This is a genomic window from Kitasatospora sp. NPDC051164 (assembly GCF_044455625.1).
Classification (GTDB): Bacteria; Actinomycetota; Actinomycetes; order Streptomycetales; family Streptomycetaceae; genus Kitasatospora.
The window spans coordinates 278,613-335,567 of sequence record NZ_JBITFB010000003.1 but is presented as its reverse complement, the minus strand read 5'-3'; the positions used below and the strand labels follow the sequence as shown (position 1 = coordinate 335,567).

At 74.4% G+C, this 56,955-nt stretch carries 47 protein-coding genes (1 of these 47 cut by a window edge); 26 read left to right on the top strand and 21 right to left on the bottom strand.

The features are described 5' to 3' along the window. The 3 genes from ACIBEC_RS06445 to ACIBEC_RS06435 all read right to left on the bottom strand — a co-directional run. Positions 1-498, bottom strand: the 5' portion of a protein-coding gene (locus ACIBEC_RS06445; protein ID WP_396287773.1) for a DUF1003 domain-containing protein. It extends 90 nt beyond the left edge of the window; 498 of the gene's 588 nt are visible here — the first part of the coding sequence; its start codon is at positions 496-498; its stop codon lies off the left edge, out of view. Between the two features lie 37 nt (positions 499-535). Beyond that, positions 536-1,831, bottom strand: a complete 1,296-nt coding sequence (locus ACIBEC_RS06440) for a magnesium transporter MgtE N-terminal domain-containing protein (RefSeq protein ID WP_360499980.1) — start codon at positions 1,829-1,831, stop codon at positions 536-538. A gap of 127 nt (positions 1,832-1,958) precedes the next feature. Then, positions 1,959-2,498: a hypothetical protein gene (locus ACIBEC_RS06435; RefSeq protein ID WP_360499982.1), complete on the bottom strand. Its 540-nt coding sequence runs from the start codon at positions 2,496-2,498 to the stop codon at positions 1,959-1,961. A gap of 131 nt (positions 2,499-2,629) precedes the next feature. On the opposite strand from ACIBEC_RS06435, the gene ACIBEC_RS06430 reads away from it, so the two are divergent. After that, positions 2,630-3,613: a DMT family transporter gene (locus ACIBEC_RS06430; protein WP_360499984.1), complete on the top strand. Its 984-nt coding sequence runs from the start codon at positions 2,630-2,632 to the stop codon at positions 3,611-3,613. Between the two features lie 3 nt (positions 3,614-3,616). Here the strand turns inward: ACIBEC_RS06430 and corA are convergent, their stop codons facing one another. Continuing rightward, a complete protein-coding gene (gene corA / locus ACIBEC_RS06425) occupies positions 3,617-4,738 on the bottom strand; it encodes a magnesium/cobalt transporter CorA (protein ID WP_360499986.1) in 1,122 nt (373 codons plus the stop codon). A 428-nt stretch (positions 4,739-5,166) separates the two neighbouring features. Here corA and ACIBEC_RS06420 point away from each other — a divergent pair, with 428 nt between their 5' ends. Then, positions 5,167-5,808 carry a suppressor of fused domain protein gene (locus tag ACIBEC_RS06420; RefSeq protein ID WP_360499988.1) on the top strand — a complete coding sequence of 214 codons (642 nt, stop codon included), beginning with the start codon at positions 5,167-5,169 and terminating at the stop codon, positions 5,806-5,808. A gap of 114 nt (positions 5,809-5,922) precedes the next feature. Here the strand turns inward: ACIBEC_RS06420 and ACIBEC_RS06415 are convergent, their stop codons facing one another. The 5 genes from ACIBEC_RS06415 to ACIBEC_RS06395 form a co-directional block, all read right to left on the bottom strand. Further along, positions 5,923-6,783 (bottom strand): PHP domain-containing protein, encoded by an 861-nt coding sequence (locus ACIBEC_RS06415; RefSeq protein WP_360499990.1) that lies wholly within the window; start codon positions 6,781-6,783, stop codon positions 5,923-5,925. A 114-nt stretch (positions 6,784-6,897) separates the two neighbouring features. Beyond that, a complete protein-coding gene (locus ACIBEC_RS06410) occupies positions 6,898-7,536 on the bottom strand; it encodes a DUF6758 family protein (RefSeq protein WP_360499991.1) in 639 nt (212 codons plus the stop codon). A gap of 306 nt (positions 7,537-7,842) precedes the next feature. Further along, positions 7,843-8,001, bottom strand: coding sequence for a hypothetical protein (locus ACIBEC_RS06405; RefSeq protein WP_360500108.1), 159 nt, complete (start codon positions 7,999-8,001; stop codon positions 7,843-7,845). A gap of 425 nt (positions 8,002-8,426) precedes the next feature. Further along, on the bottom strand, positions 8,427-9,302 hold the full coding sequence (locus ACIBEC_RS06400; protein WP_360499993.1) for an alpha/beta fold hydrolase: 876 nt from the start codon (positions 9,300-9,302) through the stop codon (positions 8,427-8,429). A 244-nt stretch (positions 9,303-9,546) separates the two neighbouring features. Continuing rightward, positions 9,547-11,571, bottom strand: coding sequence for a DEAD/DEAH box helicase (locus tag ACIBEC_RS06395; RefSeq protein WP_360499995.1), 2,025 nt, complete (start codon positions 11,569-11,571; stop codon positions 9,547-9,549). A 706-nt stretch (positions 11,572-12,277) separates the two neighbouring features. On the opposite strand from ACIBEC_RS06395, the gene ACIBEC_RS06390 reads away from it, so the two are divergent. Continuing rightward, entirely contained in the window at positions 12,278-13,006 is a 729-nt protein-coding gene (locus ACIBEC_RS06390) for a ferritin-like fold-containing protein (protein ID WP_360499997.1), read from the top strand. Between the two features lie 17 nt (positions 13,007-13,023). Here ACIBEC_RS06390 and ACIBEC_RS06385 read toward each other — a convergent pair whose 3' ends face one another. The 3 genes from ACIBEC_RS06385 to ACIBEC_RS06375 form a co-directional block, all read right to left on the bottom strand. Continuing rightward, complete coding sequence (locus ACIBEC_RS06385; protein WP_360500000.1) at positions 13,024-13,350, bottom strand: hypothetical protein; 327 nt, start codon at positions 13,348-13,350, stop codon at positions 13,024-13,026. Positions 13,351-13,487: 137 nt separating this feature from the next. Beyond that, a complete protein-coding gene (locus ACIBEC_RS06380; protein ID WP_360500003.1) occupies positions 13,488-13,715 on the bottom strand; it encodes a DUF3107 domain-containing protein in 228 nt (75 codons plus the stop codon). Positions 13,716-13,846: 131 nt separating this feature from the next. Continuing rightward, entirely contained in the window at positions 13,847-14,506 is a 660-nt protein-coding gene (locus tag ACIBEC_RS06375; protein WP_360500006.1) for a TetR/AcrR family transcriptional regulator, read from the bottom strand. A gap of 219 nt (positions 14,507-14,725) precedes the next feature. Between ACIBEC_RS06375 and ACIBEC_RS06370 the strand changes: the two genes are divergently transcribed. From ACIBEC_RS06370 to moeZ, 5 genes are all read left to right on the top strand, one after another. Beyond that, entirely contained in the window at positions 14,726-15,628 is a 903-nt protein-coding gene (locus ACIBEC_RS06370; RefSeq protein WP_360500009.1) for an alpha/beta fold hydrolase, read from the top strand. A 467-nt stretch (positions 15,629-16,095) separates the two neighbouring features. Beyond that, complete coding sequence (locus ACIBEC_RS06365; protein ID WP_360500012.1) at positions 16,096-17,712, top strand: DUF3492 domain-containing protein; 1,617 nt, start codon at positions 16,096-16,098, stop codon at positions 17,710-17,712. Beyond that, positions 17,712-18,803, top strand: a complete 1,092-nt coding sequence (locus tag ACIBEC_RS06360; RefSeq protein WP_360500014.1) for a hypothetical protein — start codon at positions 17,712-17,714, stop codon at positions 18,801-18,803. Before ACIBEC_RS06365 ends, ACIBEC_RS06360 begins: the two co-directional genes overlap by 1 nt. Positions 18,804-18,910: 107 nt before the next feature. Continuing rightward, positions 18,911-19,918, top strand: a complete 1,008-nt coding sequence (locus ACIBEC_RS06355) for an NAD-dependent epimerase/dehydratase family protein (RefSeq protein ID WP_360500017.1) — start codon at positions 18,911-18,913, stop codon at positions 19,916-19,918. A gap of 230 nt (positions 19,919-20,148) precedes the next feature. Next, positions 20,149-21,327: an adenylyltransferase/sulfurtransferase MoeZ gene (gene moeZ, locus ACIBEC_RS06350; RefSeq protein ID WP_360500020.1), complete on the top strand. Its 1,179-nt coding sequence runs from the start codon at positions 20,149-20,151 to the stop codon at positions 21,325-21,327. 91 nt (positions 21,328-21,418) lie between these two features. On the opposite strand, the gene ACIBEC_RS06345 is transcribed toward moeZ, so the two are convergent. Further along, positions 21,419-24,142, bottom strand: coding sequence for a flippase-like domain-containing protein (locus ACIBEC_RS06345; protein WP_360500022.1), 2,724 nt, complete (start codon positions 24,140-24,142; stop codon positions 21,419-21,421). Between the two features lie 134 nt (positions 24,143-24,276). On the opposite strand from ACIBEC_RS06345, the gene ACIBEC_RS06340 reads away from it, so the two are divergent. The 3 genes from ACIBEC_RS06340 (at position 24,277) to ACIBEC_RS06330 (ending at position 31,449) form a co-directional block, all read left to right on the top strand. Further along, entirely contained in the window at positions 24,277-24,654 is a 378-nt protein-coding gene (locus ACIBEC_RS06340; protein WP_396287766.1) for an MGMT family protein, read from the top strand. A gap of 21 nt (positions 24,655-24,675) precedes the next feature. Beyond that, positions 24,676-28,149, top strand: a complete 3,474-nt coding sequence (locus ACIBEC_RS06335; RefSeq protein WP_396287765.1) for an ATP-dependent helicase — start codon at positions 24,676-24,678, stop codon at positions 28,147-28,149. A 75-nt stretch (positions 28,150-28,224) separates the two neighbouring features. Then, entirely contained in the window at positions 28,225-31,449 is a 3,225-nt protein-coding gene (locus tag ACIBEC_RS06330; protein ID WP_360500031.1) for an ATP-dependent DNA helicase, read from the top strand. Between the two features lie 137 nt (positions 31,450-31,586). Here the strand turns inward: ACIBEC_RS06330 and ACIBEC_RS06325 are convergent, their stop codons facing one another. After that, positions 31,587-31,754: a hypothetical protein gene (locus ACIBEC_RS06325; RefSeq protein WP_360500033.1), complete on the bottom strand. Its 168-nt coding sequence runs from the start codon at positions 31,752-31,754 to the stop codon at positions 31,587-31,589. On the opposite strand from ACIBEC_RS06325, the gene ACIBEC_RS06320 reads away from it, so the two are divergent. Beyond that, entirely contained in the window at positions 31,753-32,877 is a 1,125-nt protein-coding gene (locus ACIBEC_RS06320; protein WP_360500036.1) for a PP2C family protein-serine/threonine phosphatase, read from the top strand. The genes ACIBEC_RS06325 and ACIBEC_RS06320 overlap by 2 nt on opposite strands. Here the strand turns inward: ACIBEC_RS06320 and ACIBEC_RS06315 are convergent. Continuing rightward, positions 32,874-33,845: an endonuclease/exonuclease/phosphatase family protein gene (locus ACIBEC_RS06315; RefSeq protein WP_360500039.1), complete on the bottom strand. Its 972-nt coding sequence runs from the start codon at positions 33,843-33,845 to the stop codon at positions 32,874-32,876. The genes ACIBEC_RS06320 and ACIBEC_RS06315 overlap by 4 nt on opposite strands. A 79-nt stretch (positions 33,846-33,924) precedes the next feature. Between ACIBEC_RS06315 and ACIBEC_RS06310 the strand changes: the two genes are divergently transcribed. The 6 genes from ACIBEC_RS06310 (at position 33,925) to ACIBEC_RS06285 (ending at position 41,869) form a co-directional block, all read left to right on the top strand. Continuing rightward, complete coding sequence (locus tag ACIBEC_RS06310) at positions 33,925-34,572, top strand: PadR family transcriptional regulator (protein ID WP_360500041.1); 648 nt, start codon at positions 33,925-33,927, stop codon at positions 34,570-34,572. Between the two features lie 68 nt (positions 34,573-34,640). Next, positions 34,641-35,405: an ABC transporter ATP-binding protein gene (locus ACIBEC_RS06305; protein WP_360500044.1), complete on the top strand. Its 765-nt coding sequence runs from the start codon at positions 34,641-34,643 to the stop codon at positions 35,403-35,405. Beyond that, a complete protein-coding gene (locus ACIBEC_RS06300) occupies positions 35,402-38,275 on the top strand; it encodes an FtsX-like permease family protein (RefSeq protein ID WP_360500046.1) in 2,874 nt (957 codons plus the stop codon). Before ACIBEC_RS06305 ends, ACIBEC_RS06300 begins: the two co-directional genes overlap by 4 nt. A gap of 131 nt (positions 38,276-38,406) precedes the next feature. Beyond that, positions 38,407-39,810 carry a dipeptidase gene (locus ACIBEC_RS06295; RefSeq protein ID WP_360500049.1) on the top strand — a complete coding sequence of 468 codons (1,404 nt, stop codon included), beginning with the start codon at positions 38,407-38,409 and terminating at the stop codon, positions 39,808-39,810. Between the two features lie 69 nt (positions 39,811-39,879). After that, on the top strand, positions 39,880-40,821 hold the full coding sequence (gene nudC / locus ACIBEC_RS06290) for an NAD(+) diphosphatase (RefSeq protein ID WP_360500052.1): 942 nt from the start codon (positions 39,880-39,882) through the stop codon (positions 40,819-40,821). A 208-nt stretch (positions 40,822-41,029) separates the two neighbouring features. Next, complete coding sequence (locus tag ACIBEC_RS06285) at positions 41,030-41,869, top strand: GntR family transcriptional regulator (RefSeq protein WP_360500055.1); 840 nt, start codon at positions 41,030-41,032, stop codon at positions 41,867-41,869. A 29-nt stretch (positions 41,870-41,898) separates the two neighbouring features. Here ACIBEC_RS06285 and ACIBEC_RS06280 read toward each other — a convergent pair whose 3' ends face one another. Further along, positions 41,899-42,156 carry a mycoredoxin gene (locus ACIBEC_RS06280; protein WP_030236313.1) on the bottom strand — a complete coding sequence of 86 codons (258 nt, stop codon included), beginning with the start codon at positions 42,154-42,156 and terminating at the stop codon, positions 41,899-41,901. Between the two features lie 164 nt (positions 42,157-42,320). Between ACIBEC_RS06280 and ACIBEC_RS06275 the strand changes: the two genes are divergently transcribed. From ACIBEC_RS06275 to ACIBEC_RS06260, 4 genes are all read left to right on the top strand, one after another. Further along, positions 42,321-44,588: an ATP-dependent DNA helicase UvrD2 gene (locus ACIBEC_RS06275; RefSeq protein ID WP_396287763.1), complete on the top strand. Its 2,268-nt coding sequence runs from the start codon at positions 42,321-42,323 to the stop codon at positions 44,586-44,588. 280 nt (positions 44,589-44,868) lie between these two features. Continuing rightward, the gene (locus ACIBEC_RS06270) at positions 44,869-45,315 is read left to right on the top strand and encodes a hypothetical protein (RefSeq protein WP_360500058.1); all 447 of its coding nucleotides are present in this window, start codon (positions 44,869-44,871) and stop codon (positions 45,313-45,315) included. 168 nt (positions 45,316-45,483) lie between these two features. After that, positions 45,484-45,852: a WhiB family transcriptional regulator gene (locus ACIBEC_RS06265; protein ID WP_396287762.1), complete on the top strand. Its 369-nt coding sequence runs from the start codon at positions 45,484-45,486 to the stop codon at positions 45,850-45,852. Continuing rightward, the gene (locus tag ACIBEC_RS06260) at positions 45,849-46,247 is read left to right on the top strand and encodes a hypothetical protein (RefSeq protein WP_360500061.1); all 399 of its coding nucleotides are present in this window, start codon (positions 45,849-45,851) and stop codon (positions 46,245-46,247) included. The genes ACIBEC_RS06265 and ACIBEC_RS06260 overlap by 4 nt, the downstream gene beginning before the upstream one ends. A 114-nt stretch (positions 46,248-46,361) precedes the next feature. On the opposite strand, the gene ACIBEC_RS06255 is transcribed toward ACIBEC_RS06260, so the two are convergent. Beyond that, on the bottom strand, positions 46,362-47,810 hold the full coding sequence (locus ACIBEC_RS06255; protein ID WP_360500064.1) for an AarF/UbiB family protein: 1,449 nt from the start codon (positions 47,808-47,810) through the stop codon (positions 46,362-46,364). A 199-nt stretch (positions 47,811-48,009) separates the two neighbouring features. Then, the gene (locus ACIBEC_RS06250; RefSeq protein ID WP_360500067.1) at positions 48,010-48,732 is read right to left on the bottom strand and encodes a TetR/AcrR family transcriptional regulator C-terminal domain-containing protein; all 723 of its coding nucleotides are present in this window, start codon (positions 48,730-48,732) and stop codon (positions 48,010-48,012) included. A gap of 157 nt (positions 48,733-48,889) precedes the next feature. On the opposite strand from ACIBEC_RS06250, the gene ACIBEC_RS06245 reads away from it, so the two are divergent. Further along, positions 48,890-50,416 carry an MFS transporter gene (locus ACIBEC_RS06245; protein ID WP_360500069.1) on the top strand — a complete coding sequence of 509 codons (1,527 nt, stop codon included), beginning with the start codon at positions 48,890-48,892 and terminating at the stop codon, positions 50,414-50,416. Between the two features lie 133 nt (positions 50,417-50,549). On the opposite strand, the gene ACIBEC_RS06240 is transcribed toward ACIBEC_RS06245, so the two are convergent. Further along, positions 50,550-51,638 carry a TOMM precursor leader peptide-binding protein gene (locus ACIBEC_RS06240; protein ID WP_360500072.1) on the bottom strand — a complete coding sequence of 363 codons (1,089 nt, stop codon included), beginning with the start codon at positions 51,636-51,638 and terminating at the stop codon, positions 50,550-50,552. A gap of 255 nt (positions 51,639-51,893) precedes the next feature. Between ACIBEC_RS06240 and ACIBEC_RS06235 the strand changes: the two genes are divergently transcribed. Next, positions 51,894-52,628 (top strand): YgjP-like metallopeptidase domain-containing protein, encoded by a 735-nt coding sequence (locus ACIBEC_RS06235; protein ID WP_360500075.1) that lies wholly within the window; start codon positions 51,894-51,896, stop codon positions 52,626-52,628. A gap of 90 nt (positions 52,629-52,718) precedes the next feature. Here the strand turns inward: ACIBEC_RS06235 and ACIBEC_RS06230 are convergent, their stop codons facing one another. Next, complete coding sequence (locus tag ACIBEC_RS06230) at positions 52,719-53,306, bottom strand: NUDIX hydrolase (RefSeq protein WP_360505610.1); 588 nt, start codon at positions 53,304-53,306, stop codon at positions 52,719-52,721. Then, positions 53,303-54,853: a zinc-dependent metalloprotease gene (locus ACIBEC_RS06225; RefSeq protein WP_360505613.1), complete on the bottom strand. Its 1,551-nt coding sequence runs from the start codon at positions 54,851-54,853 to the stop codon at positions 53,303-53,305. Before ACIBEC_RS06225 ends, ACIBEC_RS06230 begins: the two co-directional genes overlap by 4 nt. Before the next feature lie 198 nt (positions 54,854-55,051). On the opposite strand from ACIBEC_RS06225, the gene ACIBEC_RS06220 reads away from it, so the two are divergent. Together ACIBEC_RS06220 and ACIBEC_RS06215 are read left to right on the top strand one after the other, a co-directional pair. Continuing rightward, the gene (locus ACIBEC_RS06220; RefSeq protein WP_396287760.1) at positions 55,052-56,200 is read left to right on the top strand and encodes an NAD-dependent epimerase/dehydratase family protein; all 1,149 of its coding nucleotides are present in this window, start codon (positions 55,052-55,054) and stop codon (positions 56,198-56,200) included. A gap of 211 nt (positions 56,201-56,411) precedes the next feature. Next, the gene (locus ACIBEC_RS06215) at positions 56,412-56,852 is read left to right on the top strand and encodes a molybdenum cofactor biosynthesis protein MoaE (protein ID WP_360505616.1); all 441 of its coding nucleotides are present in this window, start codon (positions 56,412-56,414) and stop codon (positions 56,850-56,852) included. Positions 56,853-56,955: the final 103 nt, after the last annotated feature.

Genomic DNA, 56,955 nt, shown 5'->3' with positions numbered 1-56,955 from the left:
GCCGAGGCCGTGCCGCAGGGACGCGACCTCGCGGGTCAGGAACTCGGTGTCCGCGATGTTGCGGTCGCTACGGGCGCGGTCCTGCTCCATGTTGACCCGGTCCCGGTTGTCCTGGCGGTTCTGCGCCAGCAGGATCAGCGGGGCCGCGTACGAGGCCTGGAGCGACAGTGCCAGGGTCAGGAAGATGAACGGGTACTCGTCGAAGCGCACGGTGGCCGGCAGCAGGGTGTTCCACGCTATCCAGACGACGACCACCACCGTCATCCAGACGATGAACCGCCCGGTGCCGAGGAAGCGGGCGATCCGCTCGGACAGGACGCCGAAGGCCTCCGGGTCGTAGGTGGGCAGCGAGAGCAGGCCGGGCCGCGCGGTGCGCGGCTGGTCGAGCCGGGCGCGGCCGGTGCCGGTGATCGGGGTGGTCTCCACCCGCCGTTCCCGGCTGCCCTCGCGGGTGCGCAGTTCGCGCAGCTGGCGCAGCTGCCGAAGTTCGCCCTGCAGGCGCCGACGCGCGGAGTCGTCCGGCCGGCCGTTGCGGTCACCGTCCACCGGTCACCCCTTCCCTCTCGTCGTGCCGGGCGTCGTCGGCGTGCAGCGCGGCGTCGCGCCAGTCGTCCGGAAGCAGGTGGTCGAGCACGTCGTCGACGGTCACCGCGCCGAGCAGGTGGTCCATCTCGTCCACGACCGGCGCGGCGACCAGGTTGTAGGTCGCCAGGTAGCTGGTGATCAGCGACAGCGGGGTGTCCGGCGGCAGCGGGTCCAGGTCGTCGTCCACCAGCGAGCCGACCAGGACGTACGGGGGCTCGCGCAGCAGCCGCTGGAAGTGCACGGTGCCGAGGTAGCGGCCGGTCGGGGTCTCGTTCGGCGGGCGGCAGACGAAGACCTGCGCGGCGAGAGCGGGCTTGTGGTCGCTGACCCGGACCCGGGCCAGCGCCTCGGCGACCGTCGCGTCCGGCTCCAGGACGATCGGCTCGGTGGTCATCAGACCGCCGGCGGTGTCCTCCTCGTACGTGAGCAGGCGGCGCACCGGCGCGGCTTCGTCCGGCTCCATCAGCTGGAGCAGCCGTTCGGCCTCGTCGCCGGGCAGCTCGGAGAGCAGGTCGGCGGCGTCGTCCGGGTCCATCGCCTCCAGGACGTCGGCGGCGCGCTCCTCCTGGAGCTTGCCGATGATCTCGACCTGGTCGTCCTCGGGCAGCTCCTCCAGGACGTCGGCCAGCCGCTCGTCGTCCAGCGCGGCGGCCACCTCGGCGCGGCGCTTGGCGGACAGGTGGTGCATCACGCTGGCGAGGTCGGCGGGGCGCAGCTGCTCGAAGGTGGCGAGCAGGTTGGCGGCGCCCTGGTCCTGCTCGGGCAGCGCGAAGCCGGTGACGTCCTGCCAGTCCAGGGTGAGCCGCTCGCCCTTGGCCTTGCGCAGCCGGCCGGCCCGGCCGACCTGGACGAAGACCTTGCTGATCTCCCACTCGCGCAGCCGGGTCTGCACCATGCCGACGTCCAGCACGATGACGTCCTCACCGGTCTTGGACCAGGTGACGGTGCGGTCCAGCAGCTCGGCGAGCACCAGGGTCTCGGACGGGCGCTGCTCGAAGCGGCGCAGGTTGATCACGCCGGTGGTGAGCACCTGGCCGGACTCCAGGCTGGTCACCCGGGTCATCGGCAGGAAGATCCGGCGCCGGCCGACCACTTCGACCACCAGGCCGAGCACGCGTGGCGGGCGCCCGCCGAGCCGCAGTGTGACGACGACGTCCCGGACCCGGCCGACCTGGTCGCCGTTCGGGTCGAAGACCGCGATGGCGGACAGATGGGAGATGAAGACCCGGGTGCCTGGCCCTGCCATGGACTCCCTCGACTCGCTCGACGCCGTGCGCGGTACGTGGACGCACCCGCGGCCAATCTACCCGCGAGTGCGGGGCCCGGCCCGATGAGGGCACGGTAGTGGTCCGAGGAGACCTCGGCGTGAACCTTTAACGGCGCTTGAACAGCAGTTTGGGCAAGCCGGCCGGGATCGGGCGGCGGGTGGTGGCCGGGGTGGGCATCGGCTGGGCGGCCTGCGAGCCGTCCGGCATCGCGCCCGGGCGCTCGGTGAGCGGGCCGGCGGGCTCCAGCCGCAGCACCCGGCACTCGCGGGCCCAGCGCTCGGCGATGGTGTCGGTGTCGGGCGCGTTCAGCCGCTTGCCCTTGAGCTCCTCGACGGCGCCCAGCCAGGCCTCGCTGCCCGGTGCGAGTTCGACCACCCGGGCGCTCCAGCCGGTCAGCCGGCCGCCCTTGTCCTTGCTGCGGACGGTGATCGCGGCCCCGGCGCCGGCGGCCAGGCCGTGCAGCGGCTGCTCGCCGCCCTCGCCGATCACCACGACCGCGCCGTCGTGCCAGGCGTGCCACAGCGGCCGGGCCTGCTCCTGCCCGTCCGCGCACACCCAGAGCAGACCGGACTTCTTCGCGGCCTCCTCCAGCAGGGCCTGGTCGAGGAAGTCGTCGGCGGTCGCGGCGGCGGGCGTACGGTCCATGGCCGACAGCGTACGGGTTTCTCGTCCGTTCCCGTCCGCGGATGTCTCAGCCTCCGGGCGACAGTTCCATTGCCGCGCCACGGGCCTTACCGTATGAGCGCCCCACCCATCGCCACCAGCAGAGGAGCGCCGTGCCCGCCGCCCGGCCCGCGGCCGCCCCCGCGTCCGCCACCGCCCCCGCCCCCGCGTCCGCCACCGCCCCCGCGGCCGCGTCCGCCACCGCCCCCGCGGCCGACCCGCGGCCGACGCATCCGCTCCCCACCCTCGACCTGCTGCTGCTCGCCGTCTCGATCGGCGGCATCTCGCTGTCCGGCCCGCTGATCAGCGCCACCGCCGCGCCCGCGCTGGCGATCGCCCTCTGGCGCAACGTCATGTCGGTCGGCGTCCTCGGCCCGTACGCGCTGCTGCGCCACCGCGCCGAGCTGCGCGGGATCGGCCGCCGGGCGCTGCTGCTGGCGATCGCGGCCGGGGCGCTGCTCGCCGTCCACTTCGCGCTGTGGATGCCCAGCCTGCGGATGACCTCGGTGGCCTCCGCCACCGCCCTGGTCACCACCACCCCGCTGTGGACCATCCTGCTGATGCGCCTGATGGGCGTCCGGGCGTCCCGGATGGTCTGGCTCGGCACGATCGTGGCCTTCGCCGGGGTGCTGGTGCTGACCGGGGTCGACCTCTCGCTCTCCCCGCGCGCGCTGCTCGGTGACGCGCTCGCCCTCGCCGCCGGCCTTGCCGCGGCCGGGTACGTGCTGCTGGGCGCCGAGGTCCGCAAGACCGTCAGCACCACCGCGTACACCCTGGTCTGCTACACCACCACGGCGGTGGTGCTGCTCGGGATCTGCCTGGTCGCGGGGACGCCGATGACCGGGTGGCCGGCCGGGGTCTGGTGGCAGATCGTGCTGCTGATGGTCGCCGCCCAGCTGCTCGGCCACTCGCTGAGCAACCGCGTGGTGCGCAACCTCGGCCCGTCGATCACCTCCACCGCGATCCTGCTGGAGACCCCGGGGGCGGCGCTGATCGCCGCCCTCTGGCTGGGGCAGTGGCCTCCGGCGGCCGCCTACCCGGCGGTGGTGCTGATCCTGCTCGGGCTGGTCCTGGTCGCCCGCGGCGGGCGCAGGTAGCGGTCAGAGCCAGCCGTTGCGGCGGAAGCCCCGGTACATCCCGACGCAGATCAGCACGATCGCGCCGAGCACCGTCGGGTAGCCGTACTTGTGGTGCAGCTCGGGCATGTACTCGAAGTTCATGCCGTAGACGCCGGTGATCATGGTGGGCACCGCGAAGATCGCCGCCCAGGCGGTGATCTTGCGCATGTCCTCGTTCTGCGCCACCGAGACCTGCGCCAGGTTGGCCTGCAGCAGCGAGTTCAGCAGCTCGTCGAAGCCGTGCACCTGCTCGGCGACTCGGGCCAGGTGATCGGCGACGTCCCGGAAGTACTTCTGGATGTCCGGGTCCACCAGCCGCTGCAGCGGCTCGGACAGCTGCTGCATCGGGCGCAGCAGCGGCACCACGGCGCGCTTGAACTCCAGGACCTCACGCTTGAGTTGGTAGACCCGTCCGACGTCGGAGCTGCGGCCGCCCTTGGCCGAGAAGACGCCGTACTCGATCTCGTCCACGTCGTTCTGCAGCCGCTCGGCGACCAGCAGGTAGTTGTCCACGACGTGGTCGGCGATCGCGTGCAGCACCGCCGACGGGCCCTTGGCGAGCAGCCCGGCCTCGTCCGCGTCGGCCTCCAGGCGGTGGCGCAGCTCCTGCAGCGAGCCGTGGCCGCCGTGCCGGACGGTGATCACGAAGTCCCGTCCGGCGAAGACCATCAGCTCGCCGGTCTCCACCACCTCGCTGGTGGGCGTGAGCTGGTCGTGCTCGACGTAGCGGATGGTCTTGAAGACGGCGAACAGCACGTCGTCGTAGCGCTCGACCTTGGGCCGCTGGTGCGCGTGCACCGCGTCCTCGACCGCGAGCGGGTGCAGGCCGAAGCGCTGGGCGATCCCCTCGAACTCCGCCTCGGTCGGCTCGTGCAGCCCGATCCAGCTGAACGAGCCCGTGCCGTCCGGGAGTTGCTGCTCGGCCTTGACCCGGCGGGCGGCCTCGCGCGGGCTGCAGGTCTCGCCTTTGCGCCGGCCCTGCTGGTAGACCGCGCAGTCCACGACCGCCGAGGCGGCGTCCTCGGACAGGACGTCGTACACCCCGGCCGCGCCACGGCGGCGGTTGGTGCGGACGGCAGCACGCAGGCTGTTGATCATCGACATGGCAGGCTCCCAGGGGCAGGGAGCCGTCGCAAGGCGGCGCGGAAGGAAAAACGTTCGGCCGCGGTACGACGGCGAAGAACACCGGTGAAAGGGGGATGAGGGTGCTCTCCCGGCCGGTCCGTCCGCCGTGGGGCCTGCGCCCGGGGCTACCGCGGCTGAATCAGCCGGTTGGGCCTGCGGGGCGCGGGGTACGGGGAAGTCGGGGCCGGGCAGAGCTGCCGGTACTGCATGGTCGGCCGGTATCCACCGCAACCACCTCCTCGCGCCGCCGCCCCGGGACGGAAGAATCCCGGTGGCCAGTCGCTCACCCTAACATCTGACCGGCCATCGGCGACGAGGGGTTCCCAAGGCTTTACGGGTCCTTGACGAGCCGCCCTCCGAACCGCCCGCACGCGGACCGCGCGCCCCAGCGGGTTACGCTCACCGGCATGGCCCACGACTTCCCGCTCTTCGGCGATCCCCACGGCGGCAGCTCCCCGGAGCTCTCCCGGGAGGCGGTGCTGGCCGCCGTCGAGGCCCGGCTGATCGCCACCTTCGGCGAGCCGAGCGGCCGCGCCGCGGTCACCTTCCTCGGCACCGACCGGATCGAGGTGCTGCGCTTCGGCCCCGACGCCGAGGGCCTGGTGCGGTACGCGACGCTCGGGATGGCCGCCGCGCCGATGGCCGACCCCACCTCGCCGGTCGCCGACCAGGTGCGCGGCCCGCGCGTCGAACTGGTGCTGACCGTCCGTGGCGGGCACGACAGCGTGCTGCGCAGCCTCGCCACCTTCGCCGCGACGCCGCAGGTCGAGGGCCTGGTGGTGGCCCCGGGTGGCTCGCTGGACCTCGGCAACCCGCTCTGGGACGGCGCGCCCTTCACCTCGGTGCTGGCCGCCGAGCCGGGCGGCCTGGTAGAGGACCTGGAATTGGCCGAACCGGCCGAGCCGGTCCGCTTCCTGCCGCTGCTGCCGATGACGCCCAACGAGGCGGGCTGGAAGCGGGTGCACGGCGCGGCCGCGCTCCAGGAGCGCTGGCTGAACCAGGGCACCGACCTGCGCGACCCGGACCGCCGAGGCGTCCGGCTGGACTGACGGCCCGGCCGACGGCCGCTGACGGCCGTTCAGGAGGCCCTTGAGCAGGGCGCGCGGGTCGCGCCCGTACGCCCTCGCCGCGCCCGGCGTGCCGGAGCGCGGCGCCGCGTACCCTCAGCGCTCGATCGGCTTCGCGCCGGTGGCCTGCGCCAGCAGCGCCTCGTACACCGCCGGGTCGGTGGTGTGCTCGCCGAGTCGGACGGTCTTGCGGGTGCCGTGGTAGTCGCTGGAGCCGGTGACCAGCAGGCCGAGCTCGCCGGCCAGGCCGCGCAGTCGGGCCCTGGTCTCCTCGTCGTGGTCCGTGTGGTCGACCTCCAGGGCGGCCAGCCCGGCCGCCGCGAGGCCGGCGATCACCCCGTCCGAGACGGTCCGGCCGCGCTTGACCGCGCCCGGGTGGGCGAAGACCGGCACCCCGCCGGCCGCCCGGACCAGCCGGACCGCCTCGACCGGGTCGGTCTCGTGCTTGCGGACGTCCGCCCGGCCGCCGTTGGCCAGCCACTCGGGGGTGAAGGCGTCCGAGACGGTGGCCACCACGCCCGCCTCGACCAGCGCGCTGGCGATGTGCGGCCGCCCGACCGAGCCGGCTCCCGCGATCCGCTGCACCTGCTCCCAGCTGATGTCCGCGCCGAGCTCCCGGCACCGCTCGACGATCGCCCGCCCGCGCCGGAACCGGTCGGTGCGCACCAGCTCCCGCTCGCGCGCGAACTCCGGCTCCTCGGGGTCGAACAGGTACGCCAGCAGGTGCATGCTGATGCCGTCCACGACGCAGGACAGCTCCGCGCCCGGGACGACGGTCAGCCGGGCGCCGTCGGGCAGCGCGTGCACCGCCTCGGCGGCCTCGGCGTGGCCCGCCACGGTGTCGTGGTCGGTGAGCGCCACGACGTCGAGGCCCGCGGCGACGGCCGCCGCGACCAGCTCGGCCGGGCTGTCGGTGCCGTCGGAGGCGTTGCTGTGGGCGTGCAGGTCGATGCGCACGGGTCGGGCTCCTGGAGGCTCGTGGGTGCCGCCCAGGATAGGCCCGTCGGTCGGGCGAGGGGCAGGCCGTCCGGACGAGGGGCAGGCCGTCGTTCGGGCGAGCCCGGGCGTGGGTCAGCCGAGCAGGTGGGGGGAGAGGGCGCCGCAGGGCAGCAGGTCGAGCTCGGCGCCGGCCTCGCGCAGGTCGGTGAGCACCAGCTCGTCGTACATCACCAGCGCGGACTGCTCGGGCCAGGCGATCGCCCAGAGCCAGAGCCCGCGGGCCTCGCCGACGAACACCGCGCGGTCGGCCGGGGCGTCCGGGACGTGGAACATCGGAGTGGGGCGCCCGGCGGCCATCAGCTTGGCGTCGGCGGGCTTGTAGAGGCCGACGGAATCGCCCGGGTCCGGCCCCGGGAGCCCGGCGTACCGGGCGCCGACCCCGACGCCCGGCTCCTCGGCGACCAGCACCAGCTCGCCGAAGCCGCCGAGCGGCGCCGGGCCGGAGCAGGCGACGGCGGTGGCACGGGCACCCGAGACGTCGTCGCCGACGTGGGCGATGCCGGTGTAGAGCCAGCCGACCGGGAGCGGCCAGGGCAGCCAGACGGGGACCTGCGAACGGGCGACGGCGACGCCGAGGGCCTCGACACTCGGGGGCAGCACGGGCTGCATCGGGTGCACCGCTCCGTGCCGGTCGCACTGCCAGGTGTCTGAGAACAGGCCGGGGGCGCGGACCCGACCGGCGCACCTCGGGCAGCTAGGCTCGCCCCTCATAGCCGTCAACGCTCCTCCCTCCGGACCGCCGCGTCAAGGACGATCACCCGTACGGAGGGCTCGGCGGCACCTGTCGGTAGCAGACGCCCGGCCGCCGTTGGGTGGGCGCGGCGCGGACGGTTCCCGTTGGGGCATGTCCCGTCACGGGCGGCGGCAAACGTCCGGCGTCCGGACCCGGACGCACTGACGCCCCGTCATCGGCGATCGCGGTGACGGGGCGTCAGTCGGGTATCGGAACGTCCGGATCGGACGCTCCCGGCTCGTCTGCGGCGGGTGAGGGCTCCCGGTGGGAGTCGCCGCGCGGGGTCAGACGGTCGGGCACGGCCGGATGAGCAGGCGTTCGCCGGTAAGGGCGGCGGCCTCCACATGCTCGCGCACGGTGGCGGCGTCGGCGATCAGACGGTCGGTGGCGGAGCCGTTGGCGTCGTCCAGTCGGACGATCTCGAAGCGCATGGTCTTCGTCATGGGCGTCTCCTTTCCTTGCCCCGTCGGGCGGGGCGCTCGCGGCTGAGTGGGTATCAGCCCTTTCGGGATTCGGTGGGTCCGGCGAAGCGGCCGGACCGGGCGCGTCGTACGTGCGGCGGTCTGCTGCGGCAAGGGCTCCCCCTGCTTGCCTGGTGCGTCCAGTGCCTCGTGAACCACGGTGTCGTGGCCGTGCTACCGGGCCGTTGCCCGTCCGTAAAGTCCAGGTTTCGGGTGATGTGCTTCGGCGTCGAGGCCGACGATGATTCCCGGACAGAATCAAAGATTACCGTAACTAACGAATTTTGTCCTGCGTCGAAGCCGGTCGAAGTGCCGGAAGTGGTAGAGACCACTTCCGGAAGGTGCGGCTTGACGAGGGCCGGTCAGGCCCGGAACGGGCGCCGGTCAGGCCGGGAACCGGGTGCCGGTCAGGCCCAGAACGCGGTCAGTGCCTCGGCGGTCGCGGCCGGCTGCTCGGCGTTGGGGGAGTGGCCCGCGTCCGCGACCACCACCCGTCGGGCACCCAGGCGCTCGGCCATCCCGCTCTGCTCCGGAACCGGCCAGGCGTAGTCCCGCACCCCGGACAGCACCAGCACCGGCAGCCCGGCGGTCGCGGCGGCCAGCTCGTCCACCCGGTCCGGCGCGGCGACCAGATGGCCGCCGGTGACGGACAGTGCCCGCGGCACATTGGCCACCCAGCGGCGGTGCAGGAACTCCGCGACAGCCGGATCCCGGTGCGGCAGCGGCTGACCGCTGTCCGCCTCCATCTGCCGCATGACCTGCCAGATCTCCTCCAGACCCATTACCTGCAGCGCGTCCAGCAGCAGCTTGGTGCGGGCCGCCTCGGCCGGGTCGATCGCGCCCGGCCCGGTGGACATCAGGGTCAGCGACCGCCACGGCAGCGCGCCGTGGGCGGAAGCGGCGAGCACCGCCTCGCGCACCACCTGGCCGCCGAAGGAATGCCCCAGCAGGTGCAGTGGCCCGCCGTCCGCCGCCAGTACCTCGGTGAGCGCCCGTACGTCCGCGCCCAACTCGCCGACGGCGTACACCTCCGGGTCGTCCGGGCCGCCGGTCTCGTACTGCCCGCGCTGGTCCACGGCGGTCACCCGGTACCCGGCCGCCGCCAGCGGCTCGAGCAGCCCGATGAAGTCCTCCTTGCTGCCCGTGAACCCCGGCACCAGCAGTGCCGAACCCCGCACCGCCCCGTCCGGCTCCGCCCGCAACGCCGCGAACTCCCCACGCCCGGTCACCACCCGCTCGGCCCGCGCGCATCCGGGCAACCTCAGAAACGGCGGCGTGCTCATGGCGTGGTCTCCCTGCTCTCCTGGCGGCGACTCCCCGGACGACCCCGAGCTTAGGCCGTACCCGCAGCCGCCCGGCGCCCACCGCTGCGCCGACACGGCGCGGGGGACCGGGGGCGGAGGTCGGGCGGTGGGGGTGCCCCTGGGGGGATCCGGGTGCGGCCGGGCGGGGCAGGCGCCGGGAACGCCCGAGGGGGCGGGCCGGGCCGGGTGGCCTGGCCCGCCCCCTCGGGGGATGCGCTGCGGGTCAGCTCTCCGGGGTCGCGTCGACGGTCGCGGCGGCCTTGCGGGCGCGGGTGCGCTTGCGCGGGGCCGGGACCTCGGCGGCGGCCTCGGCGGCCGGGGCCTCCGGGGCGGTCTCGGCGGTGGCCGCGGCCTTGCGGGCGCGGGTCCGCGTACGGGGGGCCGGCTTCTCCTCGGCCGGGGCCTCGGTGGCGACCGCCTCGGCGACGGCCTCGACGGCCTCCGCCTTCGGCTTGCGTGTCCGGGTCCGGGTGGCGGGCTTCTCCGCCACCGGCGCCTCGGCGGCGGCCGCCTCGACGGCCTCCGCCTTCGGCTTGCGGGTGCGCGTGCGGGTGGCGGGCTTCTCCGCCACCGGCGCCTCGGCCGGGGCCTCGGTGACGGCCGCCTCGACGACGGCCTCGACGGCCTCCGCCTTCGGCTTGCGCGTCCGGGTGCGGGTCCGGGCGGCGGGCTTCTCCTCCGCCGGAGCCTCGACGGCCGGAGCGGCCGCGACCACCGGAGCCGCGGCCACCGGGGCCTCGACGACCGGAGCCGCCTCGACCGCGACCACGGCCTCGCCGGCGCCGTTGCCGCGCGAGCGGCGGCGGCGACGGCGCGGCGCGGCCTCGCCCTCGGCGCCCTCGACGGCGGGGGCCGGAGCCGCCGTGGCGGCCTCGGTCACGGCGGCGGTGGCGTTGCCCTCGGAGCCGACCGTCGAGCCCCCGCGGGTGCGGCGGCGCTCACGGGTGCGGCGCGGCTTCTGCTCCTCGGTCTCGGCCGGGGCGGCGGCCGGACGGCCCGAGCCGCCCTGCCCGTCGCGACCGCGGCCGGAACGGCCGGAACGGCTGCCGCGTCCACCGGTCTCGCCGAGGTCCTCGACCTCCTCCGCGTTGAGCCCCGCCCGGGTCCGCTCCGAGCGCGGCAGGACACCCTTGGTGCCCGGCGCGATCTTCAGCAGCTCGAACAGGTGCGGCGAGGTGGAGTAGGTCTCCTCCGGGTCGTTGAACGACAGGTCCAGCGCCTTGTTGATCAGCTGCCAGCGCGGGATGTCGTCCCAGTCGACCAGGGTGACGGCGGTGCCGGAGGCGCCGGCCCGGCCGGTGCGGCCGATCCGGTGCAGGTAGGTCTTCTCGTCCTCGGGGCACTGGTAGTTGATGACGTGCGTGACGCCCTCGACGTCGATACCGCGGGCGGCGACATCGGTGCAGACCAGCACGTCCACCTTGCCGTTGCGGAAGGCCCGCAGGGCCTGCTCGCGGGCGCCCTGGCCGAGGTCGCCGTGGACCGCGCCGGCCGCGAAGCCGCGCTGGGTCAGCTGGTCGGAGACGTCGGCGGCGGTGCGCTTGGTGCGGCAGAAGATCATCGCCAGCCCGCGGCCGTCGGCCTGCAGGATGCGCGAGACCATCTCGACCTTGTCCAGCGAGTGCGCACGGAAGATGTGCTGCTCGGTGTTGGCGACGGTGGTGCCGGTGTCGTCCGGGGCGGTGGCCCGGATGTGGGTCGGCTGGCTCATGTACCGGCGGGCGAGGCTGATGACCTGGCCCGGCATGGTGGCCGAGAACAGCAGGGTCTGCCGCTTGGCCGGCAGCATGTTGATGATCTTCTCGACGTCCGGCAGGAAGCCGAGGTCGAGCATCTCGTCGGCCTCGTCCAGGACCAGGGAGCGGACCTTGGACAGGTTCATCTTCTTCTGCCCGGCCAGGTCGAGCAGGCGGCCCGGGGTGCCGACCACGATGTCGACGCCCTTGGTGAGCGCCTCGACCTGCGGCTCGTAGGCCCGGCCGCCGTAGACGGCGAGCACGCGCACGTTGCGCACCTTGCCGGCGGTCTGCAGGTCGTTGGTGACCTGGGTGCAGAGCTCGCGGGTCGGGACGACGATCAGCGCCTGCGGGAAGTCGGTGAGCTGCTCCTCGGTGGCCCGGCCGGCGTCCACGTCGGCGCGCACGACGACCCGCTCGATGAGCGGGAGGCCGAAGCCGAGGGTCTTGCCGGTGCCGGTCTTGGCCTGGCCGATGACGTCGTGGCCGGTCATCGCGACCGGGAGGGTCATCTCCTGGATCGGGAACGGGTGGACGATGCCGACGGCCTCGAGTGCCTCAGCGGTCTCCGGGAGGATTCCCAGGTCGCGGAAGGTCGTCTTGATGGGTTCAGCGGTGGTGGACAGGGTGCTGCCTCTTCCGTGTGGAGGGCCGAGAGCGAGCGGCGGGCGGGCAGCCGCGCGGCTGTGTACGGGCCTGAGCGGCCCCGAGTACAGCTGAGCGGACGCACAACCGCGCCGGTCCCTGCGGCCGGCCGGTGCGCGCTGCCCTGATACGGGGCGCGTCGCCGGCGGCGTCGGGGAGGATTCCCGTGAGGGACCTGCGCGGGACCTTCGCCAGGGGGCGTGGTCTCGGCGGCCCTCGCTCGGCCACTGATGCGGTGCCAAGGCTTGAAGTCCAAGCCATGGTCGGAGCCGATCGGCTCTCCGACCGGGCATCCGCGTACGTGAGTCCCCGTACTTCCGGTGCGGACACGTCCGGCTGGACGGTGCCGCTTCGAAGCGGGCTTGCGCGGGTACCGAGACGGCGGTGACACCGTGCGAACACGACGGGGCTCCGTACCACCATACAGTCAGGCGACGACTCGAACACGTGACGCGGGTGACATTGCCCCCGGCGACCGGCGCGTGAGCAGGCGATCCGGCCGGTCACCCGGGTGCGGAGGGCGGTGGGCAGCCGCGCGCGCGGGACTCGCGCACGGGACTAAGGTGGCAGGTCATGGAGACCCATGGTGAGACGCAGGACACCACGGCCGGCTCGATCGGCGACTGGGCCGCGTGCTCGGCCGACCCCGGCTACCGGGCGGCGGTGCTGGATCTGCTCGGCGCGCTCGCGTACGGCGAGCTGAGCGCCTTCGAGCGGCTCGCCGAGGACGCCAAGCTTGCGCCGGACCTCGCCGACAAGGCGGCCCTGGCCCGGATGGCTTCCGCCGAGTTCCAGCACTACCAGCGCCTGCACGACCGGCTCGCCGAGATCGGCGCCGACCCACAGGAGGCGATGCGGCCGTTCGTCGAGCCGCTGGAGCTGTTCCACCGGATGACGGCGCCCTCGGACTGGCTGGAGGGCCTGGTCAAGGCCTACGTCGGCGACGCCATCGCGACCGACTTCTACCGCGAGGTGGCCGTCCGGCTGGACGACGACACCCGTGACCTGGTGCTCGGCGTCATGTCCGACACCGGCCACGCCCAGTTCGCCGTCGACAAGGTGCGCGAGGCGATCGAGGCCGACCCGCGGGCCGGCGGCCGGCTCGCGCTGTGGGGCCGGCGGCTGATGGGCGAGGCGCTCAGCCAGGCCCAGCGGGTGGTCGCCGAGCGTGACGCGCTGTCGAACCTGCTGGTCGGCGGCGTCCGGGTGCAGGGCTTCGACCTGGTCGAGGTCGGCAAGATGTTCAACCGGATCACCGAGGCGCACACCAAGCGGATGGCCGCCCTGGGCCTGGCCAGCTGACCGACCGCCGTCACGCCCTACGCCGGCCGGTGCCGCCGCGGCGCGCGGTGGGTGCCGGGCCGGTGCGGGTGGTGCCGGTGCGCCGGGGCCCGCCCGGCCGCCAGGTCCGGCCGGGCCAGCAGCGAGGTGAGCACGCCGGAGGCCAGGGCCGAGGCCGCCACCGACACCGCCGGGTAGCGCCCGTCCAGGCAGAAGTGCGCCACCACGCCGCCGACCAGCGCCGCCGCCAGTGCGGTGCCGAGCGTCAGCGCGCGGGAGGCCCGGAAGTACGAGGGCAGGGCCAGCAGCGCGGCGCCGCCCGTGACCAGGCCGACGAGGGCGAAGGCGATCGACTCGACCAGCAAGACTGCCTCCCGGGGGACGGGCGTGCGGCACCGGCGCCGCTCCTGTCGCCGTACCCCGCCCCACCCGGCCGTACACGCAGCGGTGCCCCGTTCCCTGGTGGGAACGGGGCACCGGAACAACTGCTCGGGCGGGCGCCTCAGAGGGTGCCGAAGCCGACCTTGCGGACGGCCTGCTCGCCGATCTCCACGTACGCCAGGCGCTCGGCCGGGACGATGACGCGGCGGCCGTGCTCGTCGGTCAGCGCCAGGAGCTTCTCCGGGCCCTCCAGCGCCTTCGCGACCGCGCTCTGGACCTCATCGGCAGTCTGCGAGCTCTCGATCACGATCTCACGAGGCGCGTTCTGCACGCCGATCTTGACCTCCACGGCTTCCGTCCCTCCGGGGTTGCAGCCTCCACGCGCGGGCACCTGACCGCCTGGAACAGGCGTTCGCGGCGGCCGCGCCGTACGGCTTCACCATAGAGCACGCGATCACCGCCCAGGCGAAGGTCGGCGGATCACCCCTGGTGGGCACCTTCGCCGGGCTGCTCGCCCGGGTGCATCGGGAAGCCCTTCAGGCCGCGCCAGGACAGGCTGGCAACCAGCCGCACCGCCTCGTCGCGCGGGATCTCCAGGCCCTGCGAGAGCCAGTACCGGGCGGTGATCTGGGCCAGGCCGCAGACCCCGGCGGCGAGCAGCTTGGACTCCGCCTCGGGCAGGTCGGTGTCCTCCTGGATCACCTTGCTGACCAGCGTCGCGCTCGCCTCGGAGGCCCGCTCGACCCGCTCGCGCACGGCCGGTTCGTTGGTCAGGTCCGACTCGAAGACCAGCCGGAAGGCACCCGACTCGCTGGAGACGTAGTTGAAGTACGCCTCCATGGTGTTGGCGACGCGCTGCTTGTTGTCGTTGGTCGTCGACAGTGCCTCGCGGGTGGACTCGACCAGGGCGTCGCAGTGCTTGTCCAGCAGTGCCAGGTAGAGCTCGAGCTTCCCGGGGAAGTGCTGGTAGAGCACCGGCTTGCTCACCCCGGCGCGGTCGGCGATGTCGTCCATGGCGGCCGAGTGGTAGCCGTGCGCGACGAACACCTCCTGGGCGGCACCGAGCAGTTGTTCACGGCGGGCGCTTCGCGGCAGGCGGGCACCGCGCGGGCGCTCCTGCGCCTCCTGGATGGCCGTCACGGCGCTCCTCACTTCGGTCTGTTCGGGGCTGGCAAGATGGCCGATTCTACTTTTCGGTAACCGCGCCCGCGTTCGGCGAAGGCGAGAAAAGCTGGTCGGTCTGGTTGTCAGGAGCCCACAATACGGCGCTGACCTCGGCCTCGGCAGTGGTGTGACGAGGGAATGGAACGGCCGGACCACCCCGGGATCCTCGGCCCGGTCTCACTACCATCGTCCAGCATGAGCAGCGCTGAGCAGCAGGTACGTACGGTCGAGGTCCCCGGTGCGGTGCTCGCGGTGCACCGCGCCGCCGACGACGGCGCCGCCGACGGGCGTGAGCCCGGCCTCTTCGTGCACGGGCTCGGCGGCTCGGCCGCCAACTGGACGGCCCTGATGGACCGGCTCGCCGGCCTGGTCGACGGCGAGGCCGTGGACCTGCCCGGCTTCGGCCGCTCCCACCCGCCCACCGACGGCAACCTCACCGTCTCCGGCCACGTCCGCGCGGTGATCGGCTACCTGGAGGCCGCCGACCGCGGCCCGGTCCACCTGTTCGGCAACTCCCTCGGCGGCGCGGTCGCCGTCCGCCTCGCCGCGCTCCGCCCCGACCTGGTGCGCAGCCTCACCCTGGTCTCGCCCGCCCTGCCCGAGCTGCCCCCGCAGCGCTCCGCCTGGCCGACCGGCCTGCTCGCGGTCCCCGGGGTGCCCGCGCTGCTGAGCCGGCTGGCCGCGAACGGGCGTGACGCCGAGGCCGCCACCGAGGACCTGCTGCGACTGGTCTACGGCGACCCCGGCAGCCTGAGCCCGGCCGCCCGGGCCGAGGCGGTCGCCGAGTACCGGCGACGGCTGGAGGTGCCGCACGCGATGCGGGCGCTGATCGGCTCGGCCCGCGGCATCGTCTCGGCGTACACCGAGCGTGGCGACCAGGCCCTGTGGCGGCAGGTCGAGCAGGTCGCGGCGCCGGTGCTGCTGGTGTACGGGCTGCGCGACAAGCTGGTCGCCTACCGTTCGGCCCGCCGCGCCTGCGCGGCCTTCGCGGACGCCCGGCTGCTGGTACTGCCGGAGTCGGGTCACGTGGCGATGATGGAGCACCCCGACGAGGTCGCCCGCGCCGTACGGGAGCTGATCGCGTACGCCGCGCGCTGAGCGGGCCGAGCCTGCCGGGCGCGGATATCACGGGCGGGCGCGCATACCGCCCGGTAACGGCCCGGTTCGGGCCGAGGTCACGGCGTTTCACTCGTTCAGGTGGCAGTCAGGCATGTGACCGATGGATTGCCCGGGGCCGGTCCTACCTTTCTGCTGTCGGACCGAACAGGTGTGGGGGAGTCGCGGCCGCCGGAGAAACCGGAGGGCGGCCGAGGCCAGGGGGTCCGGCGGGTCGGGCCCGACCGTCGGAGCGGGCGGGGCCCGGGGGAACGGAACGCGGCACGGCCGCGACCGGGCCCTCGGACCGCCGCACGGGGCGCCGCGGCGCCGGTCCGGCCGGCCGACTCCCGTCCCCGGCCCTCCCCGCTGCCGCGCGGGGGCGCCCCCGGCTACCGTTCGGGCCGCTCGGCCGTCCGTCGATCCGTCCGTGATCCGCCCTCGAATCCGCACTGTCCTGGAGGTCTCCCGTGCGCGTTGCCCTGCTCACCGAGGGTGCCCGTCAGAATCCCCAGCGTGGCGCCGGAGGCTGGTGCGACCGGCTGGCCGAGGGCCTGCCGGAGCACGAGTTGGAGCTGTACCTGCTGACCGGGCCGGAGGAGCCGGGCGCCCTCGGGCGGCTGTCGCCCGTCTGGCGCGGCGTCCGCGACCTGGCGCTGTGGGGGCGCGGGCCGGGCGGGCGGGCGCCGGGCGCGCTGCGCAGACGCCGGTACGCCGGGGCGTACGAGGAGCTGCTGCGGGCGCTGGTCCTGCCGGGGGAGCGGCCCGGCTTCGGGTCCGGGCTGTACCGGCTGGCGGCACTGGCCCGGGAGGACGGCGCGCTGCCCGCCTTCCTGGCCTCCGGGCACGCCCGCCGGATCCTGGAGCGGACCTGGCGGCTGCCCGGCGCGGACACCTCGGCCGGGCAGCCGCTGGTGCGCGATGTGCTGGTCGCGGCCGACCTGCTGGAGCAGTGCCTGCGGCCGCTGTCCGCGCCCTGGTACGGCACCGGCCCCGGCGGCCTCGGCGCGGCCGACCTGTGCCACGTGGTCGGCGGTGGGCTCGCCGCGCTGCCCGCCCTGGTGGCCCGGCACTTGCACGGGGTGCCGTTCGTGCTCACCGAGCACGGCCTGCACCTGCGCGAGCAGTACCTCGGCTACGAGGCGCCGTACCTCCGGCCGGTGCGGGCACTGCTGCTGTCCTTCTCCCGCGCGCTCGCCGAGGAGACCTACCGGCAGGCGGCCGTGCTGACCCCCGGCAGCGCCCACGACCAGCACTGGCAGCACCACTGCGGGGCCGACCCGGCGCGCACCCGGGTGGTGTACGAGGGGACGCCGGCCGTGGACCGCCCGGCCGCCGGGCCGGAGCCGACCGCGCCGACCCTGGTGTGGGCGGGCACGCTGGAACCCGGCCGGGACCCGGAACTGGCGCTGTACGCCTTCGCCCGGGTTCGCGCCGAGCTGCCCGGCGCCCGGCTGGTGCTGTACGGCGAGGAGGCGGCGCCCGGCTACCGGGCGCACTGCGCGGCGCTGGCCGAGCGGCTGGGGGTGGCCCCGGCGGTGGACTTCGCGGGGCGGCCCGGGACGCTCGCCGAGGCCTGGGCGGCCGGCACGGTGCTCGTCTTCTCGGCGCTGTCCCAGCGCGGCCCCCGGCTGCTCGTGGACGCCATGCTCAGCGGCCGGGCGGTGGTGTCCACCGATGTCGGGGTGGCCCGTGAGGTGGTCGGACCGACCGGGCTGCTGGTGCCCGCCCGCGACCCGCGCGCCCTGGCCGGCGCCTGCCTGGCGCTGCTGCGCGACGAGGAGCGGCGGGCCCGGCTGGGGCTGGCCGGGCGGCTGCGGGCGCAGGAACGCTTCGCCGTCGAGCCGGTGACCGGCGCGTTCCGGGAGATCTACCTGGAGCTGGTCTCGCAGTACCCGGCCTTTCCCGGCGGCGAGGGCGGCCCGGCGCCGCGCCCGTTCGCCCGCCCCGCCGAGTACTGGCTCGCGGACGGCCGGGGAGGTGCTCCCGGGGACGGCGAGGACTCCGACGCCGGGGAGCCCGCCGCCCGGCAGGCCGCCGCCCGGGAAGCCGCCCCGGAGTCGGCCGTGCTCGCGGAGGCCGTCTGATGTCCGGCCGCGCGGCGCTCGGCGGCAGCGCGGACCCGGTGCGCGAGGTGATGGCGGAGCACCGGGAGCTGTGCGAGCGCGCCGTCGACCCGCTGGAGATCGCCGCCGGGCTGGAGGAGGCCGGGCTCGGCCCGGACGCCGCCGCCCGCTGCCGGCACGCCGACCTGTTCTCGCTCGCCGAGGAGCTGTACGCCCGGGTGCCCCGCCGCCCGCCGGATCCCGGCCCGGCCCGGCCGCGACGGCGGCGCGGCGCCGACGCCCGGGCGGCGCTGACCGCCGCCGCGCTGGCCGCGCTGCCCTGCGCGGGGGTGGCCGCGTTCGGCGCCCGCTGGCCGGTGCTGCTGCCCGCCGCCGTACCGCTGGTACTGCTGCCCGTGCTGACCGCGCCGCCGCGGGCCGAGCCCGGCCCGCCGCTCGCCCTGCCGCTGTGCCCGGCCGACGCCCTCGGGCCGGCTCCGCTGCCGCGGCGGCCCACCGGCTCCGGCCGGCGCCCGGCCGCGCTCGGGTACGGGCTGGGGCTGGCCGCGCTGCTGCTGCTCCCGCTGGCCGCACCGGGCGGGGACCGGCCGACGGCCGCCGCGCTGGTGCTGGCGGCGGCGGTGTCGGCCGGGTCGGCCGAGTGGGCGGCCCGCTGGTACCGGCAGGTCGGCCGCAGCCACCTCGGCGTGGCGGGCACCCTGGCAGAGTTCCGGTCCCGGATGCGGCCGGTGCTGCCGGTCGCGGTCGCCCTGCACCTGGTGGTGCTCGCGGTGCTGACCTTCGTCGCACTGGCCGTGCCGGCCGTCCTCGCGTCGCACCCGGGACCGGGCCGTGGCGGGCTGCTGCACTTGGCGGCCGGGCGGGCCGGCCCGGTGCCGTGGGCGGCGCAGGGCGTGCTGGGCCTGCTGCTGGTGCTGTCCGCGCTGCTGGCGCGTTGCGGCCGGCCGACGGCCGCCGCGGTGGGGACCTCGGCCGGGGCCGCCGCGACGCTCGGGCTGCTCGCGCTGGGCCGCTCCCTGCCGTGGGCCCTCCTGCTCGGCGGCGGTGCCGTCGCGGCGGCGCTGCTGGCGTACGCCGGGGTGGTGCTCGGCCGGGCCGGCTCGCACCGCTGATCCGCCCGGTGATCGCCGATCCCCGATCCACGATCCGTGTTTCGTCCGTTCGTTGATTTCAGTCCGCCAGGTCGTCCTCGACCTCGCTTCGTGGAAGGACACCCCCGATGAGGGTGCTGCTGCTGGGCGCCGACGGCTTCATCGGCCGCCGGGTCACCGACCGTCTGCTGATGGACCAGGAGTTGCAGGTGACGGTGCTCGGCCGGCGCGACTCGGCCGACATCCGCTTCGACCTGACCACCGGGAGCCCGGGTGCGCTGGCCCGCTTCCTGGACGCGGTCGCGCCGCAAGTGGTGATCAACTGCGCGGGCGCCACCTACGGCAGTTCGCGCACCCTGATCCGGTCGAACACGCTGGCCGTCGCGACGGTCTGCGAGGCGATCCGGCGCAGCCGGGAGCCGGCCCGGCTGGTGCACGTCGGCTCGGCCGCCGAGTACGGGCCGGTGCCCGGCGGGGTGCCGGTCTCCGAGCAGGCCGAGCCGCGGCCGGTCGGCCCGTACGGGGTGTCCAAGCTGGCCGGGACGGAGCTGGTGCTGGCCTCCGGGCTGGACGCGGCGGTGCTGCGGGTGTTCGACGTGGTGGGGCCGGGGGCGCCGACCGCCTCGCTGTTCGGGCGGCTGGCCGAGGGCCTGCGGCGGGCGCTGGAGCGGGACGAGAACCAGGTGCGGATGCCGGACCTGTCCGGATACCGGGATTTCGTGGACGTCCGGGACGTCGCGCGGGCCATCCGGTCGGCCGCGGTGTCGGCCGCCACCGGGGTGATCAACATCGGCAGCGGGCACGCGGTCCGGGCCCGGGACGCGGCCCAGCTGCTGGTCCGGGCCTCGGGCTTCGAGGGGGCGATCGTCGAGGAGAACCGGCAGGTCCTGCTGCCCGCACAGGCCGTCGGGCCGGGCGGCGACCACCTGCCCGGCCAGCACCACCCGGCCGGGCACCATCTCCCGGGGCACCGGGTGGAGGGCCAGCGGCCGGAGGGCCGGGCGGTGTCGGGCGAGCCGGTGCCGTGGCGGCAGGCGGACGTGCGCACCGCCAGGGACCGTCTCGGATGGCGGACTCAGGTGCCGCTGGAGGAGTCGCTGGGGGACGTCTGGCTGGAGACGGCCTGTCGGGTCTGAGCGTGCTCCGCAGGTGTCCGGGGCCCGTGAAACGCGGGCTCGGGGCGCCTGCGGGGGCCCGGGCGGCCGGTCCCACGATCCGGCGCCGCCCGTCTCGCCCATCGGACGGGCTGTCTCGGAATACCGGTCGGGCATGACACTGTTGGCCTAGGAGCCACCCGAGTGGCGGAGCAACAACCCCACACCGCGGCTGGCCCTGGCCACCCGAACAGACATCCATCGGAGTCCCCGTGTCGTTGCCACCCCTGGTCGAGCCGGCCGACGAGCTCACCGTCGATGAGGTCCGCCGGTACTCCCGCCACCTGATCATCCCCGACGTGGGCATGGCCGGGCAGAAGCGGCTGAAGAACGCCAAGGTGCTGTGCGTCGGCGCCGGCGGCCTCGGCTCGCCCGCGCTGCTGTACCTGGCCGCGGCCGGTGTCGGCACGCTGGGGATCGTCGAGTTCGACGTGGTGGACGAGTCGAACCTGCAGCGGCAGGTCATCCACGGCCAGTCGGACGTCGGGCGTTCCAAGGCGGAGTCGGCGCGCGACTCGGTCAAGGAGATCAACCCCTACGTCGACGTGGTGCTGCACGAGGAGCGCCTCGACAACTCCAACGTCATGGAGATCTTCTCCGGCTACGACCTGATCGTGGACGGCACCGACAACTTCGCCACCCGCTACCTGGTGAACGACGCCGCGGTGCTGCTCGGCAAGCCGTACGTGTGGGGCTCGATCTACCGCTTCGACGGCCAGGCCAGCGTCTTCTGGGCCGAGCACGGCCCCTGCTACCGCTGCCTGTACCCGGAGGCCCCGCCGCCGGGCATGGTCCCCTCCTGCGCCGAGGGCGGCGTGCTGGGCGTGCTGTGCGCGTCCATCGGCTCGATCCAGGTCAACGAGGCGATCAAGCTGCTGGCCGGCATCGGCGAGCCGCTGCTCGGCCGGCTGATGATCTACGACGCCCTGGAGATGAACTACCGCCAGGTGAAGGTCCGCAAGGACCCGAACTGCGCGGTCTGCGGCGAGAACCCGACGGTCACCGAGCTGATCGACTACGAGGCCTTCTGCGGCGTCGTGTCGGAGGAGGCGCAGGCCGCCGCCGCCGGTTCGACCGTCACCTCGCACCAGCTGAAGCAGTGGCAGGACGACAAGGAGGACATCTACCTCATCGACGTCCGCGAGCCCGGTGAGTACGAGATCGTCAACATCCCCGGTGCGGTGCTGATCCCGAAGAACGAGTTCCTGATGGGCGACGCGCTGGAGAAGTTGCCGCAGGACCGGAAGATCGTGCTGCACTGCAAGTCGGGCGTGCGCTCGGCCGAGGTGCTGGCCGTGGTGAAGGCCGCGGGCTTCGCCAACGCCGTCCACCTGGGCGGCGGCGTGCTCGGCTGGGTGAACCAGATCGAGCCGCACAAGCCGGTCTACTAGAGCGTGTCGACCGGCGCGCGTCGACCGGCGCGCGCTGACGACGGAGGGCCTCGCCGATCGGCGAGGCCCTCCGTCGTATGCCGGGGACGGCTCAGAGCGCGCTCCTGCGCTGCAGCACGTTGTAGGCGATCCAGCCCGGCAGGACCGGCAGCCAGAACGTGAGCGCCCGGTAGAGGAAGACCGCCGGGGTGGCGACCGAGGGGGACACGTCCGCGACGGTCAGGGCGCCGATCAGGGCGACCTCGACCGGGCCGATGCCGCCCGGGGTGGGGATCGCCGAGCCGGCCGCGTTGGCGGTCAGGAAGACCACCGCGACCGCCGAGAAGCTGATGTCGCCGCCGAAGGCCTGCACCGAGAAGTCCAGGCAGGCGGTGAAGGAGAGGGTCAGCAGCAGGATGCCGCCGAAGCCGGTGACCAGCTTGCTCGGCGTCTGCATCAGGTCGAGCATCCGCGGCACCACACCGAAGAACAGCGAGCGCAGCCGGCCCAGCACGAACCGGCGCAGCGGCGCGACGGCGGCCACCACCAGGGCGAGCACGGCGGCGGTCAGCACGCCGATGATCACCGCGCGGGAGGCGGAGAGGTCGCCGTTGGTCTGGCTGCCGGTGATCAGGCCGAAGCTGAACAGCAGCAGCAGGTGCCCGGCCAGGCCCGCCAGCTGGGAGGCGCCGACCGAGGCCACCGCCTGGCCGGGGCGGATGCCGGCCTTCTGCAGGTAACGGGTGTTGAGCGCGATGCCGCCGATCGCGGCGGGGGCGACCAGCTTGACGAAGGAGCCGGCCAGCTGGGCGGCGACGGTGCGCCGGAACGGCAGCCGCTCGGGGACGAAGCCGGTCAGGCTCATCGCGGCGGCGACGTAGCTGAAGGCGGCCGCGAGCAGGGCGGCCGCGGCCCAGGCCCAGTTCATCTGGGAGAGCTTGAGCTGGGCCGGCTTGATGGTGGTCAGGGCCAGGTAGGCGGCGAAGGTGAGCGCGATCACCATGATCAGGCTCTTCGGCTTCAGCCGTTCCAGCTTGGCCGGCTCCATCGGCGCCTCGGGGGCGATCTGCAGGATCTGGCCGCGGATGCGGCTCAGCAGGTCCTCGCCGGCGACCGCGATGTCCTCCTCGGCCTGCTCCTGGGTGCGCTCGCCGGCCGCGACCTGCTCCAGCGCCTTGGCCCGGGCGGTGGCCTTGCGCTCCTTGCTGAGCTTCGCGAGGTCGACCCTGGTGGAGCGGCTCATCCCGACCGGTTGGAGCAGCGGAAGCGCCTGGGCGACCCGCTCGGCGCCGAGCACCGCGTTGGCGGTGGCGACGGCCCGCTCCGGGCCGATCCGCAGCGCGAAGGTGGTGAGCAGCTGGGCGACGTCGATGCGCAGGGTCAGATCGGTGGCGGCGATGTCGCCGCCGGAGAGGTTGACCAGGCAGGCGGTCCGCTCGTCCACCACCAGCAGGGACTCGCCGGTCAGCCGGCGGTGGGCGATCCGGCGCTCGTGCAGGGCGCCCACCGACTGCCAGATCGAGGCCATCACCGGGTCGGTGACCTCGTCGTCGGCCAGCTCGTCGAGGATGCGGCCCTCGATGTTCTCGTACACCAGGATCGCGGCGTCCGGGCCGAGCTCGGAGGTGGCGACCAGCTGCGGCGCGCGGGCGCCCGAGGCGGCCGCCGCGTACGCGATCAGGGCCTCCTGCTCCAGCGCCTGGCGCAGCGACTGCGGGCTGCGGCGCACCGCGACCGAGCGCAGCCGCAGCCGCCGCCAGGCCCGGTAGAAGAAGCCGGAGGCCTGCTGCTCGCGGTCGATGATGTGGACGTCCAGGGGCGGGCCGCCCTGCTGGGTGACGTAGTAGCGGCGGGTGCCGCCGGGGGCGTCGGGGGCGCGGAGGGCGCCGTCCGGGGTGAAGCCGACCTTGCGCAGGCCGATCATCATGTGCTGACCGGTGGGCCGGATGTTCGGGGAGCCGATCGCGTACAGCGTGCCGTAGGCGACGGACCAGCCGATCAGCACGGTGAGCATCAGCGACAGCGGGGTGGTGTAGCCGCCGAGGAGCTCGGTGACGCCGCTGAAGACGACCACCACCCACAGGGCGACCCGCCAGCGTGGTCTGCTCGACATGCCGACGGCGGTCATGTAGGCGATCACCGGGGCGAGATAGCCGTGCACCGGGTCGGTGAGGGTGCCGTTGCTGTCCATCGGCAGCCGGGTCAGCGCGTCGCGGATGTGCTCGGAGGCGCCCTCGGCCACCCACCAGTCGATGCCGAGCGAGACGCCGTACGCGAGCACCGAGGCCAGCACGCCGTCGGCGACCCGCAGGCCGTCGCGTTTGATCAGCCGCTCGACGGCGAAGGCCAGCGGCACGGCGAGCACCGCGACGCTGGAGATCAGGCCGGTGATGGTGGAGAGCACCGCGGAGAAGTGCGGCGCGTTGGTGGCGATGTCCTGCTCGATGCCGGTGGTGGTCGAGGTGGCGATGCCGGCCAGCACGAAGACGGCGACTATGCCGAAGACGCCGGCCAGAAAGCGGATCAGGTCGGACGGGCGGTGCGCGCGGGCGGCGAGCAGCGGCTCGTCGACGTCCAGGTGGGGGGCGTCCTCCGGCGGGTCCTGGTCGTCGGGCTGCGCCGGCTGCTCGGGCTGCCAGGGCTGCTCGGGCGGTTCGCGCTGCTCGGGGGCCTTCGCGGGCGCGGGGGTCTTGATCGTCGGGTCCTTGATCAGGGAGACTTCCGGCGTCGGCCCCGGTTCGGGCCGGCCTTCGGTCCCGCCACCGGGCGCCGGGGGCACGGCGGCAGCGGACTCGTCGGAGTCCTTGTCCACGCCCACGTCAGCCGTCCCGGTCATCTGGTCTTGTCCTCGTATCACCACTCACCGCCCCGAAGATGGTGGCATGCCCCGACCCCCCGTGCTGGACAGGGGGCGGATCGGGCGCGGCGTCCCGTTTGCCCGGGACCGGGGGTGCGCCCCTGTAAGGAAGAATGCCGCAGGTGACGGACGTAACAGACGACGGCCTTCCGGACGCCCTACCGCCCTTCGCCGAACTGGTGCTCGACCTGACCGAGCGGATTCCACCCGGCAGGGTGATGACCTACGGCGACGTCGCCGAGTACCTCGGCCAGGGCGGGCCGAGGCAGGTCGGCCGGGTGATGGCCCTGTACGGCGGCTCGGTGCCCTGGTGGCGGGTGATCCGCGCGGACGGCCGCTTCCTGCCCGGGCACGAGCAGCGCGCCCTCACCCACTACGGCGAGGAGGGCACCCCGCTGCGCGAGCTCGCCGACCCGCCCCGGGTCGACCTCCGGCGGGCCCGCTGGGACGGCCGGGAGATTTCCCCGAACTCCCCGCACGGACGGGATTGACGGGGGAGGATCGTAGGCTCGATGCGGGCGGGCCCCGGCGGGCCCGCCCTGCCATGCCCTGCTCGACCCCAGGACCACTCCGTGACTTCCCCCTACCGGCTCGTGCGCAGCCCGCTCGTCCAGCCCGACCCGCCCGTGCTGGACGCCTACCAGCGCGCCGTGGTCGAGCACGCCGACGGGCCGCTGCTGGTGCTGGCCGGGCCCGGCACCGGCAAGACCACCACCCTGGTCGAGGCGGTCGCCCGGCGGATCGCGGACGGCACCGACCCCGAGCGGATCCTCGTCCTCACCTTCAGCCGCAAGGCCGCGATGGAGCTGCGCGACCGGATGTCCGGCCGGCTCGGCAGCTCTGCCGCCGCCCCGCAGGCCACCACCTTCCACTCCTTCTGCTACGCCCTGCTGCGCGCCCACCAGGACCCGCAGGACTACGCCGAGCCGCTGCGGCTGCTCTCCGGCCCCGAGCAGGACGTCATGGTCCGCGAACTGCTGGCCGGCGGCGCCGAGGACGCCCGCCTCACGGAGTCGACCGGCGGCTCGGCCGCGGGCTCCCGGATCGCCTGGCCGCTGGACCTGCGGGCCTGCCTGACCACCCGCGGCTTCGCCGACGAGGTCCGCGCCGTCCTCGCCCGCAGCCGCGAACTCGGCCTCGGCGAGGCCGAGCTGGAGCGCTTCGCCCAGGGCGTCCAGCGCCCCGACTGGGCCGCCGCCGCGCACTTCCTCGCCGACTACCTCGACGTGCTCGACCTGCGCGGCGTCCTGGACTACGCCGAACTCGTCCACCGCGCCGTCCTGCTCGCCGAGCGCCCCGAGGTCGAGGAGGAGCTGCGCCGGCGCTACGACGTCGTCTTCGTCGACGAGTACCAGGACACCGACCCCTCCCAGGTCCGGCTGCTGCGCCGGCTCGCCGGCGGCGGCCGCGACCTGGTCGCGGTCGGCGACCCCGACCAGTCGATCTACGCCTTCCGCGGCGCCGACATCAACGGCATCCTCGACTTCCCGCAGACCTTCCGCCGCGCCGACGGCGAACCCGCCGAGGTCAGGGTGCTGAGGGTCTCCCGCCGCTCCGGGGCCCTCCTGCTCGCCGCCTCCCGGGAGATCGCCCGGCGGATGCCGATGGGCCGGCTGCCCGCCGACAAGCTCGCCCAGCACCGCGCCCTGCTGCCCTCCCGCGAGGGCGGCCGGGCCGAGGTCTACACCTACCCGACCCCCGGCGCCGAGCTCGACTCGATCGCCGACCTGCTGCGTCGCGCGCACCTGGAGGACGGCGTGCCCTGGGGCGAGATGGCCGTGCTGGTCCGGGCCGGTGCCCGCTCCATACCGGGCGTGCGGCGGGCGCTCGGCGCGGCCGGCGTCCCGCTGGAGATCGACGGCGACGACCTGCCGCTGCGCGAGGAGCCCGCCGTCGCCCAGCTGCTGCTCGCCCTGCGGGTCTGCGCCCAGCAGGCGGCGTGGCAGGCGGCCCGCGACCGGCACGCCGACACCCATGCCGACACCGACAGCGACGCCGATGCCGACGCCGAGTCCGGGGGCGAGGCCGCCGACACCCCCGACCCGCTCACCACAGACCTGGCGCACGCCCTGCTCACCGGCCCGCTCGGCGGCCTCGACGGCTCCGACCTGCGCCGCCTGGGCCGCGCCCTGCGCGAGGAGGAACGCGCCGCGCTGCGGGCCGACGGCCGCCCCACCGCCGCCCTGCGCCCGGCCGGCGAACTGATCCGCGAGGCCCTCGCCGAACCCGAGCGGCTGGTCGCCCTCGACCCCGCGTACGCCCGCCGCGCCCGCGACCTCGGCACCCTGCTGCGCAAGGTCCGCGAGCTGCTGGCCGGCGGCTGCACCGCCGAGGAGGCGCTCTGGGAGCTGTGGGACGGCAGCCGCCGCTGGCGCGAGCGCCTGGAACGGGCCGCCCTGCGCGGCGGCGCCGGCGGCCGCAACGCCGACCGCGACCTGGACGCGCTGTGCGCCCTGTTCGAGACCGCCGCCCGCGCCGAGGAACAGGTCACCGGCCACCGCAGCGCCCTCGACCTGCTCGCCGAACTCGACGCCCAGGACATCGCCGCCGACACCCTCACCGTCCGGGCCGTGCGCCCCGAAGCCGTCCGGCTGATGACCGCCCACCGCTCCAAGGGCCTGGAGTGGCGCCTGGTCGTCGTCGCCGGCGTCCAGGACGGCCTCTGGCCCGACCTGCGCCGCCGCGGCTCCCTGCTGGAGGCCGACCGGATCGGACGCGACGGCCTCGCCGAACCGCTCTCCCCGGCCGCCCTGCTCGGCGAGGAGCGCCGCCTCTTCTACGTCGCGGCGACCCGCGCCAAGGAGCGGCTGATCGTCACCGCCGTCAAGGCCCCCGCCGACGACGGCGACGAACCCTCCCGCTTCCTGCGCGAGCTCTACCGGGAGGACGTCGACCCGCGGACCGGCAAGGTGGTGCGCCGCACCCCGCCGGTCACCGTCGAGGACGTCACCCACCGCCCGCGCCGCCCGCTGTCCGTCGCCGCCCTGGTCGCCGAGCTGCGCGCGGTCACCGTCGACCCCGCCCGCACGCCCGAGCTGCGCCGCGCCGCCGCCGAACGGCTCGCCACCCTCGCCGCCGCCACCGACGAGGACGGGCTGCCGCTGGTGCCCGCCGCCCACCCCGAGCGCTGGTGGGGCCTGGACGACCCGACCGCCGCCCCCGAGCCGCTGCGCAGCGCCGACCTGCCGGTGCGGCTGTCCGGCAGCGGCCTGGAGCAGCTGGAGAGCTGCTCGCTGCAGTGGTTCCTGGACAAGGAGGTCAAGGCGCGTGCCGCCGGCTCGGCCGCCCAGGGCTTCGGCAACGTGGTGCACGCGCTCGCCGACGAGGTCGGCTCCGGCCGCACCCCCGCCGACCTCGCCGTCCTCATGGAGCGCCTGGACACCGTCTGGGACGCGCTGGCCTTCGACGCGCCCTGGAAGTCCCACCAGGAGAAGACCGAGGCCCGGGCCGCCCTGGAGCGCTTCCTCAACTGGCACGTCCTGGAACGCGGCCGGGACGTGGTCGCCACCGAGCACGGCTTCGACGTCACCCTCGACGTCGGCGGCGTCTCGGTGCGCATCCGCGGCTCGATGGACCGGGTCGAGAAGGACGCGGCCGGGCGCGCCTACGTGGTCGACTTCAAGACCGGCAAGCAGATCCCCACCGACAAGTCCCTGCCCGAGCACAAGCAGCTCGCCGTCTACCAGCTCGCCGTCCGGGCCGGCGCCCTCAACGAGCTGCCCGGCTTCGCCGAACACCCCCCGGCCACCGGCGGCGCCGAACTGGTCCACCTGCGCGAGCCCGCCGCCAAGGCCTCCCGGGACGCCCCCAAGGTGCAGCGGCAGGAGCCTCCGGAGGGCGAGCCGTGGATCGAGGGCCTGCTCGCCGAGGCCGCCGGGAAGGTCCTCGCCGAGCGCTTCGTCCCGCAGACGGGCGGCGGCTGCGACCGCTGCGCCTTCCGCCGCAGCTGCTCGGCCCAGCGGGACGGGGCGCAGCTGGTCGAGTAGCGGGCCCGCGCGGCCTGCGGACCCTGCGGACCCGGTGAGGCGAGGCTTGTCCGTCGCTCCGGTTACGGTTGCGGGGTGACCGCCGTGCTCAGCCATCCCGACCAGCTCAAGGAGCTGCTGGGGATCCCGTTCAACCGGGAGCAGATGGCGGCCATCGGCGCGCCCCTGGAGCCGGCCGTGATCGTGGCCGGCGCCGGCTCCGGCAAGACCACGGTGATGGCCGCCCGGGTCGTCTGGCTGGTCGGCTCCGGCGCCGTACGGCCCGAGGAGGTGCTCGGCCTCACCTTCACCAACAAGGCCGCCGGCGAGCTCTCCGAACGGGTCCGCGCCGCCCTGCTGAGGGCCGGCGTCGCGGACCGGGACGGCGGCGAACCGCTCGGCGACCCGGAGATCTCCACCTACCACGCCTTCGCCGGCCGCCTCCTCAAGGAGCACGGCCTGCGGATCGGCATCGAGCCGGATGTCCGGCTGCTCGCCGACGCCACCCGCTTCCAGCTCGCCGCCAAGGTGCTGCGCACCGCCCGCGGCCCGTTCCCCGCGCTCACCGGCACCTTCGCCAACCTGGTCGCCGACCTCACCGCGCTGGACGGCGAACTCGCCGAGCACCTCGTCGAGCCACAGGCCCTGCGCGACTTCGACGAGGAGCTGCTGGACACCCTCGCCACCGTCAAGCTGACCAACGACGACCTGCGGGCCGTCCCGGCCACCGCCCGGGCCCGGCTGGAGCTGCTGCGCCTGGTCGAGGACTACCGGCGCCGCAAGCGCTCCGCCGGGCTGATGGACTTCGGCGACCAGATAGCCGCCGCCGCCCGTCTCGCCCAGCAGCGCCCCGAGGTCGGCGAGCTGCTGCGCGGCCGGTTCCGGGTCGTGCTGCTGGACGAGTACCAGGACACCTCGGTCGCCCAGCGCCTGATGCTCGCCGGGCTCTTCGGGGCCGGCCCCGAGGGTGTCGGCAGCGGCCACCCGGTGACCGCCGTCGGCGACCCCTGCCAGGCGATCTACGGCTGGCGCGGCGCCTCCGTCGCCAACCTCGACGAGTTCCCCCGGCACTTCCCCAAGGCCGACGGCCGCCCCGCCGAGCGCTACGCGCTCAGCGAGAACCGCCGCAGCGGCGGGCGCCTGCTCGCCTTCGCCAACACCCTTGCCGCGCCGCTGCGGGGGATGCACGAGGGCGTCGAGGCGCTGCGCCCGGCGCCCGGCGCCGAGCGGGACGGCTTCGTGCGGACGGCGCTGCTGCCCACCCACGCCGAGGAGGTCGACTGGCTCGCCGACTCGATCGCCCACCTGGTGCGCACCGGCACCGCGCCCGGCCGGATCGCGGTGCTGTGCCGGGGTGGCGCCGCCTTCCCGGACATCCACGCGGCGCTGGTCGCCCGCGAGGTGCCGGTCGAGGTGGTCGGCCTCGGCGGGCTGCTGCAACTGCCCGAGGTGGCCGACCTGGTGGCGGTCTGCGAGGTGCTGCAGGACCCGACCGCGAACGCCGCGCTGGTGCGCCTCCTGGTCGGCCCGCGCTGGCGGATCGGCCCGCGCGACCTCGCGCTGCTCGGCCGCCGGGCCGCCGAGCTGGTCCGCACCGACCGGCCCGAGGACGTCGAGGCGCTGGCCGCCGCCGTCGCCGAGGCCGATCCGACCGAGGTGGTGTCGCTGGCCGACGCGGTGGAGAGCTTCCTGGACTCCCCGTTCGGCGAGGAGGGGAAGCCCGACGACCTGCCGTTCTCCGCCGAGGCACGGGTGCGCTTCGCCCGTCTCGCCCAGGAGCTGCGCGAGCTGCGCCGCTCGCTGGCCGACCCGCTGATGGACGTGCTGCACCGGGTGCTGGCGGTCACCGGCCTGGAGGTCGAGCTCGCCGCCTCCCCGCAGGCCCTGGCCGCCCGGCGGCGGGAGACCCTGCACGCCTTCCTGGACGTCGCCGCCTCCTTCGCCGACCTCGACGGCGACCCGGGCCTCGCCGCCTTCCTCGGCTTCCTGCGCGCCGCCCAGGAGTACGAGCGCGGCCTGGACAGCAGCCTGCCCGGCGGCGAGGACACCGTGAAGGTGCTCACCGCGCACAAGTCCAAGGGCCTGGAGTGGGACGTGGTCGCCGTCCCCGGCCTGGTACGGGGCGCGTTCCCCTCCTCGACCCCGCGCGAACGCTGGACCAGCGCCAAGCGTGTGCTCCCGCACGCCCTGCGCGGCGACGCGGCCACCCTGCCCGACGTGCGCGGCGGGTGGAACAGCAAGACGATGACCGCCTTCAGGAAGGAGCTGGCCGAGCACTCCGCCACCGAGGAACTGCGGCTCGGCTACGTCGCGTTCACCCGCCCCCGCTCGCTGCTGCTGGCCTCCGGGCACTGGTGGGGGCCGAACCAGAAGACTGTCCGCGGTCCGTCCGCCTTCCTGGAGGAGCTGCGCGAGCACTGCGAGCAGGCCGGCGCGGGCGAGGTCGAGCACTGGGCCGAGCAGCCGGAGAAGGGCGCCGAGAACCCGGCGCTGACCGCCTCCGTCGACCGGCCCTGGCCCCTGCCGCTGGACCCGGCCGCGCAGCATGCCCGCCGCCGGGTCGCCGGGGTGGTGCGCGCCCGCCTGGCCGGTGCGCCCGCCCCCGAACCGGAGCCGATGGCCGCCGAGGACCAGCGCCAGCTGGCCTCCTGGGACCGCGATCTGACCGCGCTGCTGGGCGAGTTGGAGCGCTCCCGGCGCACCGCGCGCGAGGTGCCGCTGCCCGCCGCGCTGTCCGCCACCCAGCTGCTGCGCCTGGCCGCCGACCCGGACGGCTTCGCGCGCGACCTGGCCCGCCCGATGCCGCGCCCCCCGCAGCCCGCCGCCCGGCGCGGCACCCGCTTCCACGCCTGGGTGCAGGGCCGGATCGAGCCGCTGCTGCTGATCGAGCCCGGCGCGCTGCCCGGCGCGGACGACGACGGCATCGAGGACGAGCAGGACCTGGAGCGGCTCAAGGAGGCGTTCCTGCGCACCCCGTACGCGCAGCGCAAGCCCTACCGGGTCGAGGCGCCGTTCCAACTGGTGCTGGCGGGGCGGGTGGTGCGCGGCCGGATCGACGCGGTCTACCGTGACGGTGACGTGGTGTCAGGATCCGGTGGTGTGTCACGCTACGAAGTGGTCGACTGGAAGACCCATCGCGAGGAGACCGCGGACCCGCTGCAGCTCGCGGTCTACCGGCTGGCCTGGGCCGAGCAGATGGGCGTTGATCCCGAGCAGGTCACGGCTTCGTTCCTGTACGTCCGCAGCGGACGGATCGTCCGTCCGGCAGGACTTCCCGACCGAAAAGAGTTGGAACGGCTCCTGATCGGGAACAGTGACTAATGAGTCACGCAGAGCATCCAAGTCATCACGCCAGTGCCCGAAACCTGTGCGTCGTGCACGTTTCGCGCCTATTGTGGGGTCGGTAACCGGTCAACCCCCGTGCTCCGGCCGCCAGCGAGGCCCGTATTCCCTAACCCTCAGTCATCACCGCAGGTGCCCCCGGCATCGGCGCCTTCTGCTGGAGAACCGAAGTTGAGCGCGACCGGATGGATCAGAGAGCGGTTCACCGGGCCGACCCCGGGTCCCGCTCCGAACACGACCGGCACCTGGCCGAGGACGGCGCTGGCGCTGCCGTTCATCGGCATGGCGCTGATCGTCGTCCTCGACTACCTCAGCGGCACCGGGGTGACGGTCGAACCCGCCCTCACCGCCGTGCCCGCGCTGGCCGCCGTGGTCAGCCGCCGCACCTGGTACCCGTTCGTCATCGGCCTGTACGCCGAGGCGGCGGGCTTCCTGATGGCCTTCCGCAGCGACACGCTCGGCTCGTCCGTGCACGCCGCCAGCGTCATCGCCATCCTGCTCGTCGCCACGATCGGCTGGGTCAGCGCCACCCTGAGGCTGCGCCAGGAACGGGCGCTGGCCGACGCCCAGCTGGTCGCCTCGATCGCCCGCCGGGTCCTGCTGCGGCCCGTCCCCGAGCGGGTCGGCACCGTCCGGGCCGCCGTCCACTACGAGGCCGCCGCCGCGCACGCCCGCATCGGCGGCGACCTCTACGAGGTGGTCAACACCCGGCACGGCGTACGGGCCGTGGTCGGCGACGTGCGCGGCAAGGGCCTCGGCGCGGTCGAGACGGCCGCCGCCGTGCTCGGCGCCTTCCGCGAGGCCGCCCACCAGGAGCCCGCGCTGGACCGGGTGGCCGGCTGGCTGGCCGTCAGCCTCGACCGCGCCCTGCACGAGAACGACCACCCGGGGGTGGAGGAGGAGTTCGTCACCCTGGTGCTGATCGGCGTCGGGCCCGACGGCGCCGCCGAGATCGTCAACTGCGGGCACCCCGCGCCGCTGCTGCTGCGCGGCGGCGAGGTCCGCCCGCTCGAACTCGCCGAGACCGTGCCGCCGCTGGGCGTCCTCGACCCGGCCGACGTCCGCCCGCCGGTCCACCGGGTGTCGCTGCAGGGCGACGACCGGGTGCTGCTGTTCACCGACGGGGTGATCGAGGCCCGCGATCGCGCGGGCGCCTTCTACCCGCTCGCCGAACGGTTCCCGCGCTGCGCCGACGGTCGTCCCGCCGACGTCCTGCAGCGCCTGCACGAGGACGTGGTGCGGCACGTCGGACGCCAGCTCGGTGACGACGCGGCCATGCTGCTCCTGCAGTACGACCCGGCCCCGACGGCCGGCATCCACGTCCCGCAGCAGGCCGGGGTCCTGACGCGGCAGCTGCCCCAGAGAACGCTGGAGCGAGAACCCTGGGGCTTGTCTGACAAGCCCTAGAGCGACACCTCGACCAGCAGTGGCCGGTGGTCCGACACCGCCGCGCGCGGCGCCGCGGCCGGGCCCACCGCCGTGCGCGGCACGCCGATCGCCAGCACGTGGTCGAACTGCACCGCCGGCCGGTGCGAGGGGTACGTCGGCGTGCGCGCCAGGTCGTACCAGCCCTGCAGGCGGGCCCGCGGCTCGCGCACCCGCCGCCGGCGCGGCTCGGCCAGGAGCGGCCGGGTCCGCCGGCTCGCCCGCAGCTCCCGCACCCGCACCCTGGGCGCGGTGCGCTCCAGCGCCGTCGCCCCGCCGAGCACCGTGCGCGGCACCGCGCCCACCAGGTTGAAGTCGCCCAGCACCAGGTAGGGCTGCGGCAGGTCGGCGATCCACCGCCGGATGCCCGCCAGCTGTGCCATGTTCCAGCCCGGCACGAAGGACAGGTGCGCCGCGACCACGGTGAACGGCCCGCGATCGCCCTCCAGCACCGCCGCCAGCGCGGCCCGCGGCTCGTCCGGCACCGGGGTCAGTCCGCGCCGCCCGGCCACCCGCAGCGGCAGCCCGAACGGCGCCGGGGCGAAGCGCCGGGCCCGCCAGTGCCGCACCGGGAGCCGGGTCAGTAGGGCCGTCCCGTACGAGGGCGGGGCGTCGTCGCCGACCTCACCCGGCCCGTACACCCGCAGGCCGTCGGGCCCGGACGGATCCGGCAGCCAGCCCGCCACCGGTGCCGGGCGGCCGTGCAGCGCGGCGGCGAAGCGCCAGTCCTTCGCGCCCATCGCCGCGGCCGCCACCGCCGCCTGGTCGGTGCCGCCGGAGCGCGCCTGGCGCCGGTCCACCTCCTGGAGCGCCAGTACATCGGCGTCCAGCGCGGCCACCGCCGCGGCCAACGGCTCGCCGGCGTCGGCCGGATAGGGCCGCGGCGCGCCGTCCGGGGCGAGCGGCTGACCGTGCAACAGGTTGAAGGTGGCGATGCGCAACTGGCTCACACCGCACGACGGTACCCGGTCGCCGGGGGAGGGGGGTGCGGGTTGAGACGGCAGGGCATACCGGGTATACATACTGAGTATGTCCATCCGTCACGGTCTGCTCGCCCTGCTCGACCAGGGCCCTCGCTACGGCTACCAACTGCGCACCGAGTTCGAGGCGCGCACCGGCGCCACCTGGCCACTCAACGTCGGGCAGGTCTACACCACGCTGTCCCGGCTGGAACGCGACGGCCTGGTCGAGCCCGCCGGGGAGGACGGGGAGGGCCACCAGTTCTACGCCGTCACGGAGGCCGGCCGCACCGAGCTGCGCGCCTGGTTCGACACCCCGGTACCCCGGACCAACCCGCCGCGCGACGAACTGGCGATCAAGCTCGCCATGGCCGTCACCGTCCCGGGGGTGGACGTCTCCGCCGTCGTCCAGGGGCAGCGCCGGCACAGCATCAAGGCGCTGCAGGACTACACCCGGCTCAAGGGCCGCGCCCTCGCCGGCGCCCCTCGGCCCGGTGAGGGGGGCCGGCCGGGCGCGGTGCCCTCGGCGAGCAACGACCTCGCCTGGCTGCTCGTCCTGGACCAGCTGATCTTCCAGACCGAAGCCGAGATCCGCTGGCTCGACCACTGCGAGACCCGGCTCGCCCAGCAGGCCGAACTCCTGCAGACCCGTACCGCCGAGGCCGCCCGCGACGGCGGTGCCGCACCCGCCAAACGCGGCCGCCGCCTGCGCACCTGAGCGCCCCGGCACCGAACCACCGGCCCGGGCCCCGACCCCGAGCCCACACCCAGTACTAGGGGGGAATCGTGTCCCACACCCAAGAGTCCCGGCAGGCGCCCGTGCTGCACCTGGAGGACGTCACCCGCGTCCACGGCCACGGCGCGGCCGAGGTCCAGGCCCTGCGCGGCGTCGACCTCAAGGTCCACCCCGGCGAGTTCGTCGCCGTCATGGGCCCCTCCGGCTCCGGCAAGTCGACCCTGCTGACGCTGGCCGGCGGCCTCGACAGCCCGAGCACCGGCCGGGTCCTGGTCGAGGGCGTCGCCCTCGGCGACCTCAACCGCAAGCGGCTCGCCCAGGTCCGCCGCCGCTCCGTCGGCTACGTGTTCCAGGACTACAACCTGATACCGGCCCTCACCGCCGCCGAGAACATCTCGCTGCCGCGCGAACTCGACGGCCTGTCGGCCCGTGCGGCCCGCCGCGAGGCCCTCGCCGCCCTGGAGGAACTCGGCATCCCCGAACTCGCCGACCGCTTCCCCGACGACATGTCCGGCGGCCAGCAGCAGCGGGTGGCCATCGCCCGCGCCCTGATCGGCGACCGCCGCCTGGTCCTCGCCGACGAACCCACCGGCGCGCTCGACTCCACCACCGGCGAGGCCGTCCTCGCCGTCCTGCGCGCCCGCTGCGACGCCGGCGCCGCCGCCATGATGGTCACCCACGAGGCCCGGCACGCCGCCTGGGCCGACCGCGTCGTCTTCCTGCGCGACGGCCGGATGGTCGACGAGTCCGTCAGCCAGGACGCCGCCAGCCTCCTGGTCAGCGCCGCCACCAACAGCATGAAGGTGGACGAGTGAAGCTCAGCGCCTGGCGGGTCGCCCTGCGCATCGCCCGCCGTGACGCCCTGCGCGCCAAGGGCCGCAGCGCCCTGGTCATCGCCATGGTCGCCCTGCCCGTCCTCGGTGTCACCGGCGCCGACGTGGTCTTCCGCAGCGCCGATCTCACGCCCGTCGAACACGCGGTACGGGTCATGGGCCAGGCCGCCGGCGCACTGGAGATGGTCGAACGCGGCTCCTCCGTCCAGCAGGCGCCCGACCCGGACACGGGGTTCACCATCCAGAACCCCAAGGACACCGCCAAGGACGGCGCCGCTCCCCAGGTCACCCCCGCGCAGCAGCGCGCCCTGGACACCGCACCCGCCGACCTGGCCCGGCAACTGCTCCCGGCCGGCGCCATCCTCGTGCCCGAACGGCAGGGCCCGTACACCGCGGCGAGCAGCACCGAGGGCCTGCTCAGCACCCGCGTCAGCGAGGCCGACCTGACCGACCCGGTCTGGAACGGCCGGATGAACCGGGTCAAGGGCCGCGCCCCGACGGGCGACCGCGAGGCCGCCGTCACCCCGGACTTCCTCAGGCGCTCCGGACTCAAGCTCGGCGACCGGACCGCCGTCCGCGGGTTGGAGGGCACCCCCTTCACGATCACCGGCGTCTACGAGTACCCCGGCGAACTGAACGGCACCGAACTCATCGCCCGCCCCGGCGCCGTCATCGACCAGCTCGCCAAGACCCCCGGCGCCACCCGCGGCCCGGCCGGCGGCACCGGTGAGCCCACCCGCTGGCTGGTCAAGCTCCCCGGCGGCGCCGGCCTCGACTGGCACAAGGTCACCGAACTCAACGAGTACGGCTTCAACCTCACCTCCCGCGCCGTCCTGATCGACCCGCCGGCCCGCGCCGACGTCCCGTACTACGTCGAACAGGACCGGCACCAGGTCGGCGACACCGCGTACTTCAACCAGACCGGCGTCGTCATCCTCGCCACCGTCGTCGGCATGGCCCTGCTGGAGATCGTCCTCCTCGCGGGCCCCGCCTTCGCCGTCGGGGCCCGGCGCTCCCGGCGGCAGCTGGGCCTGCTCGCCGCCGCCGGTGGTGAGCGCGCCAACGTCCGCGCCGTCGTCCTCGGCGGGGGCATCGTCCTCGGCGTCACCGGCGCTGTGGTCGGCCTCGGTCTCGGCGTCGGCCTGGCCGCGCTGCTGCGCACCCAGGCCGAGGAGTCCTCCGGTCGGCGCTTCGGCCACTTCGCCGTCCAGCCGCTCGACCTGTTCGGCGTGCTCCTGGTCGGCCTGGTCACCGGTCTGCTCGCGGCCGTCGTGCCCGCCGTCCAGGCCTCCCGCCAGGACGTCGTCTCCGCGCTCACCGGCCGGGACTCGCTCAAGCCGCCGAGCCGCAAGCTCGCCGTGCTCGGCCTGGTGATGCTCGGCGGCGGTGCCGCCCTCGCCCTGTTCGGTGCCACCAGCGGCAACCGCAGCCTCGCCGTCCTCGGCGGCTCGGCCATCGCCGAACTCGGCATGGTCGCGCTCACGCCCTACCTGGTCGGCCTCTTCGGCCGGCTCGGGCGCTGGCTCTCGCTCGGCCCCCGGCTCGCCCTGCGCGACTCGGTGCGCCACCGCGGCCGCACCGCGCCCGCCGTCGCCGCCGTCATGGCCGCCGTCGCCGGCTCCGTCGCCGTCAGCGTCTACACCGCCAGCTTCGAGGAGCAGTACCGGCGCGAGTACGTCGCCCACGGTCCCGCCGGTGCCGTCCTGCTCGGCACCGGCTGGCTGTCCGCTGCCGACACCAAGCTGCTGCCGCAGATGCGCGAGGCCGTCGAACGCGGCATCCCGGACCTCGGCCCGCGCGCCGACGTCCAGAGCGTGCACTACAAGGAGAGCTGCTCCGACGACGGGGGGTGCGGCTACATCAGCGTCGAGGTGCCCAAGGAGATGCGCTGCCCCGTCACCGACACGGACCGCGAGTTCGGTCCCGGCGAGGTCGAGCGGATCCTGCAGACAGACAAGCGCTGCCAGACCAACAACCGCCGCGGCAGCCCCTACAGCCCGCTGTCGGCCGGCGACGCCACCCTGCTGCACAACCTCTACGGCGTCACCGACCCGGCCGCCGGACAGGCCCTCGCGGCCGGCAAGGCCGTGGTCTTCGACGCCCGGTACCTCAAGGACGGCAAGGTCGCGCTGCAGTACTCCGAACCGGTCTCCTTCAGCGAGTACACCGCGGGCGGCAGCTCCAACAAGAAGCCCGTCCGGCACGAGATCGCCGTCGACGCGGTCCTCGCGGACGCCGCGATGCCCGCCCCCGGGCAGGCCGTGATCAGCCCGGACACCGCGGCCGGGCTCGGGTTCGCCACCTCGATGGCCGGCTCGGTCTGGCTGCCCGGCACCGTGCCCTCCGACGGCGCCCAGCAGAAGGCCGACGGCGCGCTCGCCAAGATCAGCGACCGCGACGTCCTCACCGTCGAGCGCGGCTACCAGTCCCGGGCCGGTCTCGTCACCCTCGGGCTGAGCGTCTTCGCCAGCCTGGTCGCCCTGGGCGCCGCCGGCATCGCCACGGGACTGGCCGCCGCCGACTCCCAGCGCGATCTGACCACCCTCGCGGCGGTCGGCGCCGAGCCGCGCATCCGGCGCTCGCTGTCCGGCTTCCAGTGCGGCGTGATCGCCGCCATGGGCGCCCTGCTCGGCGTGGTCTGCGGCATCGTGCCGGGCGTGGCACTGCGCAAGGTCGAGGGAGCGGCGCGCAGCTTCCCCGGCATGAGCCCGGACGAGATCGCCAACGGCGCGACCGTGGTCATCCCCTGGCTGACCATCGGAGCCACCGTCGTGGTGCTCCCGCTGCTCGCGGCCGGCCTGGCGGCGGTGCTCACCCGCTCGCGGATCACGATGCTGCGCCGCTCGGGCTGAGGCCCGCACCCCCTCCGTCACCCCCGTCCGCGCCCGTGCGCGGCGGGGGTGACGGAGGTTACAGCCCCGGGAACGCCCCTGAGCCGGAGGGCCGGGGCGGGCACCCGCACGGGCGAACTACAGTCGTCGGTATGACGAGTACCCCGGACAGCGTCGTCCGCTCCTACATCGACCGGCACCAGGCCGCCTTCCTCGAAGACCTCTCCGCGTGGCTGGCCATCCCGTCGGTCTCCGCCGACCCGGCCCGGGCCGGCGACGTGCGGCGCTCCGCCGAGTGGCTGGTCGGCAAGCTGCGCGACACCGGCTTCCCGGTCGCCGAGGTGTGGGAGACCGACGGCCTGCCGGCGGTGTTCGCCGAGTGGCCCTCCGGGGACGCGTCCGCGCCGACCGTCCTGGTCTACGGGCACCACGACGTGCAGCCCGCCGCCCAGGAGGACGGCTGGGACACCGAGCCGTTCACCCCGACCGTGGTCGGCGACCGGCTGTACGCGCGCGGCGCCGCTGACGACAAGGGCCAGGTGTTCTTCCACACCCTGGGCGTGCGGGCCCACCTGGCCGCGACCGGCCGCACCGCGCCGGCCGTCAACCTCAAGCTGCTGATCGAGGGTGAAGAGGAGTCCGGTTCGCCGAACTTCGCCGACCTGGTCCGCCGCGAGGCCGACCGGCTGGCCGCCGACGTGGTCGTCATCTCCGACACCGGCATGTGGTCCGCGTCCACGCCGACCGTCTGCACCGGCATGCGCGGCCTCGCCGACGCCCAGATCGACCTGTACGGGCCGGACACCGACATCCACTCCGGGTCCTTCGGCGGCGCCGTCCCCAACCCTGCCCAGGTCGCGGCCGAGCTGGCCGCCGCCCTGCACGACGCCGACCGCAAGGTGGCGGTCCCGGGCTTCTACGACGGCGTGATCGAGCTGACCGACCGCGAGCGCGAGCTGTTCGCCGAGCTGCCGTTCGACGAGGAGCAGTGGCTGGAGGTCGCCAAGTCGTCCGGCACCCGCGGCGAGGCCGGCTACTCCACCCTGGAGCGGATCTGGGCCCGCCCGACCGCCGAGGTCAACGGGATCTGGGGCGGCTACACCGGCCCCGGCGGCAAGACCATCGTCCCCGCGTCGGCGCACCTCAAGCTGTCCTTCCGGCTGGTCGCCGGGCAGGAGGTGGAGAAGGTCCGCGAGGCGGTGCGGGCCTGGGTGGCCGAGCGGGTGCCCGAGGGCGTCCGGTACGAGCTGGTGTTCCCGGGCGCGACCCGGCCCTGCCTGACCCCGCTGGACCACCCGGCGCTGCAGTCCACCGTCCGCGCGATGGGGCGGGCCTTCGGGCAGAAGATCCTCTTCACCCGCGAGGGCGGTTCCGGCCCCGCCGCCGACCTGCAGGACGTGCTGGGCGCGCCGGTGCTGTTCCTCGGCATCTCGGTGCCCTCGGACGGCTGGCACTCGGTCAACGAGAAGGTCGAACTCGACCTGCTGGCCAAGGGTGTGGAGACGGCCGCGTACCTGTGGGGCGACCTGGCCGAGAACTTCCGGCCCGGCGCGTGAGCGAGGGGCCGCGTACCGAGGCTGTCAGATCACTCATTCGGATGATTCACCACGTGGGGATGGAACGACGTGAGCACCGTGCCTGAGACCGAGCGCCCGCTGCAACTGGTACTGGCCCGGGCCGGGGTGGACCGGGCGGCCGAGCACCGGTTCGACGAGCCCTGGCTGGCGGCGGCCTGGAGCCACCCGAACACCCGGGTGCTGCCGATCGCCGGCGGCGAGGCGTTCGTCGTCGACACCGCGCAGGGCACCGAACTGGTGCTGCTGCCCTCCTTCGAGGCGCCGCAGGGCGGTGACCGGTACTTCCTCGGCACCGACCGGGACGGCGTCTCGTACTTCGCGCTGGCCGGCGAGAGCCTGCCCGGGCGCCTGGACGGCGACGCCCGTCCGGCCGGGCTGCGCGAGGTCGGCGGGCTGCTGTCCGACCGCGACGCCGGGCTGCTGGTACACGCCGTCGCGCTGGAGCACTGGCACCGGCTGCACAGCTTCTGCTCGCGCTGCGGGCACCCGACCGAGAAGGCCGGCGCCGGGCACGTGCGGCGCTGCACCTCCTGCGCGGCCGAGCACTACCCGCGCACCGACCCGGCGGTGATCATGGTGATCACCGACGAGGAGGACCGCTGCCTGCTCGGCCGTCAGGCGCTGTGGCCGGAGGGCCGCTGGTCGACCCTGGCCGGCTTCGTCGAGCCGGGGGAGTCCATCGAGCAGGCGGTGGCCCGCGAGGTGCACGAGGAGGCGGGTGTGCAGGTCGGCGAGGTGCACTACGTCGCCAGCCAGCCGTGGCCGTTCCCGTCCAGCCTGATGCTCGGCTTCACGGGCAAGGCGCTGCCGGGCGGCACCGAGATCACCGTGGACGGCGAGGAGCTGGCCGAGGCGCGCTGGTTCTCCCGCGAGGAGCTGCGGGCCGGGATGGAGGCGGGCGAGATCCTGCCGCCGTCCGGCATCTCGATCGCGCGGCACCTGGTCGAGCTCTGGTACGGCGAGCCGCTGCCGTCGGCGGCGCGCTGGTAATTCCTACGAAAAGGGGGCGTGCGGCCAATGCCGCGCGCCCCCTTTTTTCTTTCCGATCCCTTTCCGGATTCCTCACAACCGGATGTTCGTATCCGGACGGGCCAGGTCTGCTACCGGAAGGTGCCTGCGGATCCCCGTCGTCAACCCGCATGGACGACATTGCCGGAAACGGCTGAAACCGTGTCACCGCGCTCGCTACATTCACTCGGTGACAATCCCCCGGGGCACCGCCCAATCCCCCAAATACCAGCGCCTCGCCGCCGACCTGCGCCGTCGGATCGCCGAGGGCGAGTTCACCGCCGACGCCGCCCTGCCGGTCGAGAGCGAACTGGAGCGCCAGTACGGCGTCGCCCGCAACACCGTCCGCCTCGCCGTCGACGTCCTGGTCAACGAGGGCCGGCTGGTCCGGCTCCAGGGCAAGGGCACCTACCTGCGCGAACACCCGGTCCTGGACCATCGCGCCTACGGACCCACGCTGGCCCCCGCGCCGCGCGACTGCCTGGCCGGGCCCTCCGACGTCTACCTCGGCGAGGCCGCCGAAGCCGGGCGCGAACTCAGCACCGACTTCGAGATGATGATCGTCCGGGCCCGGGTCGACATCGCCGAACGGCTCGGACTGCGCCCCGGCGAGGCCATCGTGGTCCGCCGCCAGCTGCGGCTGCTCGACCGCGAGCCGTACTCCATCGAGGAGAGCCACTACCGGGCCGGCCTGGCCGCCGGCACCCCGCTGATGGAACCCGACCCCGTCGAGGGCGGCGACGAGGCCGTGCTCGCCACCCTCGGACGCACCGAGATCGGTGCCGTCGACCACCTGGTCGCCCGGATGCCCGGCCCCGAGGAGGCCCAGTGGTTCCAGGGCGGCCCCGGCGTGCCGCTCGTGGTGCAGACCCGCGTCACCTACGACCGGCGCGGGCCCGTCCGGGTCATCGAGACCCGCTACTCGGCCGACCGCAGCCGGCTCGTCTACGGCGTCGGCGACCTCGGCGCGCGCACCACCCTGCCCGCGCCCGCCGCGCCCGTCGACCCCGCCCGGGCCGACGCGACGTGACGCGCGCCGGCCCGGGCGACCCGGCCGGATCAGGCCGCCAGGGCCTTCTTGACCTGCAGCAGGCTCGGGTTGGTCATCACGACCCGCTCGCCGCCGCCCACCGGCGTCACCAGCACCGTCGGCACCGTCTGGTTGCCGTTGTTCACGGACTCGACGAAGGACGCCGAGGCCGGGTCCTCCTCGATGTTGATCTCGGTGTAGCCGATGCCTTCACGGTCCAGCTGGCTCTTGAGTCGGTTGCAGTACCCACACCAGGTCGTGCTGTACATCGTCACGGTGCCGGACATCGAGGGGGCTCCTTCGAAAGAGAGGTGCGTACGGTCTCCGGAGGAAACGTTCACCGGGCGACGGGCATTCCGGACCGCCATCGACCGCACTGCGGAGTGATCATCCTGCGATCACACCGGGCCTGTGGACAACCCCGCCCCCGTTGTCCCACCGGGCTGAGAAGATGGAACGCATGCAGGAAGACCTCTTGAGCGGCAGCCCGTACGACGCCCCCCACGGCTCCCCCTGGGCCGACCCCGGCGCCGCGACGGGCCCCGACGCCGTGCTCGCCGGGCTCGACCCCGAGCAGCGCGCCGTCGCCACCGCCCTGCAGGGCCCGGTCTGCGTCCTCGCCGGCGCCGGCACGGGCAAGACCCGCGCCATCACGCACCGCATCGCGTACGGCGTGCGCAGCGGCGTCTACCACCCCCAGCAGGTCCTCGCCGTCACCTTCACCGCCCGCGCCGCCGGCGAGATGCGCGGCCGCCTGCGCCAGCTCGGCGCCGAGGGCGTCCAGGCCCGCACCTTCCACGCCGCCGCCCTGCGCCAGCTCCAGTACTTCTGGCCCCGCGCCGTCGGCGGCCCGGTCCCCCAGCTCCTCGAGCGCAAGGTCCAGCTCGTCGCCGAGGCCGCCGGCCGCTGCGGCCTGCGCGTCCAGCGCACCGAACTGCGCGACCTCACCGCCGAGATCGAATGGGCCAAGGTCACCCAGATCAGCCCCGAGGACTACCCCGTCGCCGTCGCCAAGTCCGGCCGCGAAGCCCCCCGCGACCCGGCCGAGGCCGCCCAGGTCTACCGCGTCTACGAGGAGACCAAGAGCCGCCGCGGCAACATCGACTTCGAGGACGTCCTGCTCCTCACCGCCGCCATCCTGGAGGACCGCCCGGACATCGCCGACCAGGTCCGCTCCCAGTACCGGCACTTCACCGTCGACGAGTACCAGGACGTCTCCCCGCTCCAGCAGCGCCTGCTCGACCAGTGGACCGGCCCCGACGGCGGCGCCAGCCTCTGCGTCGTCGGCGACGCCAGCCAGACCATCTACTCCTTCACCGGCGCCACCCCCGACTACCTGCTGAACTTCCGCGGCCGCCACCCCGAGGCCACGGTCGTCAAACTCGTCCGCGACTACCGCTCCACCCCGCAGGTGGTCCACCTCGCCAACGGACTGCTCGCCCAGGCCCGCGGCGAAGCCGCCCGCCACCGCCTCGAACTCGTCTCCCAGCGCGAAGCCGGCCCCGAACCCGTCTACACCGAGTACGAGGACGAACCCACCGAGGCCGAGACCACCGCCCGCCGGATCAAGGACCTCCTGGCTACCGGCGTGCGCGCCAGCGAGATCGCCGTCCTCTTCCGCACCAACGGCCAGTCCGAGGTCTACGAGCAGGCCCTCGCCGACCTCGGCGTCCCCTACCAGCTCAAGGGCGCCGAACGGTTCTTCGAGCGCCCCGAGGTCCGCGACGCCGGAGTCCTGCTGCGCGGCGCCGCCCGCGCCGCCTCCGACCCGCTCACCGACGGCGCCCCCGACCTCGCCGGACAGGTCCGCGCTGTCCTCGCCACCCGCGGCTTCACCCCCGAGCCCCCGGCCGGCTCCGGCGCCGTCCGCGACCGCTGGGAGTCCCTCGCCGCCCTCGTCCGCCTCGCCGAGGAGTTCGAGCGCACCCGCACCGCCGCCGGCCAGGGCACCGACCTCGCCGCCTACGTCACCGAACTCGACGCCCGCGCCGCCGCCCAGCACGCCCCCGCCGTCGAGGGCGTCACCCTCGCCTCCCTGCACGCCGCCAAGGGTCTCGAGTGGGACGCCGTCTTCCTCGTCGGCCTCACCGAGGGCACCCTGCCGATCATCTATGCCAAGACCGACGAGCAGGTCGAGGAGGAACGCCGTCTGCTCTACGTCGGCGTCACCCGCGCCCGCAAGCACCTCAGCCTCTCCTGGGCCCTCTCCCGCTCCCCGGGCGGCCGGGCCAGCCGCAAGCCCAGCCGCTTCCTCGACGGGTTGCGGCCGGGCTCCTCCGCACCCGGCGCGCGGACCGGCGCGCGTGGCGGTCGCGGGGGCGTCGAGCCCGGCGAGCGCTCCGCCGCCCGGCGGGTCCGCGGACCGGTCACGTGCCGGGTCTGCGACCGGGTGCTCACCGAGGCGGTCGAACGCAAGCTGCGCCGCTGCGAGAGCTGCCCGTCCACGATGGACGAGGGGCTCTACGAGCGGCTGCGCGAGTGGCGGGCCCGGCAGGCCAAGGAGCAGGGCGCCCCGGCCTACGTGGTGTTCACCGACGCGACGCTGATGGCGATCGCCGAGGACGTGCCTGCCAGCCGCGGGGAACTGGCCTCGATCTCGGGGGTCGGCGCGATGAAGCTGGACAAGTACGGGGCCGCCGTGCTCTCGTTGTGTGCGGGGGAGGAGCCCGAGGAGGATCCGGACGGCGTCGAGGACGACGGTTCGGTCGATCCGGCGTGAGCCGGCACGGGCGCGGTCCAGGGGACTGCTCGGGGGACTTCGAAACCGGCTGCGGAGCGCGCCGTGGAACTCACCGCGAAAAATAGTTTGCGCGGCGTACCGGGAGCGCAATAGCCTGCCGGGGCGGTCAAGGGGACGCGATCGCACGGGGTGACACCTGTGCCGGTTCCCCTGCACCCACAGCTTCACTGCTTTACCGAGACAGACATCCGAACATTCGGAGCCGGGGAAACCTGGCTCCGCGAGACGCCGAGAGGAGGCGAGCACAGTGGGAAACATCATGATCACCAAAATGACTGGCCAGACCGTTGTCGCTGCCTCCCTGCGTGCCGCCCGTCTGCGGGCGCTCGCCGAGCTCGGTGGAACCGGTCTGGGTCTCGACACCACCGGTGTCTCCGTCATCTCCGCTGTCAGTGGTCTCGGACACACTGATCTGTGCCTCACGGGCAGCAGGAGCATCGAAGGCGCCGTCGTCGAGACCGGTCTGTCCCGTGACTGGGCGCCGGTCGGCACGTCGCGCTCCCCGCGCGATGAGCGACCGACCCAGGCACCGAAGGCAGCCGTAGCCGCCGCCCTGCATGGCGGCTATGCGCAGGTCATCGGTGCCGGAAACCCCCAGAAGCAGAACGAGCAGCAGATCAACCAGGCCATGGCCGCCTTCAACGGCGCCAAGGCCATCCGGATGCGGGCCTTCCGCGGGCCTGAACCCTGGAGAGAACGAACCTGAGTCAGCCTCAGGTCGGCACCTCCAGGGCCGCGGAACCCGTCACCACCGGGATCCGCGGCCCTTCTGTTTTGTCCGGTACGCAAGACCACCCAGGCCCTCCGGGGCCTCCGGCCCAGCACCACCAGTCGACTGGGCCGGAACCACTGAGAAGACGAGGAAGACGCCACAGTGTCCACGGTCATCACACCGCCCACCCCGTCCGTACCGCCGACAAGCCAGATCACCAAGGCCGACCAGGCCGACCCCCCGGAGGTTCTTTCCATGCAGATCACCTCGATCGAGCAGGCCGAAGCGCTCGGTCTCCCCATCCCCTGCCGCGCCTTCGACCCCGAGGTCTTCTTCGCCGAGACGCCCGCCGACGTCGAGTACGCGAAGTCCCTCTGTGGCACCTGCCCGGTGAAGGACTCCTGCCTGACCGGCGCCCTCGAGCGGCGTGAGCCGTGGGGCGTCTGGGGCGGCGAGCTGTTCGTCCAGGGTGTCGTCGTGGCCCGCAAGCGGCCGCGTGGCCGCCCGCGCAAGACCGAGGTCATGGCGTGAACCCCGCCGACCAGGCCAGGGTCGTCCGCCGGGGAGAGCAGCCCTCGCTGGACAGCGCCCTCCGCCGATCCGTGCGGATCGCCGCCGCCAAGGCCGACGCCGCAGCCCGTACCCCATTCCCGAGCACGCACCCCGAGCAGGACCACGACATGAACCCCGCCGCCGTCGATCCCACCGCCCGCGCCGAGCAGGCCACCGAACGTCAGACCCAGAACAGGATCCTCGAAATGCAACTCCTCCACGAATCCCTGGCCCGAGCCCATATGCAAGACAGGCTCCACGAGGCCGAGAACCAACGGCTCGTCAGCCGGGTCGTCCGGGCCCACAAGCTCAGGCAGCGGGCCGAGCGGGCCTCGCTGCGGGCCCGCAAGGCCCTCGCCGTGGCGCTGATGTAGTGCCAGCGGGCCCTCGGGCCCTTTCGCTTGACCCCCGTCGTGCCGCAGGCCGCTCCCCGAAGGTGGGGAGCGGCCTGCGGCCGTTGGGGCCGGCGTTGGGGCCGGCGCGTTCCGTCAGCTCTTCGGGACGCGGGGGGAGCCGGTGCTCTTGCGGGCCTTCGGCTTCTCCGGAACCAGCGGCTTTTCCGACTTCTCCGTCTTCTCCGGTCGCTGCGGCCGTCGCGGCCGGACCGTCCGGTCGGCGAACTCGGGCAGCCACTCCAGCATCTCCGCGCGGAACGGCGCCTTGGCGCCCAGCTGGCAGAGCACACCGATGGTGCTCAGCGTCACCCGGTGGATCAGCAGGTAGGCGGGCGGCAGGTTGAGCTGCTTGCCCAGGTTGTAGGCGGGCGAGCGCGGATCGGCGATCCGGGCCGCCTGGGCACGCATCCATGCCCGGGTGAAGTGGAAGTTCTCCACCGCGGCCGGCTCGATGATCGGCAGCAGGTAGTCCAGCACCGCGTCCGCGTCCAGCCGGATCGAGGGCTTCACGAAGCCCTCCTCGCGCAGCATCTTCAGGACGCCCGCCGCATCCCCGTCCAGCGCCATCCGCAGGGAGGCCCCGATCGGCGCGGGCAGGCCGCCCGGCAGCCGGTCCACCGTGCCGAAGTCCAGCACGCCCAGCCGCCAGCCGGACACCGGGCCGTCGTCCTTCAGCAGCCGGAAGTTGCCCGGGTGCGGGTCCGCGTGCAGCAGGCCGGTCCGGGACGGGCCGGCGAACAGGAACCGGGCCAGCAGCTGCCCGGCGCGGTCGCGCTCCTCCTGGGTGCCGCGCGCGATCACCTCGGCCAGCGGGGTGCCGTCCATCCACTCGGTGACCAGCACCTGGTCGGCCTGCGCCACCACGCCCGGCACCACGATGTCCGGGTCGCCGGCGAACTCCTCGGCGTGCCGGCGCTGGGCCTGCGACTCCAGCTCGTAGTCCAGCTCCTCCGAGACCCGCTCGCGCAGCTCGGCGATCAGCGGCTTGATGTCCAGCCCCGGGATCAGCGGGCCCAGCAGCCAGGCCACCCGGCTCAGCTGCGACAGGTCCGCGAGCAGCGCGTCGCCCGCGCCCGGGTACTGCACCTTGACCGCGACCCGGCGGCCGTCGTGCCAGACCGCCCGGTGTACCTGGCCGATCGAGGCCGCGGCCGCGGGGCGGTCGTCGAACTCCCGGAACAGCTCGCGCCAGTCGTCCCCGAGCCGCTGGGCGAGCGCGGTGTGCACCTTGGCGGCGGGCATCGGGGGAGCGGCGTCCTGCAGCTTGGTGAGCGCCGCCCGGTACGGACCGGCGACCTCCTCCGGCAGTGCGGCCTCGAAGACGGACAGCACCTGCCCGAACTTCATCGCCCCGCCCTTGAGCTCGCCGAGGACCTTGAACAGCTGGTCGGCGGTGGCCTGTTGCAGCTCGGCGGTGACCACCTCGGCGGAGCGGCCGCCGATCCGCCTGCCCAGGCCAAGCGTGGCGCGACCGGCTATCCCCAGCGGCAGGGCGGCGAGCCGTGCCGTGCGGGTCACTGCCTTGCGCGGAAGATCGCTCACCCCTGGCCTCCAATCCCTGGCCCCCCGACACCGGACGGCCGACCATCACTACGCCATTGTGCCCGCTCCCCGCGCCGCGCCCGCCGGAATTCCGCGAGGTGGGGCGGGGAGCGCCGCCCCTTTGCGGGGAGTTGGGCGGCTTGGTCCGGTCGGCCGGGGTCGGCCGCGGTGGGCCGGGCAGGCCGAGGGGCGGCCGGGGTCAGCGGGGCAGGCGCAGGGCGAGGCCGTCCAGGACGACCTCCAGGCCGTAGGCGAACTTGGCGTTGCGGACCTCGGCCGGGTCGGTGAGCGCGGCGGCGGCCGCGTAGGCGTCGGCGAGATGGGCGTAGTCGGCGCTGGCCTGCTGGGCGGCGGGCATCAGGCGGGCGATGAAGTCGGCCTCGCTCTCCCCGGAGCGGGCGACGGTGGTGAGCCAGGCCGCCTCGGTCGTGCTCATCCCGACGACGTAGGAGATGAGCGTGTCGATCGCCCGGACCGGCTCGGGGAAACCGACGGCGGCGAAGAAGGCAGTCAGCCGCTCGCCGTAGGACGCCAGGTTGGGGCCGAGGTAGGCGAGGCCGGCCTGGCCCAGCACGGAGGACAGCCAGGGGTGGCGCAGGGCCGTCGTCCGGAAGGCCTCGGCGGCCTCGGTGGCGGCGGCCCGCCAGTCGGGGCTGTCGGCGGGCGGCAGGGCCATCTCGCCGAAGACCTCGTCCACCGCGAGTTCCATCAGCTCGTCCTTGGTCGCGACGTGCCGGTAGAGGGAGGTGGCGCCCGCGTTGAGGCGGGTGGCGAGCTTGCGCATGCTCAGGGCCTCGGTGCCGTCGGCGTCCAGCATGGTGATCGCCTCGCGCACGATCGAGGCCCGGCTGAGGGAGGGCTGGTCGGGCTCGCGCTGTTGGCGGGCCCACACGGACGGGATCGGGTTCGTTCGGGCGGCCATGGGCTGCTCCTCCTCCTACGTGCTGCGTACACCGTTCGCATCGAGCGTACAGGAGTCAGTGGTTGCGCACACTGTTCCGCCATGCGTACAGTGTTCGCATCGACGGAACGCAGTGCGCACCGAAGGAACGGTGTGCGCGATTGGGGAGGGGAAGCTGATGTCAGCCGACAACGTGACCGAGGCCGGGGGCCGCAACCCGCACCGCTGGTGGATCCTGATCGTGCTCTGCCTGAGCTCGCTCGTGCTGGTGATCGACAGCATGGCCCTGACCGTCGCGGTCCCCTCGATGACCACCGACCTCGGCGCGAGTGCCCAGGACACCCAGTGGATCCTCGACTCCTACGTCCTGGTCTTCGCCGGCCTGCTGCTCACCTCCGGCAGCCTCGGCGACCGCTTCGGCCGCCGGAAGGTCATGATCATCGGATTGCTGCTCTTCGGAGCGGCCTCGCTCGCCGCGACCTTCTGCGCCAGCCCTGCCGAGGTCATCGTCGCCCGGATCGCGATGGGCGTCGGCGGCGCGCTGATCATGCCCTCGACGCTGTCGATCCTCATCACCGTCTTCGACGGGGACGAGCGCAACAAGGCGATGGCCGCCTGGGGTTCGGTCTCGATGCTGGGGCTGGTCGGCAGCCCGGTGCTCGGCGGCGTGCTGATCGCCCACTTCTCGTGGCACTCGATCTTCTTCATCAACGTCCCGGTGGTGGCGCTGGCGATCCTGGCGGGCCTGCTGCTGATGCCGGAGTCCAAGGGGCCGTGGCAGAAGCCCGACCCGCTGGGCGCGGTGCTGTCGGCCGTCGGCATGACCGCCCTGATCTGGTGGATCATCGAGATCCCGCAGCACGGCGCGTTCGCAGGCCGGGCGCTGGTCACCCTGGTCGTCGCGGTGGTCGCGCTCGTCGGGTTCGTGGTGTGGGAGAACGTCACCGCCGCGCCGATGGTGCCGCTGGCGCTCTTCAAGGCCCGCAACTTCAGCGGGGGTTCGCTGTCGCTGACCCTGGTCCAGATCGGCAACGGCGGGCTGCTGCTGGTGCTCACCCAGTACCTCCAGTTCGTGCTCGGGTACTCGCCGGTCAAGGCGGGCCTCGCGTTCCTGCCGCTGGCCGTCGCGGCACTGCTCGGCAACGGGTTCGGCGCCAAGTTCGCGGCGAAGTTCGGCAACCGGCTGCTGATCCTCGCCGGGATGCTCGTCATGGCCTCCTCGTTCGCGCTGCTGACCACCGTCTCGGCCGACACCGGCTTCGCCGTCCCGGCGGTGGCGCTCGGTCTGCTCGGCCTCGGGGCGGGCCTGGCGATGCCGGCCGCGGTGGGCGCGTTGATGGGGACGATCCCGGCGGAGCAGGCCGGCGTCGGCTCGGCGCTGAACGACACCATTCAGCAGGCGGGCACCGCGCTCGGCATCGCGATCCTGGGCTCGCTGCTGTCGAGCGGCTTCGCGAACGGGATGCCGGCCGGGATGCCGGAGCAGGCGAAGCACTCCATCGCCGGGGCGCTGGCGATCGCGAACGGGGACTCCGGGCTCGTCCGGACCGCCCGGGAGGCCTTCACCGGGGCGATGACGACCACTTTCACGGTCAGCGCGATCGGTGTGCTGGCGGCGGCGCTGGTGGCCACGCTGGTGATGCGGGACCGGAAGGCGGCGGCCGGGGCCGAGGAGAACACCGAGGAGGCGGTGGTCGCCGCCTGAGTCCCGGTCGGACGGAGTCCGGTCGGCGCGTGCGCCGGGAAGGCCGGCACCCTGCGGGGTGCCGGCCTCCGGCGCTCTTCGGCGTTCTTCGGCGCTGTGACTCGGCCCCTCGACCCCTCGGCCCCTCGACCCCTCAGCCCGGCGGCAGCGGCTGCCACAGGCACCCGCAGTCCGGGTGCCCCCGCAGCCGCAGCCGCCGGGCCATCCCGTCACCCGCCGACACCTCGCACCACCCGTCCACACTCGGCGGCCGGCCACCGTCCAGGTACACCTGCGCCTGCAGCGCGGCCAGTCCGGCGACCGCCGTGGCCAGGGCCGTGTCGCAGGCCGGCGTACGGGCGCGGCCCGGGCCCTCGTGGGCCAGCTGGGCCAGGACCCGCGGCCAGGCCGCGTCCTCGTCCTCCCTGCGCAGCACCAGGCAGTGCCCGCACGCCGACATCCCGGGGATCACCAGCGGCCCGACGACGCCGAACTCCTCGACCACGCCGACGTACAGGTGCGGCACCCCGGCCCGGAGCAGCAGCCGGGCCTCGTACGTCCCGCCCGCGAAGGCGGCGCTGCCGTCCCGGGGCGCGAGGACCACGAAGTCCGGTGGCGGGTCGCCGGGCCCGCGGCGCGGCGCCGGAGCCGGCGGACGGCCCGCGGCGCGCTGCACCGCCTCCCGGGCCGCCGTCGAGCGCAGCCGCCCGACGTCCCCGGGCGGCAGCCCCGCCGGGGAGCAGTCGCCCGGCGTGACCCGGCCGCCGTCCACGACGGTGACCGTGCCCGTGCCGCCGGCGGCGAGCACCGCGGCCACGGCGGCACCGACCCGGCCCGCGCCGCGTACCTCGATCCGCGCGTCGGCCCGTCGGGCCAGGATCGCCGGTGCGGCGCCCGGGCCGGAGTGGACCAGGGAGAGCGAGGCGAGGTCGGGCCCGAGCAGCTCCCGGTGCGGCTGGGGGAAGCGGGCCAGTGTCCGGTCGGCGGCCTCCGCGTCGTCCAGCAGCCCGGTCTCCGCCAGCTCGGTCAGCAGGGTGTCGGCCGGCTCGCGGCCGAGGCCGATCCGCTCGCCGGCCGCCAGGAGTTCGGGCCGGTCGCGCGTGCCGTCGAGCAGCCCGAGGAACTCGCACAGGGTCGGGTCGGCATTGCCGAGCACCCCCGCGTGGCGGGTGACGGTGCCGAACTGCAGGGTCTCGGAGTCCCGCCAACTGCGGGACAGGGCGGGCTTCAGTGCGAGGCGCACGGCGATCTTCCTCCCGATCGTTTCCGGACGGCTGACCGCAGCATGCCCCATCGGGCCGACGGGGCGGCGAAGGTTTTCCACAGGCCCGTACACATGATCGGACCAGCGGTTCGCACGCCCTGTGGATAACCGGCCATCCTCCCCGGCGTCGGTTTCCGGACACCCGCCGTCGACATTTCGTTCCCGATCACTCCATGAAAGATTCCGGCCATGGCAGCGGACTTCTGTCCGTGCCACCGGGTAACGTCGTGTGCCATGGCAGCCGAGCGGGACTCCCATCCACCGGCGTCGCGTCGGCGTGCCCGTGCAGCGTCCGGGTCGCAGATCGCGACGCCGAACACGCGCGGCCGCCCGGACCAGCTGCACCCGGAGCAGCAGCCGAGGTCGGCGCCGCCGCATCCGCCCGTCGGGGCGGTCTCCCCGGAGGCGCTCGACCGTAGCCGGGTCGAGGTGCGGCGCAGCGCCCGCCGCAGTCGTACGGTCTCCGCCTACCGCGAGGGCGACCGCACCGTGGTGCTGATCCCGGCCCGGATGTCGCACGCCGAGGAGCAGCGCTGGGTCGCGCAGATGCTGGAGAAGCTCGCCGCCCAGGAGTCCCGGCGGATCCCCGGGGACGAGGCCCTGATGACCCGGGCCCGTGAGCTGTCGGCCGCCTACCTGGAGGACCGCGCCCATCCCCGCCAGGTCCGCTGGGTCACCAACCAGAACTCGCGCTGGGGCTCCTGCACCCCGAGCGAGGGCACGATCCGCCTCTCCCACCGTCTCCAGGGCATGCCGGAGTACGTGCTGGACTACGTGCTGCTGCACGAGCTGGCGCACCTGCTGGTGCCGGACCACGGTCCGGCGTTCTGGGCCCTGCTGGAGGCCTACCCCCGGACCGAGCGGGCCCGCGGCTACCTGGAGGGCGTGGTCTCGGCGGCCCGGCTGCCGCACATCCCCGGTGCCCGGCACGCCGACCAGGGGTCCGACCCGGCCACCTCCTGCGGCTGACGCGCGCCGGGGGGCGGCGGAAGCCGACCGGAGAACGACAAGAAGGGGGCGCGGGCCGTATCGGCCCGCGCCCCCTTCTGCTGTCGCACGTCAGCCGGTCAGCTGCCGCGCCCGGGCCACCAGATCGCGCACCGAGTGGTCGGTGAGCTCCGGCAGCCCGTCGTAGTCGAACCAGCGCAGGTCCAGCGACTCCTCGCTGATCAGTGCCTGCGCGCCGGCCGGGGCCACCGCGATGAACTGGACGTCGAGGTGGGTGTTCTCCGGCCGGTCCTTGCCGGTGCAGCGGACCACGTGCCGGTCCAGCTTGGCCGGGACCGGGGCGCCGTCCGCCTCCAGCAGGACCAGGTCGGGGATGCCGGACTCCTCGACGGCCTCGCGCAGCGCGGCCGAGGCGAGGTCGCGGTCGCCGGGCTCGCAGTGCCCGCCCATCTGCAGCCACATGCCGACCTTGGGGTGCAGGGTGAGCAGCACCCGCCCGGCGGCCGGGTCGACGACGGCCGCGCTCGCGGTGATGTGCGCGGGCAGGCAGGACCGGTACATGCCGTCGGGCTGCGCGGCCAGGTGCGCCAGGTAGTCGAGCCGCAGCCGCTCCTGGTCCTCCTCGGCGGGGCGCCATGCGGACAGCGTGCGGACGGCGTCCGCGTGCAGGGGGGACGCGGACGTTCCGGGGTCCGTCATGCGGTGGGCTCGCCCTTCCCGTCGGTGTCGGTGCCGTCGGTCTTCGGCTTGCCGTCGTCCTCGGAGAGGCCGTCGTCCTTGCCGAGGTCGGGGCCCTTGGTGAGGTCGGGCTTGCCGGCCGCAGCCTCGCCGAGCAGCCTGTCGATCGCGTCGAAGTCGAGCCCGCCCTCCAGGCCGTCCGCGGTGCCCCGGTGCACGAAGGCGTCCGGGTCGTCGAGGTCGGCGGCGGTGGGCAGCATGTCCGGGTGCTCCCAGAGCGCGTCGCGGCCCTCGACGCCGCGGGCGTCGGCGAGCAGCGCCCACAGCCGGGAGGCGTCCCGCAGGCGGCGCGGGCGCAGCTCCAGGCCGACCAGGGTGGCGAAGGTCTGCTCGGCGGGCCCGCCGGCCGCGCGGCGCCGGCGGACGGTCTCGCGCAGCGCGCCGGCCTGCGGCAGGTGCGGTTCGGCGGCGGCGTGCACGACGGCGTCGACCCAGCCCTCGACCAGCGCGAGCGCGGTCTCCAGGCGGGCGAGCGCGGCCTTCTGCTCGGGGGTGTCCTCGGGCTGGAGCAGGCCGCCGGCGAGCGCGTCCTGGAGCGCCTCGGGGTTGCTCGGGTCGAGCTGGCCGACGAGCTCCTCCATGCGGGAGGTGTCGACCTTGATGCCGCGCGCGTAGGCCTCGACGGCGCCCAGCAGGTGGGCGCGCAGCCACGGCACATGGGCGAAGAGTCGCTGGTGGGCGGCCTCGCGCAGGGCGAGGTAGAGGCGGACCTCGTCGGCGGGCACGCTCAGGCCCTCGCCGAACTCGGCGACGTTCTGCGGCAGCAGCGCGGCCTGGCCGGCCGGGGCGAGCGGCAGGCCGACGTCGGCGGAGCCGACCACCTCGGCGGCGAGCGCGCCGAGGGCCTGGCCGATCTGGGTGCCGAACATGGCGCCGCCCATGGAGCGCATCATGCCCATCAGCGGGCCGGCCATGGCCTGCATCTCCTCGGGCAGGATGCCGCCCATGGCGTTGCCGACGCGCTCGGCGACCGGGTCGACCAGGTCCTTCCAGACCGGGAGGGTGGCCTCGATCCACTCGGCGCGGCTCCAGGCGACGGCGGTGCCGGCGCCGGAGGGGAACTCGGTGGCGCCGTCGAGCCACAGGTCGGCCAGGCGGACGGCCTCGGCGACGGCGGAGCGCTCGGCGGCGCTGACCGAGCGGTCCTTGCTCTTGCCCTCGGCGGGCTCGGCGACGACGCTCTGGCGGGCGATGTTCTTGGCGAGGTCCCAGTTCACCGGGCCGCCCTCGAACGAGAGCATCTGCCCGAGCTGCTGGAACGCGGCGCCGAGGTCGCCGGGGTTCATGCCGCCGAACATCGCGGCGAAGGGGTTGTCGGCGCCGCCGGGGCCGCCCGGGACACCGGGCATGCCGAACATCGCGCCGAAGGGGTTGCCGCCCCCGAAGCCGAACTGCTGCGGGCCGGAGGCGGACTGGTCCTGGTCCTTCTTCTGCGCGTCGTCGGGCTTGGCCTTGCCGTCCTCGGGCTCCTCGGGCGGAACGCCGAATCCGAAGGGAAGGTCGCTCACGGGGTCCTCGATCCGGTCGGCCGTCATGCGGGTGTGGCGGAAAAGTCTGCGCCCGGGGCGGCGGCGGAGTGGGGGACTCGGGGGCGGCTCCCGCGCGGCAGGTCCGCGCCGGGTGCACCGCCGGGCCTTCGCCTCGGGCAGGATGGACGTACGTGACACACGTCCGTACGCACATAAGCTAACCGTGGAGGATGGCCGGTGAGTTCCCCGCCCTCGGACGTTCGCTCTGGGCTGACCGGAGGAGAGGAGGCGTCGGACACCACGGCGTCGCCGCCTCCAGCCTACGGCGGACGGCCGCTGACCGTGGCGGTGACGGGCGCCGCGGGTGTGCTGGGGGAGCGGGTCGCCGCGCGACTGGTGGCCTCCCCGCACGTGAAGAAGGTCCTGGCGGTCGACGACCGGCGCGGCGAGGTCCCGGGCGTGCAGTGGCGGGTGCTGGACGTACGGGACCCGGCGGTGGCCGAGCGGCTGGTCGGGGTCGACGTGGTGGTGCACCTCGCGATGGACTTCGGCATGGAGTCCGACCCGCGGGCCCGCAGCGCCTACAACGTGCGCGGCGCCCAGACGGTGCTGACCGCGGCCGCGGCCGCCGGGGTGCAGCGGGTGGTGCTGTGCACCTCGGCGATGGTCTACGGCGCGCTGGCCGACAACGAGGTACCGCTGGCCGAGGACTCCGAGCTGCGGGCGACCGAGGAGGCCTCGCTGGTCGGGGACCTGCTGGAGATCGAGCGGCTGGCCCGCCGCGCGCCGCGCGCCCACCCCGGGCTGCAGGTGACGGTGCTGCGCCCGGCCGTGGTGGTGGGCCCCGGTGTGGACACCGTGCTGACCCGGCACTTCGAGGCGCCCCGGCTGCTGGTGGTGGCCGGCTCCCGCCCGTGCTGGCAGTTCTGCCACGCGGACGACCTGGCGGCGGCGCTGGAGTACGCGGCGCTGGGCCTGGTCGAGGGCGAGGTGACGGTCGGCTGCGACGGCTGGCTGGAGCAGGAGGACGTGGAGCGGCTGTCGGGGATCCGGCGGATGGAGCTGCCTGCCGCGCTGGCGCTCGGGACGGCCGCGCGGCTGCACCGGCTGGGCCTGACCCCGGCGCCGGCCGGGGACCTGGCGTACACGATGTACCCGTGGGTGGTGTCCGGCAGCCGGCTGCACGAGGCGGGGTGGCGCCCGGCGCACACCAACGAGCAGGTGCTGGCCGAGCTGCTGGCCCAGGTGTCCGGCAAGCACGCGGTGGCGGGGCGCCGGCTGGGCGGTAAGGAGGCCGCGACCAGCCTGGGGGCGGCCGGGGCGACGGTGGCGCTGGTCGGTACGGCGGCGCTGGTGCGCCGGGCCCGCAAGCGGCGCCGGTTCTGAGGCGGTGCCGGGTCCGAGGCGATGGCCGGGTCCGAGGCGATGGCCGGGTCCGAGGCGATGGCCGGGTCCGAGGCGTGCCGCTTCCGAGGTGCGCCGGTTCTGAGGCGTGCCGATCGACGGATCGGCGCCGTTTTCTCACGATGCGAAATTTCCACATCGTGATGCGGAAGACACTTGCCTCCGACCGGTCCGGATGAGGAATCATGGGGTCATGTCCGAGAACCACGACCCCATCCGCCTGCTCGCCATCCGCGACACCCCGCTCTCGCTGGACGAGGTGTACGAGGCGGTCGGCGACGACGCGGCCGGCGGCACCACCGTCTTCGTCGGGACGGTCCGTGACCACGACGGCGGCAAGTCGGTCGCCGCGCTGGAGTACAGCTGCCACCCCAACGCCGAGCAGGAGATGCGCCGGATCGCCGAGAAGGTCGTCGCCGACTTCCCGGTCCGGGCGCTCGCCGCGGTCCACCGGGTCGGCCGGCTGGAGATCACCGACAAGGCCGTGATCGTCGCCGTCTCCTGCGCCCACCGCGGCGAGGCCTTCGCGGCCGCCCGCCGGCTGATCGACGACCTCAAGCACGAGGTGCCGATCTGGAAGCACCAGGTCTTCGCCGACGGCGAGGAGGAGTGGGTCGGCGCCGGCAGCTGCTGACGCCGACCGCCCGCACCGGGGCGTCGCACCCGCCGTGAAGCCGCACCCGCCGTGAAGCCGCACCCGCCGTGGAGCCGCACCCGCCGTGGAGCCGCACCCGCCG

Excerpts from the sequence above, each read along its gene's own strand:
- ACIBEC_RS06245 (WP_360500069.1), top strand. The coding sequence starts at position 48,890 with ATGTCAGCCGACAACGTGACCGAGGCCGGGGGCCGCAACCCGCACCGC.
- ACIBEC_RS06215 (WP_360505616.1), top strand. The coding sequence starts at position 56,412 with ATGTCCGAGAACCACGACCCCATCCGCCTGCTCGCCATCCGCGACACC.
- ACIBEC_RS06310 (WP_360500041.1), top strand. The coding sequence starts at position 33,925 with ATGTCCATCCGTCACGGTCTGCTCGCCCTGCTCGACCAGGGCCCTCGC.
- ACIBEC_RS06275 (WP_396287763.1), top strand. The coding sequence starts at position 42,321 with ATGGAACGCATGCAGGAAGACCTCTTGAGCGGCAGCCCGTACGACGCC.
- ACIBEC_RS06230 (WP_360505610.1), bottom strand. The coding sequence starts at position 53,306 with ATGACGGACCCCGGAACGTCCGCGTCCCCCCTGCACGCGGACGCCGTC.
- ACIBEC_RS06440 (WP_360499980.1), bottom strand. The coding sequence starts at position 1,831 with ATGGCAGGGCCAGGCACCCGGGTCTTCATCTCCCATCTGTCCGCCATC.
- ACIBEC_RS06435 (WP_360499982.1), bottom strand. The coding sequence starts at position 2,498 with ATGGACCGTACGCCCGCCGCCGCGACCGCCGACGACTTCCTCGACCAG.
- ACIBEC_RS06390 (WP_360499997.1), top strand. The coding sequence starts at position 12,278 with ATGGAGACCCATGGTGAGACGCAGGACACCACGGCCGGCTCGATCGGC.
- ACIBEC_RS06295 (WP_360500049.1), top strand. The coding sequence starts at position 38,407 with ATGACGAGTACCCCGGACAGCGTCGTCCGCTCCTACATCGACCGGCAC.
- ACIBEC_RS06270 (WP_360500058.1), top strand. The coding sequence starts at position 44,869 with ATGATCACCAAAATGACTGGCCAGACCGTTGTCGCTGCCTCCCTGCGT.
- ACIBEC_RS06410 (WP_360499991.1), bottom strand. The coding sequence starts at position 7,536 with ATGAGGGGCGAGCCTAGCTGCCCGAGGTGCGCCGGTCGGGTCCGCGCC.
- ACIBEC_RS06280 (WP_030236313.1), bottom strand. The coding sequence starts at position 42,156 with ATGTCCGGCACCGTGACGATGTACAGCACGACCTGGTGTGGGTACTGC.
- ACIBEC_RS06320 (WP_360500036.1), top strand. The coding sequence starts at position 31,753 with ATGGCGCTGATCGTCGTCCTCGACTACCTCAGCGGCACCGGGGTGACG.
- ACIBEC_RS06370 (WP_360500009.1), top strand. The coding sequence starts at position 14,726 with ATGAGCAGCGCTGAGCAGCAGGTACGTACGGTCGAGGTCCCCGGTGCG.
- ACIBEC_RS06395 (WP_360499995.1), bottom strand. The coding sequence starts at position 11,571 with ATGACCCTCCCGGTCGCGATGACCGGCCACGACGTCATCGGCCAGGCC.
- ACIBEC_RS06420 (WP_360499988.1), top strand. The coding sequence starts at position 5,167 with ATGGCCCACGACTTCCCGCTCTTCGGCGATCCCCACGGCGGCAGCTCC.
- ACIBEC_RS06235 (WP_360500075.1), top strand. The coding sequence starts at position 51,894 with ATGGCAGCCGAGCGGGACTCCCATCCACCGGCGTCGCGTCGGCGTGCC.
- ACIBEC_RS06345 (WP_360500022.1), bottom strand. The coding sequence starts at position 24,142 with ATGACCGGGACGGCTGACGTGGGCGTGGACAAGGACTCCGACGAGTCC.
- ACIBEC_RS06405 (WP_360500108.1), bottom strand. The coding sequence starts at position 8,001 with ATGACGAAGACCATGCGCTTCGAGATCGTCCGACTGGACGACGCCAAC.
- ACIBEC_RS06340 (WP_396287766.1), top strand. The coding sequence starts at position 24,277 with ATGCCGCAGGTGACGGACGTAACAGACGACGGCCTTCCGGACGCCCTA.
- ACIBEC_RS06325 (WP_360500033.1), bottom strand. The coding sequence starts at position 31,754 with ATGCCGATGAACGGCAGCGCCAGCGCCGTCCTCGGCCAGGTGCCGGTC.
- ACIBEC_RS06360 (WP_360500014.1), top strand. The coding sequence starts at position 17,712 with ATGTCCGGCCGCGCGGCGCTCGGCGGCAGCGCGGACCCGGTGCGCGAG.
- ACIBEC_RS06355 (WP_360500017.1), top strand. The coding sequence starts at position 18,911 with ATGAGGGTGCTGCTGCTGGGCGCCGACGGCTTCATCGGCCGCCGGGTC.
- ACIBEC_RS06250 (WP_360500067.1), bottom strand. The coding sequence starts at position 48,732 with ATGGCCGCCCGAACGAACCCGATCCCGTCCGTGTGGGCCCGCCAACAG.
- ACIBEC_RS06335 (WP_396287765.1), top strand. The coding sequence starts at position 24,676 with ATGCGGGCGGGCCCCGGCGGGCCCGCCCTGCCATGCCCTGCTCGACCC.
- corA (WP_360499986.1), bottom strand. The coding sequence starts at position 4,738 with ATGTCGATGATCAACAGCCTGCGTGCTGCCGTCCGCACCAACCGCCGC.
- ACIBEC_RS06400 (WP_360499993.1), bottom strand. The coding sequence starts at position 9,302 with ATGAGCACGCCGCCGTTTCTGAGGTTGCCCGGATGCGCGCGGGCCGAG.